This is a genomic window from Streptomyces sp. STAM6, from assembly GCF_054963715.1.
This window is the reverse complement of record NZ_JBUEFZ010000021.1, coordinates 54,083-108,835: the sequence shown is the minus strand read 5'-3', so window position 1 is coordinate 108,835 and position 54,753 is coordinate 54,083. Positions and strand designations below refer to the sequence as shown.

General features: G+C 71.3%; 56 protein-coding genes, 1 tRNA gene and 1 pseudogene (2 of these 58 only partly in view). 25 read left to right on the top strand and 33 right to left on the bottom strand.

Annotation, left to right across the window (positions count from 1 at the left end):
• From ACY34K_RS22990 to ACY34K_RS22980, 3 genes are all read left to right on the top strand, one after another.
• Nucleotides 1–309: the 3' portion of a TerD family protein gene (locus ACY34K_RS22990; RefSeq protein ID WP_462750073.1), read on the top strand. The gene continues 267 nt to the left of window position 1, outside the view; 309 of the gene's 576 nt are visible here — the last part of the coding sequence; its start codon lies beyond the left edge, outside the window; it ends in the stop codon at nt 307–309.
• A gap of 103 nt (nt 310–412) precedes the next feature.
• Nucleotides 413–1,561 carry a DUF475 domain-containing protein gene (locus ACY34K_RS22985; RefSeq protein ID WP_462750071.1) on the top strand — a complete coding sequence of 383 codons (1,149 nt, stop codon included), beginning with the start codon at nt 413–415 and terminating at the stop codon, nt 1,559–1,561.
• 163 nt (nt 1,562–1,724) lie between these two features.
• Nucleotides 1,725–2,465, top strand: a complete 741-nt coding sequence (locus ACY34K_RS22980; protein WP_462750069.1) for a TerD family protein — start codon at nt 1,725–1,727, stop codon at nt 2,463–2,465.
• A gap of 7 nt (nt 2,466–2,472) precedes the next feature.
• Here the strand turns inward: ACY34K_RS22980 and ACY34K_RS22975 are convergent, their stop codons facing one another.
• Nucleotides 2,473–3,384: a TerD family protein gene (locus tag ACY34K_RS22975; protein WP_462750067.1), complete on the bottom strand. Its 912-nt coding sequence runs from the start codon at nt 3,382–3,384 to the stop codon at nt 2,473–2,475.
• 198 nt (nt 3,385–3,582) lie between these two features.
• On the opposite strand from ACY34K_RS22975, the gene ACY34K_RS22970 reads away from it, so the two are divergent.
• Genes ACY34K_RS22970 through ACY34K_RS22960 form a run of 3 tightly spaced genes read left to right on the top strand, consistent with a single transcriptional unit; the run spans nt 3,583 to nt 8,209 of the window.
• Nucleotides 3,583–4,746 carry an HpcH/HpaI aldolase/citrate lyase family protein gene (locus tag ACY34K_RS22970; RefSeq protein ID WP_462750065.1) on the top strand — a complete coding sequence of 388 codons (1,164 nt, stop codon included), beginning with the start codon at nt 3,583–3,585 and terminating at the stop codon, nt 4,744–4,746.
• The gene (locus ACY34K_RS22965) at nt 4,743–7,358 is read left to right on the top strand and encodes a phosphoribosyltransferase (protein ID WP_462750062.1); all 2,616 of its coding nucleotides are present in this window, start codon (nt 4,743–4,745) and stop codon (nt 7,356–7,358) included. Before ACY34K_RS22970 ends, ACY34K_RS22965 begins: the two co-directional genes overlap by 4 nt.
• Nucleotides 7,358–8,209: an HAD family hydrolase gene (locus tag ACY34K_RS22960; protein ID WP_462750059.1), complete on the top strand. Its 852-nt coding sequence runs from the start codon at nt 7,358–7,360 to the stop codon at nt 8,207–8,209. Before ACY34K_RS22965 ends, ACY34K_RS22960 begins: the two co-directional genes overlap by 1 nt.
• Here the strand turns inward: ACY34K_RS22960 and ACY34K_RS22955 are convergent.
• Nucleotides 8,178–8,789: a DedA family protein gene (locus ACY34K_RS22955; RefSeq protein ID WP_462750056.1), complete on the bottom strand. Its 612-nt coding sequence runs from the start codon at nt 8,787–8,789 to the stop codon at nt 8,178–8,180. The two genes, ACY34K_RS22960 and ACY34K_RS22955, sit on opposite strands and share 32 nt — an antisense overlap.
• A gap of 111 nt (nt 8,790–8,900) precedes the next feature.
• Here ACY34K_RS22955 and ACY34K_RS22950 point away from each other — a divergent pair, with 111 nt between their 5' ends.
• Both ACY34K_RS22950 and ACY34K_RS22945 read left to right on the top strand, forming a co-directional pair.
• Nucleotides 8,901–10,040: a sensor histidine kinase gene (locus tag ACY34K_RS22950; RefSeq protein ID WP_462750053.1), complete on the top strand. Its 1,140-nt coding sequence runs from the start codon at nt 8,901–8,903 to the stop codon at nt 10,038–10,040.
• A complete protein-coding gene (locus ACY34K_RS22945) occupies nt 10,031–10,690 on the top strand; it encodes a response regulator transcription factor (RefSeq protein ID WP_462750050.1) in 660 nt (219 codons plus the stop codon). The genes ACY34K_RS22950 and ACY34K_RS22945 overlap by 10 nt, the downstream gene beginning before the upstream one ends.
• A gap of 11 nt (nt 10,691–10,701) precedes the next feature.
• Here the strand turns inward: ACY34K_RS22945 and ACY34K_RS22940 are convergent, their stop codons facing one another.
• The 3 genes from ACY34K_RS22940 to ACY34K_RS22930 form a co-directional block, all read right to left on the bottom strand.
• Complete coding sequence (locus ACY34K_RS22940) at nt 10,702–10,917, bottom strand: FmdB family zinc ribbon protein (RefSeq protein WP_462750047.1); 216 nt, start codon at nt 10,915–10,917, stop codon at nt 10,702–10,704.
• Nucleotides 10,918–10,937: 20 nt separating this feature from the next.
• A complete protein-coding gene (locus ACY34K_RS22935; protein WP_462750045.1) occupies nt 10,938–12,281 on the bottom strand; it encodes a hypothetical protein in 1,344 nt (447 codons plus the stop codon).
• Between the two features lie 71 nt (nt 12,282–12,352).
• The gene (locus tag ACY34K_RS22930) at nt 12,353–13,126 is read right to left on the bottom strand and encodes a DUF4097 family beta strand repeat-containing protein (protein WP_462750042.1); all 774 of its coding nucleotides are present in this window, start codon (nt 13,124–13,126) and stop codon (nt 12,353–12,355) included.
• 225 nt (nt 13,127–13,351) lie between these two features.
• On the opposite strand from ACY34K_RS22930, the gene ACY34K_RS22925 reads away from it, so the two are divergent.
• Nucleotides 13,352–13,426 (top strand) — tRNA-Val (locus tag ACY34K_RS22925).
• Nucleotides 13,427–13,754: 328 nt separating this feature from the next.
• Here ACY34K_RS22925 and ACY34K_RS22920 read toward each other — a convergent pair.
• Nucleotides 13,755–14,030: a hypothetical protein gene (locus ACY34K_RS22920; RefSeq protein ID WP_462750039.1), complete on the bottom strand. Its 276-nt coding sequence runs from the start codon at nt 14,028–14,030 to the stop codon at nt 13,755–13,757.
• 758 nt (nt 14,031–14,788) lie between these two features.
• On the opposite strand from ACY34K_RS22920, the gene ACY34K_RS22915 reads away from it, so the two are divergent.
• A complete protein-coding gene (locus ACY34K_RS22915; protein WP_462750036.1) occupies nt 14,789–15,076 on the top strand; it encodes a DUF3303 family protein in 288 nt (95 codons plus the stop codon).
• A 193-nt stretch (nt 15,077–15,269) separates the two neighbouring features.
• Here the strand turns inward: ACY34K_RS22915 and ACY34K_RS22910 are convergent, their stop codons facing one another.
• Nucleotides 15,270–15,773 carry a YfbM family protein gene (locus ACY34K_RS22910; RefSeq protein ID WP_462750033.1) on the bottom strand — a complete coding sequence of 168 codons (504 nt, stop codon included), beginning with the start codon at nt 15,771–15,773 and terminating at the stop codon, nt 15,270–15,272.
• Between the two features lie 192 nt (nt 15,774–15,965).
• Entirely contained in the window at nt 15,966–17,156 is a 1,191-nt protein-coding gene (locus ACY34K_RS22905; protein WP_462750031.1) for a MalY/PatB family protein, read from the bottom strand.
• Nucleotides 17,157–17,389: 233 nt separating this feature from the next.
• On the opposite strand from ACY34K_RS22905, the pseudogene ACY34K_RS22900 reads away from it, so the two are divergent.
• From ACY34K_RS22900 to ACY34K_RS22885, 4 genes and pseudogenes are all read left to right on the top strand, one after another.
• Nucleotides 17,390–18,176, top strand: a pseudogene (locus tag ACY34K_RS22900) (ArsR/SmtB family transcription factor).
• 170 nt (nt 18,177–18,346) lie between these two features.
• Nucleotides 18,347–18,517, top strand: coding sequence for a hypothetical protein (locus ACY34K_RS22895; RefSeq protein WP_462750028.1), 171 nt, complete (start codon nt 18,347–18,349; stop codon nt 18,515–18,517).
• 568 nt (nt 18,518–19,085) lie between these two features.
• Complete coding sequence (locus ACY34K_RS22890; protein ID WP_462750100.1) at nt 19,086–19,556, top strand: GNAT family N-acetyltransferase; 471 nt, start codon at nt 19,086–19,088, stop codon at nt 19,554–19,556.
• Between the two features lie 45 nt (nt 19,557–19,601).
• Nucleotides 19,602–19,847 carry a DUF2277 domain-containing protein gene (locus ACY34K_RS22885; protein ID WP_462750025.1) on the top strand — a complete coding sequence of 82 codons (246 nt, stop codon included), beginning with the start codon at nt 19,602–19,604 and terminating at the stop codon, nt 19,845–19,847.
• Here ACY34K_RS22885 and ACY34K_RS22880 read toward each other — a convergent pair.
• The 5 genes from ACY34K_RS22880 to ACY34K_RS22860 form a co-directional block, all read right to left on the bottom strand.
• A complete protein-coding gene (locus tag ACY34K_RS22880) occupies nt 19,813–20,394 on the bottom strand; it encodes a DedA family protein (protein WP_462750022.1) in 582 nt (193 codons plus the stop codon). The two genes, ACY34K_RS22885 and ACY34K_RS22880, sit on opposite strands and share 35 nt — an antisense overlap.
• A 669-nt stretch (nt 20,395–21,063) precedes the next feature.
• Nucleotides 21,064–21,513, bottom strand: coding sequence for a DoxX family protein (locus ACY34K_RS22875; RefSeq protein ID WP_462750099.1), 450 nt, complete (start codon nt 21,511–21,513; stop codon nt 21,064–21,066).
• 67 nt (nt 21,514–21,580) lie between these two features.
• The gene (locus tag ACY34K_RS22870; RefSeq protein WP_462750019.1) at nt 21,581–23,515 is read right to left on the bottom strand and encodes an FAD/NAD(P)-binding protein; all 1,935 of its coding nucleotides are present in this window, start codon (nt 23,513–23,515) and stop codon (nt 21,581–21,583) included.
• 155 nt (nt 23,516–23,670) lie between these two features.
• The gene (locus ACY34K_RS22865) at nt 23,671–25,371 is read right to left on the bottom strand and encodes an alkaline phosphatase D family protein (RefSeq protein WP_462750016.1); all 1,701 of its coding nucleotides are present in this window, start codon (nt 25,369–25,371) and stop codon (nt 23,671–23,673) included.
• 424 nt (nt 25,372–25,795) lie between these two features.
• Nucleotides 25,796–26,440 (bottom strand): HNH endonuclease family protein, encoded by a 645-nt coding sequence (locus tag ACY34K_RS22860; protein ID WP_462750013.1) that lies wholly within the window; start codon nt 26,438–26,440, stop codon nt 25,796–25,798.
• Between the two features lie 193 nt (nt 26,441–26,633).
• On the opposite strand from ACY34K_RS22860, the gene ACY34K_RS22855 reads away from it, so the two are divergent.
• Nucleotides 26,634–27,383: an ABC transporter permease gene (locus ACY34K_RS22855; RefSeq protein WP_462750010.1), complete on the top strand. Its 750-nt coding sequence runs from the start codon at nt 26,634–26,636 to the stop codon at nt 27,381–27,383.
• 269 nt (nt 27,384–27,652) lie between these two features.
• Nucleotides 27,653–28,237, top strand: coding sequence for a TMEM165/GDT1 family protein (locus tag ACY34K_RS22850; RefSeq protein WP_462750008.1), 585 nt, complete (start codon nt 27,653–27,655; stop codon nt 28,235–28,237).
• 171 nt (nt 28,238–28,408) lie between these two features.
• Here the strand turns inward: ACY34K_RS22850 and ACY34K_RS22845 are convergent, their stop codons facing one another.
• Both ACY34K_RS22845 and ACY34K_RS22840 read right to left on the bottom strand, forming a co-directional pair.
• A complete protein-coding gene (locus tag ACY34K_RS22845) occupies nt 28,409–29,071 on the bottom strand; it encodes an HAD family hydrolase (protein ID WP_462750097.1) in 663 nt (220 codons plus the stop codon).
• Nucleotides 29,072–29,239: 168 nt separating this feature from the next.
• The gene (locus tag ACY34K_RS22840; RefSeq protein ID WP_462750005.1) at nt 29,240–30,004 is read right to left on the bottom strand and encodes a peptidoglycan-binding domain-containing protein; all 765 of its coding nucleotides are present in this window, start codon (nt 30,002–30,004) and stop codon (nt 29,240–29,242) included.
• 256 nt (nt 30,005–30,260) lie between these two features.
• On the opposite strand from ACY34K_RS22840, the gene ACY34K_RS22835 reads away from it, so the two are divergent.
• Entirely contained in the window at nt 30,261–32,369 is a 2,109-nt protein-coding gene (locus ACY34K_RS22835) for an MDR family MFS transporter (protein WP_462750002.1), read from the top strand.
• 16 nt (nt 32,370–32,385) lie between these two features.
• Here the strand turns inward: ACY34K_RS22835 and ACY34K_RS22830 are convergent, their stop codons facing one another.
• The gene (locus tag ACY34K_RS22830) at nt 32,386–32,757 is read right to left on the bottom strand and encodes an antibiotic biosynthesis monooxygenase family protein (RefSeq protein WP_462749999.1); all 372 of its coding nucleotides are present in this window, start codon (nt 32,755–32,757) and stop codon (nt 32,386–32,388) included.
• On the opposite strand from ACY34K_RS22830, the gene ACY34K_RS22825 reads away from it, so the two are divergent.
• Nucleotides 32,758–34,506, top strand: a complete 1,749-nt coding sequence (locus ACY34K_RS22825; protein WP_462749996.1) for a recombinase family protein — start codon at nt 32,758–32,760, stop codon at nt 34,504–34,506.
• 677 nt (nt 34,507–35,183) lie between these two features.
• The gene (locus ACY34K_RS22820; protein WP_462750095.1) at nt 35,184–35,624 is read left to right on the top strand and encodes an HNH endonuclease; all 441 of its coding nucleotides are present in this window, start codon (nt 35,184–35,186) and stop codon (nt 35,622–35,624) included.
• Here ACY34K_RS22820 and ACY34K_RS22815 read toward each other — a convergent pair.
• Complete coding sequence (locus ACY34K_RS22815) at nt 35,530–35,832, bottom strand: hypothetical protein (protein WP_462749993.1); 303 nt, start codon at nt 35,830–35,832, stop codon at nt 35,530–35,532. The genes ACY34K_RS22820 and ACY34K_RS22815 overlap by 95 nt on opposite strands.
• Before the next feature lie 65 nt (nt 35,833–35,897).
• Between ACY34K_RS22815 and ACY34K_RS22810 the strand changes: the two genes are divergently transcribed.
• Nucleotides 35,898–36,143 carry an HNH endonuclease signature motif containing protein gene (locus ACY34K_RS22810; RefSeq protein WP_462749991.1) on the top strand — a complete coding sequence of 82 codons (246 nt, stop codon included), beginning with the start codon at nt 35,898–35,900 and terminating at the stop codon, nt 36,141–36,143.
• On the opposite strand, the gene ACY34K_RS22805 is transcribed toward ACY34K_RS22810, so the two are convergent.
• Nucleotides 36,103–36,363, bottom strand: coding sequence for a hypothetical protein (locus ACY34K_RS22805; protein ID WP_462749988.1), 261 nt, complete (start codon nt 36,361–36,363; stop codon nt 36,103–36,105). The two genes, ACY34K_RS22810 and ACY34K_RS22805, sit on opposite strands and share 41 nt — an antisense overlap.
• 593 nt (nt 36,364–36,956) lie before the next feature.
• Here ACY34K_RS22805 and ACY34K_RS22800 point away from each other — a divergent pair.
• The gene (locus tag ACY34K_RS22800; protein WP_462749985.1) at nt 36,957–37,502 is read left to right on the top strand and encodes a major capsid protein; all 546 of its coding nucleotides are present in this window, start codon (nt 36,957–36,959) and stop codon (nt 37,500–37,502) included.
• The gene (locus ACY34K_RS22795) at nt 37,503–37,892 is read left to right on the top strand and encodes a hypothetical protein (RefSeq protein WP_462749982.1); all 390 of its coding nucleotides are present in this window, start codon (nt 37,503–37,505) and stop codon (nt 37,890–37,892) included.
• An 81-nt stretch (nt 37,893–37,973) separates the two neighbouring features.
• Here ACY34K_RS22795 and ACY34K_RS22790 read toward each other — a convergent pair whose 3' ends face one another.
• From ACY34K_RS22790 to ACY34K_RS22780, 3 genes are read right to left on the bottom strand one after another with little or no spacing between them, the layout of a single operon-like run.
• Nucleotides 37,974–38,825 carry a helix-turn-helix domain-containing protein gene (locus tag ACY34K_RS22790; protein ID WP_462749980.1) on the bottom strand — a complete coding sequence of 284 codons (852 nt, stop codon included), beginning with the start codon at nt 38,823–38,825 and terminating at the stop codon, nt 37,974–37,976.
• Nucleotides 38,826–38,839: 14 nt separating this feature from the next.
• Nucleotides 38,840–39,355, bottom strand: a complete 516-nt coding sequence (locus ACY34K_RS22785) for a DUF6879 family protein (RefSeq protein WP_462749978.1) — start codon at nt 39,353–39,355, stop codon at nt 38,840–38,842.
• Nucleotides 39,327–39,581: a hypothetical protein gene (locus tag ACY34K_RS22780; RefSeq protein WP_462749976.1), complete on the bottom strand. Its 255-nt coding sequence runs from the start codon at nt 39,579–39,581 to the stop codon at nt 39,327–39,329. The genes ACY34K_RS22785 and ACY34K_RS22780 overlap by 29 nt, the downstream gene beginning before the upstream one ends.
• A 185-nt stretch (nt 39,582–39,766) precedes the next feature.
• Between ACY34K_RS22780 and ACY34K_RS22775 the strand changes: the two genes are divergently transcribed.
• Together ACY34K_RS22775 and ACY34K_RS22770 are read left to right on the top strand one after the other, a co-directional pair.
• The gene (locus ACY34K_RS22775; protein ID WP_462749975.1) at nt 39,767–39,958 is read left to right on the top strand and encodes a hypothetical protein; all 192 of its coding nucleotides are present in this window, start codon (nt 39,767–39,769) and stop codon (nt 39,956–39,958) included.
• A complete protein-coding gene (locus ACY34K_RS22770; protein WP_462749973.1) occupies nt 39,955–40,200 on the top strand; it encodes a hypothetical protein in 246 nt (81 codons plus the stop codon). The genes ACY34K_RS22775 and ACY34K_RS22770 overlap by 4 nt, the downstream gene beginning before the upstream one ends.
• Before the next feature lie 38 nt (nt 40,201–40,238).
• On the opposite strand, the gene ACY34K_RS22765 is transcribed toward ACY34K_RS22770, so the two are convergent.
• The 3 genes from ACY34K_RS22765 to ACY34K_RS22755 form a co-directional block, all read right to left on the bottom strand.
• Complete coding sequence (locus ACY34K_RS22765; protein ID WP_462749971.1) at nt 40,239–40,907, bottom strand: O-methyltransferase; 669 nt, start codon at nt 40,905–40,907, stop codon at nt 40,239–40,241.
• A complete protein-coding gene (locus tag ACY34K_RS22760) occupies nt 40,904–41,986 on the bottom strand; it encodes a DUF2330 domain-containing protein (protein ID WP_462749969.1) in 1,083 nt (360 codons plus the stop codon). The genes ACY34K_RS22765 and ACY34K_RS22760 overlap by 4 nt, the downstream gene beginning before the upstream one ends.
• Before the next feature lie 142 nt (nt 41,987–42,128).
• Nucleotides 42,129–43,385, bottom strand: coding sequence for a cytochrome P450 (locus tag ACY34K_RS22755; RefSeq protein WP_462749967.1), 1,257 nt, complete (start codon nt 43,383–43,385; stop codon nt 42,129–42,131).
• A gap of 293 nt (nt 43,386–43,678) precedes the next feature.
• On the opposite strand from ACY34K_RS22755, the gene ACY34K_RS22750 reads away from it, so the two are divergent.
• Nucleotides 43,679–44,848, top strand: a complete 1,170-nt coding sequence (locus tag ACY34K_RS22750; protein WP_462749965.1) for a steroid 3-ketoacyl-CoA thiolase — start codon at nt 43,679–43,681, stop codon at nt 44,846–44,848.
• Nucleotides 44,849–44,978: 130 nt separating this feature from the next.
• Here ACY34K_RS22750 and ACY34K_RS22745 read toward each other — a convergent pair whose 3' ends face one another.
• The 9 genes from ACY34K_RS22745 to ACY34K_RS22705 all read right to left on the bottom strand — a co-directional run.
• On the bottom strand, nt 44,979–45,383 hold the full coding sequence (locus ACY34K_RS22745) for an aggregation-promoting factor C-terminal-like domain-containing protein (RefSeq protein ID WP_462749963.1): 405 nt from the start codon (nt 45,381–45,383) through the stop codon (nt 44,979–44,981).
• A 306-nt stretch (nt 45,384–45,689) separates the two neighbouring features.
• A complete protein-coding gene (locus tag ACY34K_RS22740; protein WP_462749960.1) occupies nt 45,690–46,571 on the bottom strand; it encodes an ECF transporter S component in 882 nt (293 codons plus the stop codon).
• Nucleotides 46,535–48,436 (bottom strand): ATP-binding cassette domain-containing protein, encoded by a 1,902-nt coding sequence (locus tag ACY34K_RS22735; RefSeq protein WP_462749958.1) that lies wholly within the window; start codon nt 48,434–48,436, stop codon nt 46,535–46,537. Before ACY34K_RS22735 ends, ACY34K_RS22740 begins: the two co-directional genes overlap by 37 nt.
• Nucleotides 48,433–49,527, bottom strand: a complete 1,095-nt coding sequence (locus ACY34K_RS22730) for an energy-coupling factor transporter transmembrane component T (RefSeq protein ID WP_462750093.1) — start codon at nt 49,525–49,527, stop codon at nt 48,433–48,435. The genes ACY34K_RS22735 and ACY34K_RS22730 overlap by 4 nt, the downstream gene beginning before the upstream one ends.
• On the bottom strand, nt 49,524–50,204 hold the full coding sequence (locus tag ACY34K_RS22725; protein WP_462749956.1) for an SCO2322 family protein: 681 nt from the start codon (nt 50,202–50,204) through the stop codon (nt 49,524–49,526). The genes ACY34K_RS22730 and ACY34K_RS22725 overlap by 4 nt, the downstream gene beginning before the upstream one ends.
• Complete coding sequence (locus tag ACY34K_RS22720) at nt 50,201–51,493, bottom strand: prenyltransferase/squalene oxidase repeat-containing protein (RefSeq protein WP_462749954.1); 1,293 nt, start codon at nt 51,491–51,493, stop codon at nt 50,201–50,203. The genes ACY34K_RS22725 and ACY34K_RS22720 overlap by 4 nt, the downstream gene beginning before the upstream one ends.
• Before the next feature lie 276 nt (nt 51,494–51,769).
• Nucleotides 51,770–52,861 carry an MBL fold metallo-hydrolase gene (locus tag ACY34K_RS22715; RefSeq protein WP_462749951.1) on the bottom strand — a complete coding sequence of 364 codons (1,092 nt, stop codon included), beginning with the start codon at nt 52,859–52,861 and terminating at the stop codon, nt 51,770–51,772.
• A 221-nt stretch (nt 52,862–53,082) separates the two neighbouring features.
• Nucleotides 53,083–53,949, bottom strand: coding sequence for a trypsin-like serine protease (locus tag ACY34K_RS22710; RefSeq protein WP_462750091.1), 867 nt, complete (start codon nt 53,947–53,949; stop codon nt 53,083–53,085).
• Between the two features lie 430 nt (nt 53,950–54,379).
• Nucleotides 54,380–54,753 carry the 3' portion of a response regulator gene (locus tag ACY34K_RS22705; protein WP_462749949.1) on the bottom strand. The gene runs 292 nt beyond the window's last position, so the window shows 374 of its 666 coding nt (coding positions 293–666); its start codon lies off the right edge, out of view — the gene reads right to left on this strand; it ends in the stop codon at nt 54,380–54,382.

The window sequence follows — 54,753 nt, the reverse complement described above, 5'->3', positions numbered from 1 at the left end:
CTGATCGTGGACCTGCCGAAGGTGCCGGCCCACTGCGACAAGATCATCTTCCCCGTCTCGATCCACGAGGCCGACAACCGCGGCCAGACGTTCGGCCAGGTGAGCAACGCCTTCATCCGCGTGGTCAACCAGGCCGACGGGCAGGAACTCGCCCGCTACGACCTCAGCGAGGACGCCTCCACCGAAACCGCGATGATCTTCGGCGAGCTGTACCGGTACGGCGGCGAATGGAAGTTCAGGGCGGTAGGCCAGGGGTACGCATCGGGGCTGAGGGGCATCGCTCTAGACTTCGGGGTCAATGTTTCCTAAAGCACGTCTCCGGGTTCGTTCAAAGCCCGGCGCGTGGGGCGGGGAACCTCTCCCCGGGGGCTGCTCCCGGGGGGACCTGCCAAAAAATACGATTGGGTAGCCAGTGGTTCTGAAAACGTTCGGCTGGTCGTTCGCAGTCACTGCGCTCGGCCTGGTCGCAGCGGTGCTCTACGGGGGGTGGACCGCCTTCGGTGTCGTGGCGATCCTGTCCGTCCTCGAGATCTCGCTGTCCTTCGACAACGCGGTGGTCAACGCCGGAATCCTGAAGAAGATGAATGCCTTCTGGCAGAAGATCTTCCTCACGATCGGCATCCTCATCGCCGTCTTCGGCATGCGACTGGTCTTCCCCGTCGTGATCGTGGCGGTCACCGCCAAGCTCGGTCCCATCGAGGCCGTCGAACTGGCCCTGACCGACGAGGACCAGTACAAGCAGCTCGTCACGGACGCCCACCCGTCCATCGCCGCCTTCGGCGGCATGTTCCTGCTGATGATCTTCCTCGACTTCATCTTCGAGGACCGGGACATCAAGTGGCTGGGCTGGCTGGAGCGTCCGCTCGCCAAGCTCGGCAAGATCGACATGCTGTCGGCCTGCATCGCGCTGATCGTCCTGCTCATCACCTCGATGACCTTCGCCGTCAACGCCCACCAGCACGGCGGCGCCCACGTCGACAAGTCCTCCACCGTGCTGATCTCCGGCATCGCCGGCCTCATCACCTACATGATCGTCGGCGGTCTCTCCAGCTTCTTCGAGAACAAGCTGGAGGAGGAAGAGGAGCGCGAGCACGAGGCCGAGGAAGAGGCCAAGCGCAAGGGCAAGCCGGTCTCCGCCGTCAAGCTCGCCGGCAAGGCCGCCTTCTTCATGTTCCTGTACCTCGAAGTGCTCGACGCGTCGTTCTCGTTCGACGGCGTCATCGGCGCCTTCGCCATCACCAGCGACATCGTCCTGATGGCCCTCGGCCTCGGTGTCGGCGCCATGTACGTCCGGTCGCTCACGGTCTACCTCGTCCGCCAGGGCACCCTCGACGACTACGTCTACCTGGAGCACGGCGCCCACTACGCCATCGGCGCCCTGGCCGTGATCCTCATGATCACCATCCAGTACGAGATCCACGAGGTCATCACCGGCTCCATCGGCGTCGCCCTGATCGCATGGTCCTTCTGGTCCTCCGTCCGCCGCAACCGCGCGCTGGCGGCCGCCGAAGGAAACTCCGGCGGCCCGGACGAGAAGGCCGAGGTCCCGTCCGGCGTCTGACGGACGCCGGCGCACCTCAGGGTGTGACGTCCGCCGGGGTGTGACGCCCCGGCGAACGAGGAACGCTTCCTTGCGGGGCGGCCGGGTGCTCCCGGCCGCCCCGCGACGTATGCCGCCGTATCACCGGCGTACTCACGAGGCACCGGACGACGAGGGGTGGGGCATGGCTTTCTGGGACAGCCTGTGGCGCGACAAGACGGCGCAGTTCGACTCGGGCAGCGCCTCGACCAACTCCATCGACCTCACCAAGCGGCGCCCGTCCGTATCGCTCACCAAACAGGGCGCGGCCACCGGCAATCTCCGCGTCAACCTCTCCTGGCGGATGCGCACCTCCGACATCGAGGGCCGGTCCAAGCAGAGCGGCCGGCTGCTGCGGCACCCCTTCCAGCTCTTCAAACCCGAAGTGGTCCAGGCCCACACCCAGGGCATGGTCAATGTCGACCTCGACATCGGCTGCCTCTACGAGATGGCCGACGGCAGCAAGGGCGTCGTGCAGCCACTGGGCAGCTTCTTCGGTGACCTCAACACCCCGCCGTATGTGAAACTCAGTGGCGACGACCGGTTCGGCGCCCCCTCCGGCGAGACGATCTTCGTCAACCTCGATCACCGCGACGCGATCAAACGGCTGCTGTTCTTCGTCTACATCTACGACCAGACCCCGGCCTTCGACCGCACGCACGCCAAGATGACGCTCTACCCGAGCAACGGTCCGCGCATCGAGATCGAGCTCGACGAACGGGCCCCCCAGGCCCGCTCCTGCGCCGTGTTCATGCTGGAGAACGACAAGGGCGAACTCACCGTCCGCCGCGAGGTCAGATTCGTGTACGGCTTTCAGGCCGAACTGGACCGCCTCTACGGCTGGGGCCTGCAGTGGGGGCGGGGCTTCAAGGCCGGCAAGGTCTGAGCCCGTGTCACGCCCGTACGAACTGCGGGCCCATCGGCGGAAGCCGGAAGTTCGGATCCGGCGCCGGCGCGGCGGCCGCGGCCGGCTGCGGATAACCGTAGGCGGGCTGTGCCGCACCAGGATGCGCCGAAACGGGCTGGGGCGAAGCCGGCTGGGGGTAGCCGTACGAAGGCTGTGCCGCACCGGGCTGCGGATAGCCGTACCCGGGAGCGCCGGCCGGCGGCGCGCTGGGCATGGGGGGTGCGGGCACATATGCCGTCGGAGCGTCTGCCGTGCCCGGCGCGGGCGCCTGGGCCGGCTCCCCCGACTGCGGCTGGGCGGACTGGGGCTCGGACTGCGGCTCCGAGCCGGCGGCCGGCTGCTCCTCCTCGGCCTCGGCCTCGTCCACGGAGATGCCGAACGCCGTCGCCAGACCGATCAGCCCCGTCGGATAGCCCTGCCCGACCGCCCGGAACTTCCAGGCCTCCCCACGCCGGTACAGCTCGCCGCAGATGATCGCCGTCTCCTCACCGGTCTCCGCCTTCACCTCGAAGACGGCCAGCGGCTCCGACGCCGCCGCACCGGCGTCGTACAGCAGGATCCGCAGATCCCGGACGTGCTCGAAGGTGTCCCCGTCCGAGGAGGCCGCCAGCACGACCTGGTCCACCGACGCGTCGAGCGCCGCCAGATCCGCCTCGACCGTGTCGGTGAGCCCCTCCGGCAGCCGCTTCTTCGACAGCCGCCGCACCAGCCCCGACGGATGACGCGGTTGGTTGTAGAAGACGAAGTCCTCGTCGGAACGCACCCGTCCGTCCGGGCCCAGCAACAGAGCCGAAGCATCCACGTCGGGGACCCCCGGGCCGGGGGTCCAGCACAGGACGGCCCGTACGGCCGCGGCGTCGAGCGGGACGTTGGAGCCCTTCAGCATGGCGTGCGTCATGCCCGTCATCCTGCCTGCCCGGCCGTCCGCCGGACAACGCGGGGCCCGATCCGGCCTCCCCCGCCGAGGCCGGGGCACGGACGAGAAGCAGACGAGTTACCTGAAGTTCATGCCTGTAGGGAACCCGCGACACCGGTACCTACGTACTATTACCGGCCACATGTCATCAGGGCCATCGCCGCAGTACGGGGGATATTAATGCGTCATTTCGGGCACATCGCGCCCGCTACCCGAGCCGGGCTGTTCCACCGGGAACCTGTCGAGTTCACCGCGGACTCCCCGGCCCGGGTGCTGGCGGCCGCCCTCGGCGCCACGCTGTACAGCCCCGCCACCCGGCCCCGGCTCGCCGACGACGTGATGAAGCAGGTGGGCCGCGGCGTCGTGTCGATGGTGCTGTGCCTGGAGGACTCCATAGACGACGCCGAGGTCGGAGCCGCCGAGGAGAACCTGGTCCGGCAGTTCGCCGACCTGGACGGACGCGACGGCGAACCGCCCCTGCTGTTCATCCGCGTCCGTGAACCCGGCCAGATACCCGACCTGGTCCGGCGGCTCGGCCGGTCCGCCCGACTGCTGTCCGGATTCGTACTGCCGAAGTTCACCGAAGAGCGCGGCGGACCCTTCCTGGAAGCACTCACCATGGCCGAGAACAGCATGGGCCGACGCCTGTTCGCCATGCCCGTCCTGGAGTCGCCGGAACTGCTCCACCTGGAGACCCGCGGCGAAACGCTCGCCGGTATCGCCCACACCGTCGACAAATACCGGGACCGGGTCCTCGCGCTCCGCCTCGGTGTCACCGACTTCTGCTCCGCGTACGGGCTGCGCCGCTCACCCGACATGACTGCGTACGACGTACAGATCGTCGCCAACGTCATCGGCGACGTTGTCAATGTCCTCGGCCGCTCCGACGGCACCGGCTTCACCATCACCGGCCCCGTCTGGGAGTACTTCCGTCTCCAGGAACGCATTTTCAAGCCGCAGCTGCGCCGCAGTCCCTTCATGGAGCAGCGTGCCGACGAACTGCGCACCGCGCTGATCGAACACGACCTGGACGGACTGCTGCGGGAGATCGAGCTCGACCGGGCCAACGGCCTTCTCGGCAAGACCTGCATCCACCCCTCGCACGTCCTGCCCGTGCACGCCCTCTCCGTCGTCAGCCACGAGGAGTTCAGCGACGCACAGGACATCGTGCAGCCCGAGCGGGGCGGCGGCGGAGTCCTTCGCTCCACGTATACGAACAAGATGAACGAAGTGAAGCCGCACCGCGCCTGGGCCGAGCGGACCCTCCAGCGCGCCGAGGTCTTCGGCGTCGCCAAGGAGGACGTCGGCTTCGTGGAGCTGCTCACCGCAGGGCTCGCCGGATGACCGGCGCCCGTACGACGATGGAGAACGAGAACGTGGTGTGGACGGGAACCTGGGTCGCTGAGCGCCTCGGCGTCGAACTGACCGGCGACGAGGCTCTGCCCGGCCTGCTCGGACTCGCCCTGCGCCGCAACCCCAAACGCGCCCACCTGCTCGTGTCCAACGTCCTCGGCAAGCACGTCCCCCAGAGCCCCGCCGTCGTCTGGCGGTCCGGATACGACCTCGGCGTCCGCGTCCGGGAACTGCTCGGCGCCGACGCCGATCGCTCCGTCGTCCTCGGCTACGCGGAGACCGCCACCGGCCTCGGCCACTCCGTCGCCGACGGACTCGGCACCGCCCCGTACCTGCACTCCACCCGCCGGCCCGTCCCGGGCGTCGCCCAGGCCGGCGGCTTCGAGGAATCCCACTCGCACCACACCTCCCATCTGCTGCTCCCGGAAGACCCCGACCTGCTGGCGGGCCCCGGGCCGCTGGTCCTGGTCGACGACGAGTTCTCCACCGGCAACACCGTCCTCAACACGATCCGCGCCCTCCACGAGCGCTACCCGCGCGAGCGGTATGTGGTCGTCGCCCTCGTCGACATGCGGTCGGCCGAGGACCGAGGACGGCTCGCCGACTTCGCGGTGGAGATCGGCGCCCGGGTCGACCTGGTGACCCTCGCCGCGGGCACCGTACGGCTTCCCGACGGCGTGCTCGCCAAGGGACAGGCGCTCGTCGCCGCACACGAAACCGCTTCCGCCGCGCCGCGGCCGGCATCGGCGCCGGCCACCGCAGCGCCGGCGGGCGACGGCGCGCCGGCCGCGCACCGGGTGGACCTCGGCTGGCCGGCCGGCGTCCCCGACGGCGGCCGCCACGGCTTCACCCCCGCCCACCGCGCCCTCCTCGACGCCGCCCTCCCCGCCATGGCCGCCCGCCTCGCCGAAGCCCTCGGCCTGCCCGCCACGGACACACCCACCCGGGACACGTCCGCCCAGGACACATCCGAGCCCCGCGGGTCCGGCCGGAACGACGCACGCCCCGACGCCGGGGACCGGCCCGCGACCGAGCCCCGGCACGACAGCCGGCCGCGTGTGCTGGTGCTCGGCTCCGAAGAGCTGATGTACGCGCCGCTCGCCCTCGGCGTCGCCCTGGAACAGCGGATCGACGCCGACGTGCGCTACTCGACCACCACCCGCTCGCCCGTCCTCGCCGTGGACGACCCCGGATACGCGATACGCACCCGGCTCGTCTTCCCCGCCCACGACGCCCCCGCCGACGGCCCCGGCGACCGGTACGCCTACAACGTCGCGGGAGCCGGCTTCGACGCCGTCGTCGCCATCGTCGACTCCACCGCCGACACCCCCGCCCTGCACGCCCCCGACGGCCTGCTGGCACAGCTCGCCACGCACATCCCGCGCGTCGTGCTCGCCGTCGTGCCCTCCCACGTCCCCTCCCCGCCCCCGTCGCATCCAGCCCAGGTCTCCGAAAGGGCCCCCATGCTGCCCGAGCCCCTCCGTGGCCCCGCCTTCTCCTCCTACGCGCCCGAAGAGGTCGGCTGGCTGCTGCAGGACCTCTCGGACGTCGAGCTGGAGGCGCCCACCGAGGAGCGTGAGGAGGCGATCCAGAGCGGCGGCGCCCACTACGCCGAATCACTGCCCGTCGAATACCAGCCCAGCGCCCAGTACCAGCAGCTCTATCAGGCCGCGCTCACCGCCTCCGCCGCCCGGATCGCCCGCGCGGTCGGTACCGTCACCGAAACCGTCCTCGCCGAGCGGTCCGCCCGCCCCGTCCTCGTCTCCCTCGCCCGGGCCGGCACCCCCGTCGGTGTACTGATGCGCCGCTGGGCCCGGCGCCGCCACGGCCTCGACCTCCCGCACTACGCCGTGTCCATCGTGCGCGGCCGCGGCATCGACGCCAACGCCCTGCGCTGGCTCGCCGCCCACCACGACCCCGGCGACATCGTGTTCGTCGACGGCTGGACCGGCAAGGGCGCCATCACCCGCGAACTGGCCGCCGCGCTCGCCGACTTCCCCGGCTTCGACCCGGAGATCGCCGTACTCGCCGACCCCGGTTCCTGCGTCCGCACCTACGGCACCCGCGAGGACTTCCTCATCCCCTCCGCCTGCCTCAACTCCACCGTGTCCGGACTCATATCGCGCACCGTCCTCCGCGCCGACCTCGTCGGCCCCCACGACTTCCACGGCGCCAAGTACTACCGGGACCTCGCGGCCGCCGACGTCTCCAACACCTTCCTGGACACCGTCGCCGCCCACTTCGACGAAGTCACCGACACCGTCGACGCCGAGGTCAAGGAACTGCTCTCCACGGACCGTTCCCCCACCTGGGAAGGATGGGCCGCCGTCGAGCGGATCAGCGACGAACACGGCATCCACGACGTCAACCTCGTCAAGCCCGGCGTCGGCGAGACCACCCGCGTCCTCCTGCGCCGCGTCCCCTGGAAGATCCTCGCCCAGCGCGGAGCCGGCACCGACCTCGACCACGTACGGCTGCTCGCCGAACAGCGAGGCGTACCCGTCGAGGAAGTGGACGACCTGCCCTACACCTGTGTGGGACTCATCCACCCCAAGTACACCCGAGGCGCCACCGGCGCCGACGGCAAGGCGGTGAACCACTGATGAGCACCCCCACCGCCCCCGGCACCACCCCCAGGCCGACCGCGCTCATCGCCAGCGACCTCGACCGCACCCTCATCTATTCGCCCGCCGCGCTCGGCCTCACCATGCCGGACGCCGAGGCACCCCGTCTGCTCTGCGTCGAGGTGTACCAGCACAAGCCGCTCTCCTACATCACGGAGACCGCGGCCGCGCTGCTGACCGAACTGCCGCGCCACGCCGTCTTCGTGCCCACCACGACCCGCACCCGCGAGCAGTACCAGCGCATCCGGCTCCCCGGCCTCCCGGCCCACTACGCGATCTGCGCCAACGGCGGGCACATCCTCGTCGACGGCGTCTCCGACCCCGACTGGCAGCGGACCGTCGCCACCCGGCTCGCCGACGAGTGCGCCACCCTCGACGAGGTCCGCTCCCACCTGCTCGCCGCCGCCGACCCGGCCTGGCTCCTCAAGGAACGAGTCGCCGAGGACCTCTTCGCCTATCTCGTCGTCGAGCGCGCCCTGCTGCCGGAAGGCTGGGTGAAGGAGCTCTCCGAGTGGGCCGAGACCCGCGGCTGGACGGTCTCCCTCCAGGGCCGCAAGGTCTATGCCGTGCCCCGCCCCCTCACCAAGAGCGCCGCGGCCCGCGAAGTGGCCCGCCGCACGGGGGTGGAACAGGTGCTGGCCGCCGGGGACTCGCTCCTCGACGCCGACCTGCTCCTGGCCGCCGACCGCGCCTGGCGCCCCGGCCACGGCGAACTCGCCGAGACCGGCTGGAGCGCCCGCCACGTCGACCTGGTCGCGGAGCGAGGCGTGGTCGCCGGCGAAGAGATCCTTCGCCGCTTCAGCTCCGCCGTACACCCGATCCCGGCTTGAGCAGCCGTACCCCGACGAACGCCACCACCGCGCCCACGGCCACCACGAGCACCACCTTCGAATACATCGACACATAGCGGGTGACCTCCTCCCAGTTGTCGCCGAGGGCGTACCCGGCGAGGACGAAGACGGTGTTCCATATCGCGCTGCCGACCGTCGTCAGCGCGAGGAACACCGGCAGCGGCATGCGCTCGATCCCGGCCGGGACGGATATCAGGGAACGGAAGATCGGCACCATCCGCCCGAAGAACACCGCCTTCGTGCCGTGCCGGGCGAACCAGGCCTCCGTCCGCTCGATGTCGGAGACCTTCACCAGCGGCAGCTTCGACGCCATGGCGATCGTCCGCTCCCGGCCCAGCAGCGCCCCCACCCCGTACAGCGCGAGCGCGCCCACGACCGAGCCGGCCGTCGTCCACAGCAGTGCGGCGAACAGGTCCATGCGCCCGGTCGCGGAGGCGAACCCCGCCAACGGCAGGATCACCTCGCTCGGCAGAGGCGGAAAGAGATTCTCGAGGGCGATGGCGATCCCGGCACCGGGCGCGCCGAGGGCGTCCATGAGGCTGTTGATCCAGCGTTCCATGGCTTTCACGTTAGAAATCCGTGCCTGAAAGCACCCTGAAGGCCGCCGCAGATCTCTCCTGCGGTTTTCCGCAATGTGCCGGACCGGCCCGCTTGGCTAGCGTGGCGGATCATGAAAGCACTGGCCGTGCGCTGGGTCCGACAGGCGGTGGGACTCGCGCTGGGCTCCCTCACCGCCTTCGCCGAGCTGACTCTCGCCCTTGTCGCGGGCGTCGCCCTGCTGCTCGTCCTCGCGTGGCCGCGCGGCCGCCGCGCCGCGGTGCGCCCCCTGGCGCCCGTCGCCCGGCGGCTGGCCCGCTGGGAGCGACGCAGACTCGCCCGCTTCTTCGGCGCGCGCATATCCGACGTGTACGACGACGGCCGCGCCCTCGCTTACATCGCCGCCCGCGCACCCCTCGGCCTGCTCGGCGGAGTGGTGCTCGGCTGTGTGGTTCTGGGCATCGCATACAGCACCTTCATCCTCTACGCCTGGCTGATCACCGACATCCGGTACTTCGGCATGGTCGCCGTGAGCAGCCTCGCCGGGCTGTTCCTGCTCTTTCTCTCCGCCCAGGGAGTCTTCGGAGTCGCCGCGCTCGAAGGGCACCTGGCCCGGCACTTCCTCGGGCCCAGCGTCCAGGACGAGCTGGAGCGGCGTATCGAGCAGCTCGCCGCCAGCCGCGCCGAGGTCATGGACGTCGTCCACGACGAGCGCCGCCGCATCGAGCGGGACCTCCACGACGGGGTGCAGCAGCGGCTCGTGGCGCTCGGCATGCTGCTGGGCCGGGCCAGACGCAGCCGCGATCCCGGGCGCGCCGGCGAGCTTCTGCTCCAGGCACACGAGGAGAGCCGCCGGGCCCTGGCCGAACTGCGCGAGGTCGCCTGGCGCGTATACCCGACGGTGCTGGACGAGGCGGGGCTCAGAGCAGCCCTGGAGACGGTCGCCGAGCGCAGCCCGCTGCCCGTCACCCTCGGGTACGAAGTCGGACGGCAGCTGCCCCAGCAGCTGGAGACAGCGGCGTACTTCGTGGTCTCGGAGGCCGTGACCAATGTCGTCAAGCACGCGGGAGCGACCCGTATAGAGGTACAACTGGCCTGCAGCGAGGAGGAGCTGACGGTGAGTGTGAAGGACGACGGCAGCGGGGGCGCCGACCACACCGGTGGCGGACTGACCGGTCTCGCCAAGCGGGTGGCGGCCCTGGACGGCCGCTTCACGGTGGACAGTCCGGCCGGCGGACCCACGGTGATCACGGCGGTGCTGCCGTGCGAGTGATCCTCGCGGAGGACTCCACCCTCCTGCGTGAAGGACTGATCAGGCTTCTCGCGGAGGAGGGCCACGAGGTGCTGGCCGCCGTCGGCGACGCCGAGCAACTCCTCACGGCCGTGGAGGCACAACAGCCGGACGTGGTCGTCGCCGATGTACGGATGCCGCCGACCCACACCGACGAGGGCCTGCGAGCGGCCCTGAAGATACGGGACCGGTGGCCGGCCGTCGGCGTGCTGGTCCTGTCCCAGTACGTGGAGAAGCGGTACGCCACCGAGCTGCTCACCTTCAACGGCTCGGCCCGCGAGTCCGAAGGCGTGGGCTACCTGCTCAAGGACCGGGTGGCGCAGGTCGACGAGTTCCTCGACGCGCTGGAAAGGGTGGGAGCCGGCCGGGCGGCCTTCGACCCGGAAGTCGTACGCCGGCTCCTTGTCCGCACCACCCACACCGACCCGTTGTCCCGGCTGACCGGCCGCGAGCGTGAAGTGCTCGCGGAAATGGCGCAGGGCCACACCAACGCGGCGATCGCCGCCCGGCTGTACATCTCACAGAGCGCCGTCGAAAAACACATCAACGCGATCTTCGACAAGCTGGAGCTGACCGGGACGACGGGCTACAGCCGCCGCGTGCTGGCCGTGCTGCGCTACCTCGGGTCGTGAGCGTAGGGCCCCTAGCCGCAGCAGCCGCCACCGCAGCAGCCGCCACCCCCGCCACCGCTGGGGGCCGGGGAGGCCTTCGCCGTACCGCCGACGGCCACGGCGGACAGCAGCTTGACCGTGTCGTCGTGCCCGGCCGGGCAGGCGGCGGGGGCGGACGACTCGGCCATGGGACGGTTCAGCTCGAAGGTGTCGCCGCAGGTGCGGCAGCGGTATTCATAACGAGGCATGGCCCCAGAGTAAACGCGGGTCAGGCGTGGTGGCTCCGCTGCTCCCGGATCAGTTCGACGACCCGGGATGCCGTGGCGCGTACGGCCTCCAGCTCGGTCAGGAAGTGCCAGTAGTCGGGGTGGCGGCCCTCCAGCCCTTCGACGGCCCGGTCCAGACGTGCCACCGCGTCGTCGAGAGGCCGGGCGTGACGCGGATCGGGGGTGTTGCGGCCCGCCATGGCAAGGCGCTGCGCGTCGCGGATCGCGAACCGGCTGCGCTCGATCTCCTGCTTGGGATCCTTGGCAACGGCGTTCAGCCGCTGGAGACGGTCCCCGGCGGCGGAGACAGCTTCGTCGGCGCTGTTCAGCAGCGCCCGCGCGGTGGCGAGGAGAGCCGTCGCATCGGCCCAACGCTGGTCGTCACGGGCGCCGCCGGCCTCCCTCAGCTTCTCCTCGGCCTGGCGGACGTTCTTCGCGGCCTGCTCGGGCACCGGCTGGAGGTCCTGCCAGCAGGCGGCGCTGAAGCGGCGGCGCAGCTCGCTGAGGACCGGCTCGACCGCGGCGGCCCGGTGAGTGAGCGCCTCGGCCCGGGTGCGCAGGGACACCAGCCGCTTGTCGGTCTCGCTGGCCCGTTGCGGCAACCGCTCGGCCTCGGCCCGGACGGCCTCCGCGTCACGCAGGACACGATCAGCGCGCTGAAGCGTATCGGCGACGCCGTGCTGCCCGGCGCCCTGATTGAGCTTGGTCAGCTCCGGGCCGAGTGCGGCGAGCCGGGCAGCGAGATCATCGGCTCGCAGGCCGGCGCTCCGTACCGTGTCGAGAGCGTTGCTCGCGGAAAGGAGCGCTGCTCTCGCCCGCTCGACGGCGGGTGCCAGACGCGCCAGCTGCGTCTCGGCCTTGTCGAGCAGCGGGGCGAGCCCTTGCTCGAACCGGTCGAGCTCACCCTTGACCCGGACGAGTTCGTCCTTGGCGCGGTTCAGCTCGCCCTGGGCACGCGAGGCGACGGCGGCATCGAGATCGTCCCGGTCCAGGTCATAGGCGTCGACGGCGGTGATGTACGCATGACTCACCTCGTCGATCCGCCGCCCCAGTGCGGCGAAGTCGTCCATCACCCGACGCGCGCCCGGCGACCCGTCCACGGCGGTGATCGTCTCGATCGAGATCCGCAGATCCCGCTGGGCGGTGTCCAACTCGTAGAAGGCCGCCGCGGCGGCGTCCTTCGCGGCCTGAGCTTCGGCACGGCGGCTGTCACCGCGCCCACCGAACCAGCGCCGCGTACCGCCCCCCGCGAAGGCACCAGGCAGCGCGGCGACGACCAGCGGCACCGGCAACAGCATCAGCGCGAGCAGATCCTTCACGTACCGCCGCGCGTGTGTCGCCGTCACATCCCGCTCCCGTGCCGTGTCCGCCCTGCCGGTTCATTCTCCCACCAGGTAAGGACGAACACACGAGCCAGTTAGTTCGCCGTTCGCAGCGTCACTTGCCCGTTGTCACTGCGCGCCGTGACCACATGGGCGCTGCTGTCGTCGGTCGGGATGCCCACCTTGACCTCGCCGTTCTTGCTCTGCGTCCGCACGGCGTAGGCGGTCTTCCCAGCCGGCAGTTCGACAGTGATCGCGCCGTTGTCGCTCACCGTCTCCACCCGGTCCGGCACCGCCCCGAGCGCCACCCGCACCTGCCCGTTGTCGGACCGCGCCACCACCCGCCTGGACGTCGACTCCTCGACGAGGACCTCTCCGTTGTTGCTCCGCAGCTCCAGGGGCCCGGTGGCGTTGCGCACGGTCACCCTGCCGTTGTCCGACGCCAGCTTCAGCGCCGAGGTGAAGCCGTCGGCGGTCACGGCCCCGTTGTCGTCCTCCACGGTGACGGCGACCTCGCGCGGCACCTTCACCTCGTGCCGCGCGGCGCAGTCGCTCGCCACCGCGTCGCAGTCCAGCCGGAGCGTGAGCTTCCCGCCCTCCATCTTCCACACGGCCGACGGCCCGTCCCCCATGAACACCCACCCGTCGACCTGCCGGGTCACCTGGACGTCCTTGATGTCGGCCGGCACCAGGACAAGATCCGAGTTGTCGGAGTCGATCGTCAGCGTCTTCCCGCTGAACGCGAACGCCTTCCTCTCCACCGGCGCCCCTTCCACATCGGTGCTGCCGCACCCCGTGACGGCAAGAGCGACGAACACGGCGCCGCCGACGACACCGACGGTGCGTATGCGAGTGCGCTGACCGGCCACGGCGAAACCCCCAGGTAGCTGTGCTTGTGATCCTTTACGTTACGGATCCGCAGGCCCGACCACGATGCGGCTCCCCACCCTCCTGGGGTGGGGATAACCCCAGGCCACCGCCCCGGCCCTGGCTCCCGGCTCCATGTCCGCCCCCACCCCAGCGGCCCCGCCGGAGCCGGGGAACGGGTTTGCAGGATGCACCGGGGAGGCATGTACGCTGTTGCCTCACTCCACGGGTGCGTAGCTCAGGGGTAGAGCGCTGCTCTTACAAAGCAGATGTCGGCGGTTCGAAACCGTCCGCGCCCACCAGCGAGAAGACCCCCAGCCGATCACGGCTGGGGGTCTTTGACATCCGGATCCGACATCAACAGAGGCGGTCCGGCATCAACAGAGGCGGTCCGGCACGGCCGGTCCGCCTCTGGAGCAGCCGGTCCAGGTGGCTTACTGCCTCACGCTGCGTGTGGCCGCACGAAGCCCGGCAACAGGTGGGCGAAGGTGTAGGTCAGCCGGAATCCGCCGTACGGGACCTTCCGAACCGGTGATGTACAGCAGCTAGGTGCGGCAGCCACCGCGCCCGCAACCCCGCTACCACCCTCGACAGGCCGACGGTGCCCCCGCAGGCCACCACGGGTTCGGCCTATGTCGCCCAGATGTCAAAGATTCCCAACTCTTTCCCGATGAAGAGCGCTGCCGAAGTAGCAATCAGCAGGAAAATACCGATGCTGCCGAGCACGTAGGGTGCCACTGGCGTCGCTTTCGGGAAGTGGCCGTCGGCTCGGCGCCTGCGTGCAAGAGCGAAGCGCCGGACGAATAGAGTGGCACTTACCACGAGCAGGAGGGCGCCGACAATCTGCAGGGCCCTCAAGCCGAATTCAAGGAGGAAAAGGACCAAGTACGAGAGCAGTACCCCCACGACTACCCTCACTTACTCAGATATCGGCATTATTCGGAATCCGGTCGGCTTTCATTGCCGTCGGCTGCGGCCACGTGCAAGGCGGACGATAGGATCACGGCCTTGACTGCGTCAAACCCGCGCGTGAACGCGTGCCTGACATGTGTCCGACCGGTTGGTAAGTCACGGTTCATCTACCTCCCCCGTCCATGACCGGCAACCGCGACAAGCACCTCACGCAGGTCAAAGGTACTTACCCCACCAGAGACCTTCTGATCCGTAGCCAAGAATGGATCGGTCATCCAGAGTCAATACGGCCACTGTCGACTTCATAGCGGACGGGTCGTCTGCTGACATCCACGTCTGACATACGGCGCCGGGGGCGTGAATGAGCGTCCTTGTCCGGCAGCTGTGCCGGAGGGTAGGACCGCCGTCACCGGCTCCCAGCCGTATGCACAAAGGCAGATGTCGGCGGTACGAAACCGTTCGCGCCCACTTGATCGGCAGCGGGAATGCCTCCCCCGGCAGGAACCACGACGGCATGTGTGTCAGCCCGGCGGGGCGGCCTTCGCCGTCGAGCCATGCCCGCGCCCCGGCCGGGTCCGCTTCGTCGGCCTTGCGGCTGTCCGTGCGGCACAACGCCATCCTCCCTGCCGTCACGTAGGGCGTAGAAGATGTTGCCCATGGTGATCGAATGAGGTGAAGCTGAGCGGGATGCACCGGATTTCAGCGAGCGCGGACGGAACTGCGCAGGTCGCGGTGCGCGAGGAGAGCGTGCGATGCGGATGATGATGAAGGCCCGCATGGACACCCAGATGTCGAATCGGGCGACGAAGGGCGGAGCGATGCCCGAGTCACTGAAGTCGGCCATCGAGCAACTGAAGCCCGAGGCCGCCTACTTCACCCCTGAGGGCGGGCGCACCATGTTTCTCGTGTTCGACATGAAGGACAGCTCGCAGTTGCCTTCCATCGCCGATCCGTTCTTCCAGGAGATGGGCGCGGAGGTCACGTTCGAGCCGGTCATGAACCTCGACGACTTGCAGCGGGGCCTTGCTGCTCTGCGGTAGCGGTCCAGCTCGACGGGCGTATGCCGATCGGCGGAAACACTTCAGCAGCCTGCCCGCCCCATCGGCGCCACGCCCGGTGGGGCAGCTCGATCGGCCTCTCCCCGTCGCGCGTTTCGGCCGGGCCTTTGCCGAGCGGTTCTGCGGAGAGGTTCGGAGGCCGCGCCCGCTCCTGACGTCACGCCGGGGCCTCCCGTCAGTCCAGCCAGATGATGACCGCGTGTCCGTCCCGGGCCGCCGCCGTGAAGTACTCGGTCAAACCGGAGAACCAGTCCCTGCCCCACTCCAGGGCGGCGTCGTCGTCCCAGCCCAGCGGGTAGACGTCCGCCGCGAGCAGTTCCTGCGGGTCGACGCCGTTGAGGAGTCGGTCGTACGTCAGGCGGCTCAGGGCCTCGGCGCCGAGGCGGACGCGGTCCGCGGGGAGGTAGCGGGGCGGACCGTACCCCCAGTCCTCGGCCTCGCCGAGCGGTTCCTCGCCGTGGATGACGTCTACGGGGAAGCCGGAGCGCCGTAGCAGGAAGGCGAGGAGATCCCACGCCTTGTAGGTGGAGAAGTGACGGGTCCCGGCCGGTGGAGGCTCGGTCGGCGAGTCCTCGGCGTCAAGGGATTCCTCGATGAAGCCGAGCGCCCAGTCCGGGTCTTGGAGGGCGTGCTCCAGCTCGGGGGCTGTGACGCGGAAGTATTCTCCGATCATGCTCATGGTCCGGATGCTAGGCGGGACCACTGACATCGCCCGTGCGCCCGACCGCCGGCTCCCCTCGCTGGCATGACGTGCTCGATGTCAACGAGGGTCGACAGTGGCACTCTCCGGGGGTGTGGCACGACCGTGGTGTGCGGTCCGCAGGGTTCCGGGCGTTCAGCCCAGGGCCGAGGTTCGGCTCAGGGCCGAGGTTCAGCTCAGGGCCGAGGCCATGCGGTGCACCGCCTCCGTGAGGAGTTCCGGGGAGGTCGCGAGGTTCAGGCGGACGAAGCCCGCGCCGCCGGTGCCGAAGTCGGGGCCGGAGGTGAGGGCGACCCGGCCTCGGGCGAGGAACGTCGCTGCCGGGTCGTCGCCGAGGTCGAGGCTCCGGCAGTCGAGCCAGGCCAAGTACGTGGCTTGCGGGGGCTCGTAGCGGACGGCGGGCAGGTGCTCGGACAGGAGGTCGGCGAGGAGTCGGCGGTTCTCGTCGAGGGCGGGGAGCAGGGCGTCGAGCCAGGGCCCGCCTTCGCGGAGGGCGGCGGTGTGGGCGATGACGCCGAGGTGGCTGGGGCCGTGGCTGATCTCTTCGGGGAGGCGGGCGAAGTCCGCTGCTGCCCCGGTGCCGGCTGTCGCGACGGCGGCCTTGATGCCCGCGAGGTTCCAGGCCTTCGACGCGGACATCAGCGAGAAGCCGTCCTCGCCGCCGGGCACGCTGAGGTACGGGACGAAGGTCGCGCCGGGGAGGGTGAGCGGGGCGTGGATCTCGTCGGCCACGACCCGGATGCCGTGGGTGCGCGCCAGGGCTGCGACACGGGTCAGTTCGTCGGCGGTGTGCAGGGTGCCGGTGGGGTTGTGGGGGCTGCACAGCAGGTACGCCGGCCGTCGGCCGCCCGTGGCGGCGCGCCGGAACGCGTCCTCCAGCGCGGCGAAGTCGATCCGGCCGTCCTTGCCGAGCGGCGCTTCGACGACGGGGCGGCCCATGTTCCGTACGAACGCGTAGAACGGGGGGTAGACCGGGCAGTTGACGACGACGGGGGCGCCCGGGTCCGAGATCAGCTTCAGCACCTCGACGATGCCGAGCATGACGTCGGGCACGATGGCCGTCCGCTCCACGGCCAGTCCGTCCCAGTTCCACCGGGTGCGGGCGAACTCCGCCAGGGCCTCGGCGTACGCCGTGCCGACGGGGTAGCCGGTGTCGCCGAGGTCCAGCGCGTCGTGCACGGCCCGCGCGACCGGCTCGGCCAGCGGGGCGTCCATCTCGGCCACCCAGAGCGGGAGGACGTCGTCCGGGTACTTGCGCCACTTCACGCTCGTGCGCCGGCGCAATTGGTCGAGGGAGAGTCGGCGCAAGGGGTTGGTGTCGTCGGGGGCAGAGGCGCGTGCGTCGCGCGACAGGCTGTCCATAAAACTGAACATAGGACCAGTGCGGCGGTCGGTCGATCACTTTCCGGACGGCGTGCGGGCGGCGTGCGGAGCGCACGTGGGGTGCGCATGTCGCGCGCGTGTACCGCATACGGGGCCGTGCGGGGCGCCTGGCGGATGCCGTGCCGGCCGTGGCGACGTACGCGCTTGACCTGCAACCTTTTTGGCTGCCTATGGTTTTAGGCAGCCAAAAGGCTGCATGTGGGAGGTCGGGGATGGACGAGGTGTTCAAGGCCCTGGCGGATCCCGGCCGGCGCCGGCTGCTGGACAGCCTGAACGCCCGCAACGGCCAGAGTCTGCGTGAGCTCTGCTCCGGGCTCGACATGGCGCGCCAGTCCGTCAGCAGCACCTGGCGCTGCTGGAGGCGGCCAACCTGGTCACCACCGTGCGACGCGGGCGGGAGAAGCTGCACTACCTGAACGCCGAGCCGATCAACGCCGTCGCCGACCGCTGGATGAGCCGGTACGACCGCGAGCGGGCGCACGCGCTCGCCGATCTGAAGCACGCCCTGGAGGGGCCGACCATGGCCACCGACGCCTTCGTCTGCACCACCTACATCAAGACCACCCCCGAGAAACTCTGGCAGGGGCTGACCGACCCCGCCTTCACCCGCCGCTACTGGGGTGTCGCCTTCGAGACCGACTGGGCCCCCGGTCGCCGATGATCTGGGAGGAACGGGGGGCCCGGACCGACGACCCCGAGCAGGTCGTCCTGGAGTCCGACGCCTGCCGCCGGCTCTCCTACACCTGGCACACCTTCACGCCCGCCTGGGCCGAGGCGGCCGGGGTGGGCGAGGGCGTCCGCGCCGACATCGCCCGTGAGCGCCGGTCGAAGGTGACCTTCGAGATCGAGCCGACCGGCGAGATGGTCAAACTCACCGTGGTCCACGACGGGTTCGAGCCCGGCAGCACCGTCCTGGAGATGATCCACGAGGGCTGGCCCGCGCTCCTGTCCAGCCTCAAGACGCTCCTGGAAACCGGTGAAGCCCTGCCCGGGGCGTGAGCGGGCGGCACCGCTCGGCGCCGGTCCGCGCCCGTCGCGCGGCCGGGCCTCGCTCCGCGCATGCGACGGAGCGCGCCTTCGTGGGCCCGCTCTGCGCCCTGCCCGGGTGGGCCGGTGGGCGGCGAACCTGCTGTGCGCAGGACCAAGCCCATTGAGAAAGAGAGGGCGACATGGCTCGTACGCAGTCCAAGTGCGGAGCACCCACCAAGCACGGCGGCCGTTGCCGACGGCTCGCGATGGTCGGGGCCTCGCGGTGCAATCTGCACCGTGGCGACTGGGCCACCTACACCATCGACCGGCTCAGGGAGAGGCAGAAGGACCGCAAGCGGCCCGCGCGCTGACCGTCCGCGCAGGCCGGGACCAGGCAGAGCAGGGACAGGGCCAGGCAGGGACCAGGCAGGGAACCGGCAGGACCAGGCAGGGCAGGACAAGGCAACCAGGGACGGGGCGGACAGAGCAGGGACAAGGGGGGACGGGGGGCCTCGAAGGCGTGGGAGCCGCCGAGGTGGGGGTACGCGGCCCCAGCGTCAGAGAGAGCAGTGGGGCAAGGGTGTGAGTGCGCAAGGGCGCACGGGGGCGCAGTGGCGCAGGGGCAGAGGTGAGCGGTCTGGGGCTCCAAGGGGTCCGAGTGTCTGAGGTCCGGGAACAGGGGTGGGGGACGTGCGCAGGGGGCCGAACGGGGGCGGCGGAGGCCGTGGAAGCGGGCCTGGGGGAAGGGGGCCGGGGCGGGCGTCGGGGGGCGCCCGCCCCGGGCGGCGACGCGGCACGAAATGCGGATGCGGGTCCGAGCGGCGCCTGCGTAGGGTGCGCCGCGTGACGTCGCCGCATCCACCGCACCCGCCGCACTCGCCCCACCCGTCGCGACGACCGCGACCACCGCACTCTTCGCGCTCACCACGCCTCGAAGGAATCACTCCGGAGAACGTTCTCGACGCCTGCCGGCTCGAGGTACGGGCCGACCAGGCGCACCTCGTCGCTCCTGTCGCGCGCTCGCTGGCCGAGGCGTACGCGCAGCCCGAGACGGCGTGGCCGCGCCTGATCTTCGACGGTGACGAACTCGTCGGCTTCGTCATGGGCTTCTTCGGCGTCCACTTCTACCCGGACGACCCGGCCGACACCGCCCTCCGCTCCGGGATCTGGCGGCTGAACATCTCCGCGGACCACCAGGGCCGCGGATACGGCCGCTTCGCCGTGGAGGCCGTGTGCGAGGAGATCCGCAGACGTGGTGGCACGCGGGCGACCGTGACCTGGAAGCCGGGGGAGGGCGGGCCCGGGAAGTTCTACCTCGGCCTCGGTTTCCGGCTCACGGGCGAGAAGAGTGAGGACGAGGTGGTGGGCGAAATGGACCTGGCGCAGACCGCTCCCGCGGGCGGGCGCTGAACGCGGCGACTGCCGGGGGCCCGGCCGGCGCGCCACACTGGAGGCATGTGCCGCAGCATCAAGACCCTCCGCCCGCCCGTCCTCCCCACGGAAGCCACCGAGGAGGACATCCGCGCAGCCGCCTTGCAGTACGTGCGCAAGGTCTCCGGCTTCCGGGCACCCGCCGCCCACAACCGGGAAGTCTTCGAGCGGGCGGTGGACGAGATCGCCGAGGCGACCGGCAGACTGCTCGACGGGCTCGAAGTGCGGGGTGCGGCTAGGAAGCCGATGCCGGAGACGGACGTCGTATGACGTAGGCCGCGAGGGTGCCGGCCAGGAACAGCGCGAGCACCGACACCGCCGCGCTGAACCAGGTCGCGCCGAGCCACTGGCCGCCGAAGTAGCCGAGGCCCACGCTGTAGGCCGCCCATGCCACGCCCGCCACGGCCGACCACGGCACGAACTCCTTTGCCCGGCGGCGGGCCGCCCCCGCGCCCAGGGACACGACCGAGCGGCCTGCCGGGGCGAATCGGGCGATGACGACGAGCAGGCCGCCGCCGCGGCTCAGCGCGGTGCCGAGACGTTCCTGCGCCGTGGTGAGCCGGCGCGAGCGGGCGATGGCCCGGTCCAGGCGCGCGCCTCCTCGCCAGGCCAGGCGGTAGGCCACGAGATCTCCGAGCACCGAGGCGGCGGCCGCGCAGAGCATCAGCGCGAGGAGCGAGCCGCTGCTGCCGGTCGCGGCGGCCGTCGCCGCCGTGATGACCAGGACGCCGCTCGGCAGGACGGGCAGGAAGACGTCGAGGAGGACGGAAGCGGCGACAGCCGCGTAGATCCATGGGCTGCCGGCCAGCTCGAGCACGTTGACTCCCCGGTTCACGAACCAGCGCCGCGATGTCGCGGGGAGCGGCAGGGGCGGCATGACAGCCATAGAGAGTACGCCGGGTCGGCGGTCCGTTGATCCCCGGGTTGTCTTCGGCAGGTGAGGTGGAGCCGAGGGCGGGGCGACCGGGAGCCGGGTTCCGGCAACGGACGTGTGAGCCGCTCCCATGTGAGGGTGTGCGGCATGCCGCTGTCGGCGTAATCGCCGGGTTGGGCTGTTTGGCGGGTTCAGGCTGCGCAGGGTTGATCACGCTCGTGTCAGGAGACTGTGGGTGCACAGATCGCGTGAGTGGCCGTACGAGCGGATCCGTCGGAAGAGGCGGAGGAACCCGGCGATCTCGGGGCGGGCCAGGGCGGTGAAGTACCGGGCGTCGCGGAGCACGGTGGCGAAGGCGCCGGGGCATCCTGTGCCGTCGAAGCGGAGGAAGCCGCCACAGCGGCGGAGTGTGCCGGAGCCGGTGGGCGTCCCCCTCGACGCGATGCCGCGGAAGGATCTGGCCGCGCCGGTAAACCCGGCTGGTGCTGATCACCGACGGGATGACCGAACGCAACACCACGGCCCTGGACCTGCCCGCCCGCATCGAAGCCGACGCCGAGCCGGTCCGGGTGCCGACAGGCTCCCGGACCGCTCCCTACGCGCGGCGGAACGTTACGCCGCGGCGACCTTGGTGCGCGGCTCCTCCTGGGCGCGTGCCTCGCGGGAGCCGAAGAGGCCGTCCAGGGCCAGGGCGCCGGGGCCCGTGAAGACCAGCAGCAGGAACGCCCAGCAGTACATGGCCGCGCCCTCGCCGCTGTTCTCGATCGGCCACAGCGCCGTCGGCTGGTGGACCTTGAAGTACGCGTACGCCATCGAGCCGGAGGCTATGAAGGCGGCGGCGCGGGTGCCGAGGCCCACCAGTACCAGGGCGCCGGCGACGAGCTCGATCACCGCGGCGTACCAGCCCGGCCAGGTGCCGGTCGGGACCGTGCCGCCGCTTCCGCCGGCGCCGCCGAGGACGCCGAAGAGGGAGGCGGCGCCGTGGCAGAGGAACAGCAGGCCCACGACGATGCGGAAGAGGCCGAGCGCGTAGGGCTGGGCCTGGTTGAGGCGTGCGGTGATCCGGGACATGGGGGGACTCGCCTTCGGTTGGGGACGGAAACCGATGAGGCCCCTAGGTTAGGGAGTCCTAATCGATACTTGCAAGTTCAACATTCGGCCTTCGCGAAGTTCTCGCGATGATCCTCAGGGCCGCCCGGGCCACCGCGTCGGCGTCGGAGAGGGTCACCGAGTCCACCCCCGGCCGGGCACCCGCCGCCGTGACCCAGTGGACCCCTTCGGTGGGCACACCCAGCGCGAACCTCCGGGCGTGCGGCCTACCATGACGGTCTATCAGGCGGTACGGACGAGGGGTGACGTCCAGCCCGCCGGTGTCGTAACCGTCGCACGCGTGGGTCCGGCACTGGCCGGTCCTCAGCAACCGGGCGAGCAGTTCGTCACCGGCCCGCCGCAGGTCCGGCTCCGGCAGCCGCGCCTCGACGACCGTGGTGACCGTTACCGCCGAACCCGGCACGGCAGGCGACTCGGCGACGAACGCGCCGCCCTCCGCCCGTACCTCCAGCCCAGGACCGATCACCTCGAGCAGCCCGGCCTCGATCAGGGCCGTCATCTCCTCGATCCGGCGGCGCGGCGGCCCGATGGACAGGAAGGCGTTCAGCGGCGTGTACCAGCGGTCCAGATGGTCCCGCCGCGACGCTCCGGAGAGCCCCGAGTGGTCGACTATGCGCCGCACTTCGTTGCGGACGTCCCGCAGCACGTCGAGCGCCGCCTTCACCGGGCCGGTGACGTTCCCCAGCGCAGCCCGTGCCGCGTCCCGGCGCAGATGGGCCAGCAGCCAGGCCCGGTGCGCGGCCGGGGAGCGGAACGTCTCCCCGGCGTGCGGGCGCGCGATCCGCTCCCAGCACCAGCGGTCGGCCGGCGGAACCCCGTAGGCGTCCAGGACCGCCCCGGGCGCCTCCGACGAGAGGAAGTCCAGGCGGAAGCCAGGCGCCGCCGGCAGCAGCGCCTCGTAGTAGACGGTCTCGACCTCCTTCGCCACGAGGGGCCATATCTCGGCCAGGAAGTCCGGCGGGTCGCCGGCGTCCGCCCGCTTGCGGAACGCCTCGATCACGTCCGGCGTCAGCACCAGCGGCTCATGGCGCTCCGACGCGCCCTTCTCGTTGTCGCCGCGCGCCTGGTACGGCACTCCGCGCCGCGACCCGGCGTACAGCTGCGGCTCACGGCCCGACGGGCGGTACACGAGCCGCTCGCCCCGCCGTACGAACGTGCCGCCGCGGCCCTCCGTCAACAGCGCCATGTGGTCGAAGAAATTGAGACCGAGGCCGCGCAACAGGACCGCCTCGCCGGGGGCGATGGGGGACAGGTCGAGGTCGGCGGGGTTGGCGGGCGGCAGATGGCGCAGTCCGTGGCGGGCCGCGTACGCGCCCAGCCGGGCCTCGGACGGGCCGGGGACGGCCGGGAGATGGCCCTGCGCCAGGACGACCGCGCCGAGTCCGGTGAGGACCGTTCCGTCGTCGAGGAAGAGAGTCTGCAATCCGCCCCCGCGGCCGCCGTCACCGCCCCCGCCGCCGGGACCGTTCATGCCGTGCGGCCCGTGACCGCCGCGCTCGTGGTCACCGTCGGCCCCGTCGTCCTCCAGACGGGTCGCGCGCGCCCGGTGGACCCGTACGGTCACCTCCGGCGGCGCCCCGCGCACCGTGCGGTCGAACGCCCACTCCAGATAGCGGCCGTAGCAGGCGCGGGTCGGGTAGTCGTCGGGGCCGATCGGATACGAGTGGGCCGCGGCCCACTCGTAGAGGCTCGGCCCCCGGCGTATCGGGCCCTCGCAGCGGACGCTCGCGTCGGTGAAGACGGTCACCTGGGACGCCACCGTGTTCATCAGCAGCTCGGCGGGCTGGTCGGTGCGCCAGACGCGGCCGGGGCCGGGTGGCGACGGGTCGACGACATGCACCGTCAGTGGTGCCCCCGGGGCCAGTCGCGGAACGGAGGCGCAGAGTCTTTCGAGCACCGAGGTGCCACGTGGACCTGCGCCGACCAGGGCTATCGCAAGCGGGACTGCGGACAAGACACGACTCCCGGAACGGGGTGCGGCAAAGGGCGTGCGCCGAGCGGAAGGCTCATCATGCCCCCGTCGCACGCCCCACCGAACCCTTGGGCGGAGCATCACCGTCCGCTGTGGGTGGATTCACCTGAGGCTTGAACCGGATGTTCACCCGACGTTCACAGCCCCGGGGTCAGCGCCCGCTCCTGTACGGTCTCCAGCTCCGCGCCGTGGCCCTGGCGTTCCCGCGCCTGGTCCAGGCGCAGGTCCGCGGAGCGGCCGCGCAGCGTCAGTGTCATGAGCTGGTTCCCGAACCACGGTCCGCCCGTCCGGCGCCAGTCGACCGGCGGGCGCCCCGTCCGGCCGTGCCGGGCCAGGGCGTGCCCGAGGAGCCTGCCCACCCGGCTCCAGCCGAAGCGGAAGGCGAGCCGGATCGAGAACGGGATGCGGTTGTGCATGGGCGAGCAGGTCAACTGCACGATCCGGGAGCGCGGGACGGCGGAGGCGTCACCGGGCCGCCTCGGGGCGGGCCACTCGGGCTCGGCGACGTACGCATGGTGCACGTCGCCCGACAGTACGCACACCGTCGCCGGGGCGTCCGGCCCGGAGCCCGCCTCCGCCAGGAGATCCGTCAGCCGCTCGAAGGAGTCCGGGAACGCCGCCCAGTGCTCCAGGTCCGCGTGTCTGCGCACGCCCTCGGCGAACCGTGCCCAGCGCGCGCCCCGATCACCGCGGCACAACGCGGCGTTCCAGCTCTCGGCGTCGTGGACGAGCGGTGGCAGCAGCCAGGGCAGCGAGGTGCCGACGAGGAGGTGGTCGTAGGCACGTCCGCCCGCGGACCCCTCGACGACCTGTTCGCGCAGCCAGCGCGCCTCGTCCTCGTGGAGCATCGCCCGCTTCTGCTCGTCCAGGACCCGGGCCGCCCGCGTGTCCACCATCAGCAGACGGGTCCGTCCGAAGTCCCGCCGATAACTCCAGCGCGTGCGCGCCGGATCGGCGTCGGCCTCGGCGGCGAACCGGCGCAGCACGTCCGTCCCGTCCGGCTCGGCGCACACCGCCGCGTACAGCGGATCGGCCGCCAGCTCGGACGGGGAGAGGTTGCCGAGGTGCTGATGGACCCAGTACGACATCAGGCCGCTGAGGATCCGTTCCCGCCACCAGGGGGTCGCCCGCATCTCCGCGAGCCAGGCGGCGCTGGTGTTCCAGTCGTCGGTCACGTCGTGGTCGTCGAAGATCATGCAGCTGGGCACCGTGGAGAGCAGCCACCGCACCGCGGGGTCGAGCCACGATTCGTAGTAGAGCCGGCTGTACTCCTCGTAGTCCGCGACCTCGGCGCCGGGGGGTTCGCTCAGGTCGCGGCGGGCGGCCAGCCAGCGGCGGGTCGCTTCGGACGTCTCGTCGGCGTAGACCTGGTCGCCCAGCAGGAGCAGGACGTCGGGTCTCGCCGTGGCCGGGTCGGCGGCCAGCCGGGCGGCGAGCGTGCTCAGCGCGTCCGGGCCGACCGGGTCCCGCTCACCGGCGGGGGACGCGGCCCAGCGGCAGGAGCCGAACGTCACCCGCACCTCGTCCGTCCCCGGGCGGGGCGTGCTGATGACACCGGCCGGGAAGCCCTCGAACGCCGGGTCGCCGGACGGCCACACCCGGTGGCCGTCGAGGAGGACTTCGTACGCGGTGGCCGAGCCGGGCGTGAGACCGGTGACCGGGACGAGGGCGTAGTGGTGCCCGGCAATCCCGAAGGTGCGGGCGCTGCCTCCGCCGCCCCGGGCGCACCGGACCTCGGCGGTGCACGGACGGTCGGTCTCGACCCAGATCGTCGCGCTGTCCCCGGTCTCCCAGTCGACGTACCGCAGCACTGGTCCCAACCGCAGTCCCGCCGCCATGTCTGGCCCCCTCCGTCGCCGTACGGGTACCCCGTACGTCTGTACGGTACGGAACGACGGACGGCGACGGGCGGTTCCGGACGGCGAACCGCCGCGCGCGCCGTGACCGGGGCCCGCCCGTGACCGGGGCCCGCCCGTGACCGGGGGCCGGGCCGGGACACCAGGCGGGGCCGGGACACCAGGCCGGGCCGGGACGGGAGCCGCGCCGGGCCTCCGGCCCGCGCCGGGACCGGAGCCTGCCCCGGGACCGGAGCCTGCTCCATGACTCCGGCCCCCGCCGGGACCGGAGCCCGCGCCCGGTCCTGGACCGGGCGGCGGACCGAGGACCGGCTTCCGGGCCGGGTACGGCCGCGGGCCGGGCCCGGTTCCTGTCGCGGTTGGCCCGGTTCCTGTCGCGGTTGGGCCGGCCCCGGCCGCGGACGGCTCAGCAGCCGTTGAGGACGGACTGCAGCGCGCTCTTCTCGGCCGAGTCCACACTCAGGCCCCAGTAGTGCTTCACATGCACCCACATGCGGGCGTAGGTGCAGCGGTAGGCGGTGCGCGGCGGCAGCCACTCGGCCGGGTCGAGGTCGCTCTTGGCCTGGTTGACGTCGTCGGTGACGGCTATGAGCTGCGGACGGGTCAGGTCGTTGGCGAAGGACTGCCGCTTCGACGTCGTCCAGCTGCTGGCTCCGGAGCGCCAGGCCTCGGCCAGGGCCACCACGTGGTCGATGTCGAGGTCGGACGCCGCGCGCCAGGTGGCGCCGTCGTACTCGGAGTACCAACTGCCGCTGACCGCGGCACAGCTGGAGTCCTGGACGACGTTGACGCCGTCGCGCTTGAGGACGACCTCACGGGTGTTGCAGGCGCCGGACTGGGTGATCCAGTGCGGGAAGAGGTCGCGGCTGTAGCCGCCGGAGGAACCTTCCGCCTTGACGGTGAGCTGGCCGAGGTACGTACGTGCGGTGGCGGCGCTGATGGGGGTCGGCGGGGCTGCCTGGGCCGTCGGGGCGGTGGCCAGGACGGCGGTTGCGGTCAGGGCGGCGGACGCGGCGAGCACGGCGGTTCGACGCGCGTAGACACCGGACATGCGAACTCCTCGATCGGTGGGGGGCCTTGGCCGGTTCGTCGCCCGGGCGGGCGGCTCGGCCATGGTGGCGGCGCCAGGTTGCACGGGGATGGGCGCCGGGTAACAGCGTGGCGACATGAGCACGTCAGATCAAGGGTTGTGTCGTCCCCTCTGACAACCCGCCAGCCCACTTGTCCCGCTTTAGGGTTGAGGAGTGCTGCTGCCCGTCAATGTCACGTTCGGGGTCGTTCTCGCCGTCCTGCTCGCCGTCGCCGCCACCGTCGCGGCCGTCGCCCGGCTGCGGCCGCCGCGCGAGATCGTCGTCGCCGGGGTGCGGGCCGCGGTGCAGCTCGCCGCCGTCTCGCTGGTGATCGGCTGGGTGATCCGCGCGGTGCCGCTGCTCCTGCTGTTCCTGCTGCTGATGTACGCGGTGGCGGTCCGCACGGCCGGCCGTCGCGTCACCGCCAACCGCACCTGGTGGTGGGCCGCCGTGCCGATCGCCGCCGGAGTGGTCCCGGTCGTCGCCGCGCTCGTGCTGACGGGCCTCGTGCCGGTCCGGGGCATCGCCCTGATCCCCGTCACCGGCATCCTCATCGGAGGCGCGCTCACCGCGACCGTGCTCGGCGGGCGGCGGGCACTGGACGAGCTGCGGACCCGGCACGGCGAGGTGGAGGCCGGCATGGCGATCGGGCTGCTGGACCGGGACGCCCGGATGGAGGTGGCGCGGGAAGCGGCGGCCGACGCGTTGCTGCCCGGCCTCGACCAGACCAGGACGGTGGGGCTGGTCACACTCCCCGGCGCCTTCGTGGGGATGCTGCTGGGCGGCGCGTCGCCGTTCCAGGCCGGGGCGGTGCAGCTGTTCGTGCTGGTGGGGCTGATGGCGGTGCAGGGCATCGCGGTGGCGGTGGTGCTGGAGCTGGTGACCCGGGGCAAGCTGCACCGGGAGGGGGTCGAGTGGCCGTGATCGAACGCGTGTAGGGATCACGTACCCTGGACGGAGCAGAAGGGGAGTAGCTCTTCGCCGGACCGTCGACATACTGCTGGGCCTCGCGCCCGGCCGGCGCCCGGAGGCGGACCCGTCAGGGACGGACAACCGTCGGCGAGACCTTCGGCAAGCAGTGTCCAGGCGTGCCACCGTGCACGTGCCATGGCCCTGCCGTGCCGAAGCGACCCCTGACCCGCGGGGCCCGGTCTCTCGGTGCGGCGGAGCCCGACCGATCGAGGACCCACCCCGTGCTCAGCTTCACGATCATGGCGATCACCTTCGGCGTCGTCTTCCTCGCCGAACTTCCCGACAAGACCGCCCTGGCGGGCCTCATGCTGGGCACCCGCTACCGCGCGTCCTACGTCTTCGCGGGCGTCGCCGCCGCCTTCGCCGTCCACGTGGCGCTCGCCGTCGCCGCCGGCAGCGTGCTGACCCTGCTGCCACACCGACTGGTGCAGGCGATGGTGGGCGTGCTGTTCCTGGCCGGTGCGGCGGTGCTGCTGCTGAAGAAGGGCGACGACGAGGACGAGCGGATCGAGGCGCCCGCGGACCAGTCCTTCTGGAAGGTCTCCGGCGCCGGTTTCATGCTGATCCTCGTGGCGGAGTTCGGTGACCTCACGCAGATCATGACCGCCAATCTCGCCGCCCGTTACGACGACCCGCTGTCCGTCGGCCTCGGCGCCGTCATGGCGCTGTGGGCGGTCGCCGGACTCGGCATCCTGGGCGGGCGGACGCTGATGAAGTTCGTACCGCTGCGGCTGATCACCAGGATCGCGGCCTGCCTGATGATCGCGCTGGCCGGTTTCAGCCTGTACGAGGCGCTCGCCCCCTAGCCCGTCCTCGCGGTCCTCGCGGTCCTCGCGGTCCTCGCGGTCCTCGCGGTCCTCGCGGTCCTCGCGGTCCTCGCGGTCCTCGCGGTCCTCGCGGACCGCCGGGGCCGTCACCGCGCACCGCTGTCGTCGTGGTCGTCGCCGTCGGCCGCCGCGACCGCGACGGTGACGGTCTCAGCCGATGAAGCGGAGCCGGATCGCGCCGTCGGCGCCGTCCGTCTCCACGCGCACACCGGTCAGATCCGGCACGTGGGCGTCCGGGCCGAACGCGCCCGCGCGCGGGCCGACGCCCACGACGCGCATCCCGGCCGCCCGGCCCGCCTCGATGCCCGCCTGGGAGTCCTCGAACACCACGCAGTCCGCCGGGTCGAAGCCCAGCTCGGCCGCGCCCTTCAGGAAGCCCTCCGGGTCCGGCTTGCTGGCGCCCACGCACTCGGCGGTCACCCGCACATCGGGCATCCGCAGCCCCGCCGCACCCATCCGGGCCCGGGCGAGTGCCGCGTCGGCCGAGGTGACCAGGGCGTGCGGCAGCGCCTGGATCGCGGCCATGAAGGCGGGTGCGCCGGGGACCGGGACGACGCCGTCGAGGTCGGCGGTCTCCTCGTCGAGCATCAGGCGGTTGTCGGCGAGGTTCTGCTCCATGGGCCGGTCCGGCAGCAGGACGGCCATCGTCGCGTACCCCTGGCGGCCGTGGACGACCTTCAGGGCCTCTTCCGGGTCGAGCCCGTGGCGGACGGCCCAGCGGCGCCAGCAGCGCTCCACCACCGCGTCCGAATTGACGAGCGTCCCGTCCATGTCGAGCAGGAGGGCCCGGGCGGTCAGGGAGGGCGGGGGTATGGCCGTCATCGGCGGTCTCCGGGGTGGAGGGGGTGTCGTACGGGGGAGGGGGCCGTACGGGGTACGAAGTGGCCCGCCCGCCGGTCAGGGTATACGGGCGGGACCACTTTGTTTCTCCACGATACAAAACAAAGGGCGGCAGACGCCAATCGGCCTCGAACGAACCTCTCAGCGCCCCGTCGTCTCCGCCTCCAGCGCCTCGCGCGTCTGCGATCCGTAGACCCCCTCCGGGTCTCCGTCCAGGTCACGGGCCCCCTGGTAGCGGGCCACCGCGTCCTCGACGGCCTGTGTGTAGCGGCCGTGCATCGGGCCGTCGTACAGTCCCGCCTGCCGCAGCCGGTGCTGGAGGTCGCCCACGTCCGGCCCGCGGTCCCCGAGGCCCAGCGTCGCCGGCTCGGCCGAGTCGTCCACCGTCGACAGGCGTGACCGGGTCGGCGCCGCGCTCGTCACGACCGCGCTCGTGCTGACCCGGGACGTGGCCGACGCCGTCCCGGAGGGCGAGGCCGACGCGGAGAAGACGGGCGACGGCTTCCCCGACGAGGACGGGCCGCTGTCCGACGGCTCCGGGGCCGTCGAACCGCCCGAGAGCCTGCTCGGCACCATCGGTCCGTTGGTGATCTCGGGCAGGACCCGGTCGGCCTCGTCGCCCCCGTCGAACAGCCCCACGGCGAACGCCGCCGCACCCGTGACGGCCACCACGGCGGCCGCGACGCCGACCAGGGGCGCGGTGCGGCGCCGTGGACGGGCCCGCCGCCGGCTCTCTCCCGGCTGCCGCGCCACCAGGGGCACATGCGCGTCCGGAACGTGCAGCGGCATCGTCGTGGCGGCCGGATCCTCGTACGGAAGCGGGGGCGGAGCCTCGTTCCCCGCCGGGCCCGGCTGCCATGCCGGGCCCGCCGACGCGTCCAGGCGCACATACGGGCGTATCCGCATCGGATCGAAGCCTTCGGCGCAGCCGCAATCGCCGTCCCGCGGCGCACCGCACTCAGGACAGTGCTGTCCCGTCAACGTGGGTCCCCTCCCCTTGAACTGCGAGCGATTATGCAGCCCCGTCGCGCCACGCCCAACGTTCCGTCCGGCCACCGGGCCCGCTCAGCAGGCCATAACGGGACGGAACGCCCAGGATGGGAGGGGTGACCGGGGGTGGGCGGAGACCCGCCGCTCGTGAGCGACACCGAGGGAGACCCGTATGGCGGAGGACGTGAGCACCCCGGCCACCAGTCCGGTGCCCGGCGAGGCGCGGAGCCGGTCCACCGTCATGGTCGCCATCGGCGCCCTGCTGCTGGGCATGCTCCTGGCCGCGCTCGACCAGACCATCGTCTCCACCGCGCTGCCGACGATCGTCAGCGAACTCGGCGGCATGGAGCACCTCTCCTGGGTGGTCACCGCCTACATGCTGGCCTCGACCGCCGCCACACCCCTGTGGGGGAAACTCGGCGACCAGTACGGCCGCAAAAAGCTCTTCCAGGGTGCCATCGTCATCTTCCTGATCGGCTCGGCGCTGTGCGGAATCGCGCAGAACATGCCGCAGCTGATCGCCTTCCGTGCGGTGCAGGGCCTGGGCGGCGGCGGTCTGATGGTGCTGTCCATGGCGATCGTCGGCGACATCGTCCCGCCGCGGGATCGCGGCAGGTACCAGGGGCTCTTCGGCGCCGTCTTCGGCGCCACCAGTGTGCTCGGCCCGCTGCTCGGCGGTCTGTTCACCCAGCACCTCTCCTGGCGCTGGGTCTTCTACATCAACCTGCCGATCGGCGTCGTCGCGCTCTTCGTCATCGCCGCCGTCCTCCACATTCCGGCCCGCGGCACCCGCCACACCATCGATTACCTGGGTACCTTCCTCATCGCCTCGGTCGCCACCTGTCTGGTCCTGGTGGCGTCCCTCGGCGGCACCACCTGGGAGTGGGACTCCCCGCAGATCATCGGCCTTGCCGTCCTCGGCGCCGTCCTGCTCGTCTGGTTCGTGTACGTCGAGCGGCGGGCCGCCGAGCCCGTGCTGCCCCTGAAGCTGTTCCGGATCCGCACCTTCACACTCGTGTCGGTGATCAGCTTCGTCATCGGCTTCGCGATGTTCGGGGCCATGACCTATCTGCCGACGTTCCTCCAGGTCGTGCAGGGCGTCACCCCCACCATGTCCGGTGTGCACATGCTGCCGATGGTGCTCGGCATGCTGCTCACCTCCACCGCCTCGGGGCAGATCGTCAGCCGCACCGGCCGCTGGAAGGTCTTCCCCGTCACCGGCACCGCCGTCACCGCCGTCGGACTCCTCCTGCTGCACCGGATGGAGGAGTCCAGCTCCGACGGGGAGATGAGCCTGTACTTCTTCGTCTTCGGCGCCGGCCTCGGCCTGGTCATGCAGGTGCTGGTGCTGGTCGTGCAGAACGCCGTCTCCTACGACGACCTCGGCGTCGCCACCTCGGGCGCCACCTTCTTCCGCTCCATCGGCGCGTCCTTCGGCGTCGCCGTCTTCGGCACCCTCTTCACCAACCGGCTCACCGGGAAACTGTCCGACGCCCTCGCCGGACAGGAACTGCCCCCCGGCGTCGACGCGGACCGGCTCGCCGCCGACCCCCGGTCCATCGCCGCCCTGCCGCCCGCACTGCGCCCCGATGTCCTGAACGCGTACGCGACGTCCATCACCGACGTCTTCCTCTACGCGGCGCCGGTCGTGGCGGTCGCCTTCGTAGTCTCGTGGTTCCTGCGGGAGGACCGGCTGCGCGGCTCGGTCACCGCCCCCGACACCAGCCAGACCCTCGCCTCCAACCCCGTCGAGCGCTCCTCGTACGACGAGTGCGCCCGCGCCCTGTCGGTGCTCGGCTCCCGCGAGGGCCGCAAGGCCGTCTACGAGAAGATCACCGCGCGGGCCGGCCTCGACCTGCTGCCCGCCGCGAGCTGGCTGCTCCTGCGGGTACGGCGGCACGGCACGGTCGAGCCCGCGCGGCTCGCCGACACCACACCCGTGCCGATCCGGGCCATCACCGAGGCCGCCCGGCAGCTGGAGGAACGGCACCTGGTGCGCCGCGAGGGCCTCCAGTTGCTGCTCACCGACGAAGGCGTGGACGTGGCGGTCCGGCTGGCGCACGCCCGCGAGGAGTCCCTCGCGGAACTGCTCGGCGACTGGTGGGGGCCGGAGCGGCCGACCGACCTGGTCCAGCTGGTCGAGGAGCTCACCGCCGAGCTCTGCGGCTCCAGCCAGGAGCGGCCGCGGACCGCGGAGGCCCGCCGGGACCACGCGCCGGAACACCACGACGACCCCGGTCACGACCGGACGCGCGACCGGGGCGGCGGCCCCGGGGCGTGACCTCCGCGTCCGGCGGTCACTGCTTGGGCGCCGCCTGCTGGACCACCTCGAACGACCACAGCGTGGACGCGGAGGCGGCGGGCCGGGGCCGCTCGCCGCCCTCGCCGCCACCGCCCGCGCCGCCACCGCCCGCGCCGGGGCCGCCCTGGGCCCCGCCCTGGTGCGCGGCCTTCATGGGGCCCTCCATCCACGCCTGGAACGACTCCTCGTCGCGCCAGCGGGTGTAGACGAGGTACTGGTCGGTCCCCTCCACGGGACGGAGCAGCTCGAACCACTCGAAGCCGTCGGAGCCCTCCACGGCCCCGGCCCGGGAGGCGAAGCGCTTCTCCAGGACCTCGCGCTGCTCGGCCGGCACGGTCAGAACGTTGATCTTTACCACACTAGGCACATGACACCTCTCAGGAAGCACAGGCCGGGCGCTGCGCCGAGCCTTGATCACGTACGTGCAGTCTCGTACATCCGCCAGTCAAAGCGGCGTGAGGACGACTCGCAGGCGTCGCCCGTGGCGCAGCGCGAACGGTGCGCCTCGCTGATCGCGTCGAAGGGGTGGAGCGATGCGGGCCACTTCGAGGACGTCGGCAAGTCCGGGTGGGACCCGAGCATCCACCGCCCCGGCTTCGAACAGATGATGACGGCCGTGCGCGGCGGGCACGTGGACGCCGTGGTGGTCTTCTCGCTGTCGCGGCTCACTCGCCGTGGCGCGCTGGAAGCCATGCGGATCATCGAGGAGCTGGAGACGCACGGCGTCCGGCTGGTGAGCGTCGAAGAGCCGTACCTGGACACGTCCACCCCGGTCGGGGTCGGCATCCTCGCCATCATCGCGGGTCTGGCGCAGCAGGAGTCCGACATGAAGTCGGCGTACGTGTCCGCCACCAAGGACACGCTCCGGCGGGCTGGTAGCCATGTCTCCGGCGTCGCTCCGTACGGCTTCACGGCGGAGAGGGCGACCAGCGGCAAGCTGTCGGTCGTCCGTCTCGTCCCGGACCCGGTGGAAGCTCCGCACGTCCGTGACATGGCCAAGTGGGCAGCAGAGGGAGTGTCTGCCTCGCAGATCGCCAAGCGACTCAATGAGGACGGCGTGCCCACCAAGGCTGAGTCACTGGGGGAGTCGGGGGCCAAGCGCCTTGCCTCGCGCCGTGCGCGGGGAGTCTCGGAAGCTGTGGAGCGGTCCGCGTGGGTGTCGTCCACCGTGCTCCGCATCCTGCGGGACCCCCGCCTCGCGGGGTACGCGATCGAGTGGCAAGGACGGGTACAGGCGACCAAGGACGCCGACGGCAATCCCATCCCGGGCAAGACGGGGAAGCGCGTCATCCTGCGTGACGACGAAGGGCAGCCCGTCCAGTCGCACGAAGCGCTGATCCCTACGGAGGAATGGTGGAAGCTCCAGGACGTGCTGGACGGCCGGACGCAGGTGGTCGTACGAGCGGGCCGACGCGTCCCGACACTGCTGGCTGGGCACGGGCTCCTGTTCTGTGACGTGTGCGGCTCGGTGATGGTGACCGATCGACGGGCCGGGAAGCTCTACTACAAGTGCAACCGGGCCGGGGGAGTGGTCCCGGGCCACGGTGGTCTCGTCATCGGCCAGGACACGGCGGACAGTGAGACTGCCGGGCGGGTATGGGCGCGTCTCATGGCCATGGACCCCGATGACCCGGAAGACCTCGAATGGCTGGCTGAGGCGTCACGGCGCTTCGCCCGCCGGCAGGACACGTCCCAGCGAGATGCCGAAAGCGCGGCAGTGCGCGCCGAGTTGGAGCACGTACGGGAGTCCCGCCGCATCCTTCACGTGGACCGGCTGGCCGGCGTCTACGGTGACGAGACCGGTGCGCAGATGTTCAGGGAGTCCATGGCGCGGTTGGCTGCTCACGAGGAGCGGACGGCCGAACAGCTGGCGGAATTGGAGGCCACTGGCGACAGAACCATCCAGATCCCCAACGAGTGGACGAGCGTGGATGGAGATCCCATCGGGGAGGGGTCGACATGGGCGGCGTGGGACCTGGAAAAGAAACGGGAGTTCCTGGCGCTCTTCATCGACTCCGTGAGGATCACCAAGTCCGTCGGCAGGGGCCGGAACGCGAACACGCGGGACCGGGTGATCGTGCGCTGGGCTGAGTCACCGGAACCTGCGGACGCCTGAGCCCCCTGGGAGGTCTGTACGGTCCGCCGCTGGGGACGTCCGGCGGCGGGCCGTTTGGCGGCCTGCGGGATCGCCCCACCCGAGCCCCGGTAGTCCCTCGCGGACCGCCAGGGCTTTGCTGTGCCCTCAGCGGGGCCGACCAGCGGGCGAAGCCATGACGGTATGACGGTTCAGAGTGTTTTTTCGTATGCACAAGAAAAAATAAGGAGAAAACCAAACCGTGCATCGAAACGCCATCCCGTCATGCTCGGTCGCCAGGATCTTCCCGCTCTCTACACCACATTGAGGGGCCGAGCGGCACGGCTCGCGGCGTACAGACGACGCGGGAATCTGCTGGTCCCCACAACACAGTGAGGGACCGCACGGAGTCACCGAGCGCGCCGCACGGCGGGTGCCGGGACACCTCTGGTCCCCACAACACAGTGAGGGCGGGACTACCGCGCACCCACCCCAAGGGGGATCTCGGCGGACCGAGTGCCCGCCCTCACACCAGCTCTGCCCGTGCACCACGAGCCCCGCGTTACCGGGGTGGCCGCAGGGGTCGTGTGGCAGAGCGCGGGGGACCGCACCGCCCATGAGTAACCGGCTCGGCCGCGAGTCGCCGAAAGGGGTTGTAAGCGCGTGCGGTCCCCCACCGTGTCCGGACCGGCCCCGCCGGCGAGGACGTCCAAGCCCACCTGACCCAACAGAGCGGAGGTGCGCGGTACCGGCGCGGCTCGTCCGGGATATCGGCCGCGTACGAGCGACGACCGACCGTCCGCACCCGACGTGCACGGAGCCGACGACGAGCGGCCCGCAACGACGCTGCTGCACGACTCCGCCGGATCATCGAGCGGAAGGGGACCGCGTGGTGTGACTGGTGCCTGAACGACTTCCCCACGGCGGATGTGGACGTGGACCATGTGCGGCCCCTCTCGATGGGAGGGACCGACACGGACGGCAACGTTCAAGTGCTGTGCCGGGGGTGTCACGAGCTCAAGACGCGGACGGAGTTCGGGCGCGGTAACGGTTGCCCTACTGGTTCTACTGGTTCGGCTCCGGCTGGTACGGCTTCACTTCCGGCTCGTACGGCGGGACTTCCGGAGTGTAAGGCTCCGGCTCCGGCGCGTGCGGATTGACTTCCAGCTTGTCTGGCTCCGGCACGTACGGCTTCACTACCGGCTCCATCGGCCCCTGCTCCGTCCCATCCGGCGCGTAGTTCGGCTCCTGGTACCCGCCGGGGTGGGACGTAGGCGGCTCCGGGGTCATTGCGTTGGCCGTGCCAGTCATAGCCAGTGCGGCACCGGCAAGGGCGAGAGCGGCGAATACGCGCTTGGTGTGGTTCATGCACCCGCCAACGATCTTGCGCGCATTGAGTAACGGTCCTAGCCCCTGATTGGAGGTGGCCCCCCATGCCCCGACGTCCCCGCCCCCCCGTGCTCGGTACCCGGGTGCCCCGAACTGACCCCGCGTCGCGGACGCTGAGGGACGTGGATCACGTGCGGCCCCTCTCGATGGGAGGGACCGACACGGACGGCAACGTTCAGGTCTTGTGCCGGGGGTGTCACCGGCTCAAGACGAGCACCGAGTTTGGGCGTGCCCGCGCGAGCGCTGGAGTCACACCCCTTCTACGGGAATCTCCTCGGCGAGATCAATGATGACCGGGTGACCCTGCGGCTTCGTCACGTTGAGGTTGCTCATATTCCCCCCGACCGAACCGATGTGCTGGTTGACGTTCGCCAGCCCCACCTCCGAGTCTTCGAGAATGTCCGTGGTCATCTCGGTGATTTCGGGACCATCCGCGTAGGCGGTCCCCGCCATGGACAGTGCGGCCCCGGCGAGGGCGAGGGCGGCGAGGGCGCGCTTGGTGTTGTTCACGCGCTGCGAACGATCTTCTACGCCTCACGTAACGCCCCGACACAGACACACCCCCCTATGCCCTCGCTGGAGGTATTCCCATGCCCCGACGTCCCCGCCCCCCCGTGCTCGGTACCCGGGTGCCCCGAACTGACCGCCCGTGGTGGCCGCTGTGCCGCTCACGAGCGTGAGGCGAACGCACTACGGGAGACGCCGGGGACGAGCGCGTACGGGCGACGGTGGCCGAACATCCGGCGCCGCTACCTCTAAGCCCATCCGTGGTGCGTGTTGTGCACGAAGCCGGCGACGGTGGCTGACCACTTTCCGGAGTCGCGCCGTGCGCTGGTCGCGCGTGGTGTGTCCGATCCGGATGCGTGGTCGCGGCTGCGTCCGCTGTGCACGTCGTGTCATAACCGCGAGACCGCGAAGCATCAGCCGGGCGGATGGGCTGCCGAGCGTGTCCGTCCTCGCTTGCCCGAGCCCCCGACCAGGGGGTGACCCCCTCCCTGAGCCCTGGAAGCACGGCAGGGAGGCAAAAAACTCGCATGGCTCATTTGAGCGTTTCTGTGGAGAGCCATGCGCTGATCAATTAACCAACAATGGAAGGAATTTTCTTGACTCTCACTCTTGCCGAATCGGCCAAGCTCACCCTCGACCAGCTTCAGCGTGGCGTAATCGAGACGTTCGTTCAGGAGTCGCCGATTCTAGACCGGCTTCCCCTTGTTCAGGTGGAGGGAAGCGCGTTCAAGTACAACGAGGAGTCCAACCTTCCTGGCGTGGCCTTCCGTGCGATCAACGAGGCGTACCCGGAGAGCACCGGCACGTTGAACCAGCGTGTCGAGACTCTGGCCATCCTGGGAGGTGACGCCGACGTCGACAAATTCATCGTCCAGACGCGGGGGAACCTGAACGATCAGCGGGCGATTCAGACTCACATGAAGGTCAAGGCCGCCTCGATCCACTTCGCCGATCAGTTCTTCAACGGCGACGTCGAAGTGAACCCCAAGGGGTTCGACGGCCTGCGCAAGCGGCTGGTCGGGCGCCAGGTCATCGATGCCAAGGGCAAGGGGGCCGTTGCCCACGGGCACGACTTCTTCGATCTGCTCGACACCCTGACGAACCAGGTGCGTGGCATCGATGGCAAGAACGGCGCGCTCTAAATGAACGCCGCGCTGCGCGCCAAGATCGCATCCGGTTTCCGGCGGCTCGGTGGCAGTGAACTGCTGAGCATGGACATCGCTGGAAAGCCCACGGTCATGTGGAACGGCATCCCGCTGCTGGACGCCGGCCAGCGTCTCGACGGCACGGACGTGCTGCCGCTGACGAGCGGGACCGGCGGTGCCGAGACGGGTGACATCTACGCAGTTCGTTTCGGCGCGACCGAGGCGGACGCCGGTGTCTCCGGACTCACCAACGGTGGCGTTCAGGTCACCGACCTGGGCGAGTCGCACGACAAGCCCGTCTACCGCACGCGTATCGACTTCTACTGCGGCATCGCGCTCTTCGGAGGCAAGGCAGCCGCCCGCCTCACTGGTGTACTGAACGGCTGACGCCGTCATATGGCCCCTGTCTCTCTCCTAGCCGGAGAGGGGCATGGGGGCCTTTTTGGCGTTTCCGTACTCGTTGGGCGGTCAGCCGAGCGACGACAGGGCGGACGTCACGAGCGAGCGTGCGGCGGCTCCCCGTGTCGACCCTTGCGACAGTCGGTCGAAGGCTCGTGCGTACAGCTCGACTTGGCTTGGCTGCGTCAGCGTGGACGCGGCGTCCAGGGTGTCCGCGTGCACCCTTGTGTCGTCGAAGATGGTGAAGGTCGGCATGGGCCAGACGGTTCGCTGCGACGAGAACGGGACGATGCCCACGGCCACGTTCTGGAGGTCCATGACCGCTAGAAGGTGACCGAGTTGTGCCGCCATCGTCTCGACGGTGCTCAGCCTGTAGCGCAGGACCGATTCCTCCAGGACGAAAGAGAATCGGTGTGCCGCGTTGTTCAGCACCGTATTCCGCCTCATGCGGACCTTGACTGCCTCTGTCAGCACGTCATCCGGTGTTCCCCGCAAGTCCGCGATGGACGACAGGAGCGCGGTCGCGTACCCGGGTGTCTGGAGGAAGCCGGGGATCACGTCGGAGACGTAGACACGGAAGAGGTGCGTGCGCCGGTACAGGCTCTCCGTGGATTCCTGCACGTGCCGTAGGCCGCCTCGCTGGAGGCGCTTCCATTGGATGTGTGCGTCCGCGGATTGTCTGTTCGCCGCTATGAGATCCGGCGCCTGGTCGTCGGCTCCGCACGCCCGGCACCATGCTCGGATGTCCGCGTCGGACGGGGGCGTCTTGGCGTTGCCGATGCGCGACACCTTCGAATCCGACCAGCGGAGCCTGACGGCCAACTCCCGCCCGCTGATTCCGGCGTCCCTGCGGATCTCGCGCAGGCGGCCCGCGAGCGCTTCACGAGCCTGCTGGACACTCGATGAGGGGTGTGGGGGCATGGAGCTGGCTGTCCTCAGATCGCGTACAGGTGGTGCGGGACGGCCCGGTCCCAGACGGCTTCGAATGCCGATGCGCAGAGTCTCACCGTCGCCGGGTCGTCTGTGATCTCGTCCTCCACCACCACCCCGTCGCCGGAGAAGTGGTGCACGCGCAGGAGTTCACCGTCGAAGAGCCAGAAGTCATTGCCGGGGAGGGCGATGTCCGTAGCCCGGCGGCGCGGCAGCCAACGGACGTCCTCGCCGGCCGTGACGTTGGCGTGGGTGACGTAGTGCTCCCACCGTATGTACTCCGTCACGGGCTCGGAGACGATCCGCGCACGGCGGATCGACACCCCTCGTGCCACGGTGTCCGCGATCAGTTGGTCGTACGGGTGCCACCAGGACGCGCGGTCGTCCCAGTCGATGCGCTCGCCGCGCTTCCACGCTTCGAATCTGTCGGTGGACGCGTACGAGTCACGCATCTCCAGGTGCACGGCGGACCGCTCGCACCGGCCCAACAGCTCAGCGAAGCTGGGCACGCTCGATGGCATCGCACGCCTCCCGGATCATCGGAATCATGCGGGCCGGAAGCCTGACGATCGCCTCATTGTCGGGCACCGGTCCGTTCGCGGGGCTGCTCGCCTCGCAATGGGCCTGAGTCTCGCTGTCCGGCTTCCAGCCTTGCAACAAGATCTCCTGAGCTTCCGCGTCCGCCCATACCGTCGGGCAGTGATCGCGGTCGGTGTTCGGGTCGATGCCTACGAACTCTACGGCCATGGCTGACTCCCTGGTCCAAGTGATTGCGTGGGCTTGCATGAACCATGCCGACCTGCGCTCGAAGCGTCAACGCCGCAATGAGACAAGTAAATTGGCGTGCAAACTCATGCAACTTCGTAGAGCTTTCGGCGGACGTCTTCCTAGCGTCCTCGGCAAGTACGCAGACGGACCGAGGGGACGACGACATGCCCGGCAAGGCTCAGGAGCGTGAAACGGACGCACGGCAGTGGGAGTACACGACCTACGCCCCTTCGGGCGAGGTGTGCCCCGCCTGCAACGAGCCGATTGCCTCGCTCGAACGCTGTCGCCGGGGAACGCTGCGCGAGCCGTCCCAGCCCGACAAGGCCGTCTACCAGCACGTGAAGTGCCCCAAGTGATCGGCCCGGACGACATCGGCCGGCGCGTCGAGGACGGCACGGGAAAGGTCGGCATCCTGCGTGACGTGATCCGGGACTACGAGGATCCCGCAGAGTTGCCCGGCGAGCGCCGGAAGCACCCCATGGCGTTCCTGTGGCCCGAGCGCGGCGGGCGGGAGTGGCTTGTCCCGCCCGACCATGTGCGGCGTGCGTGGTTGGGGCATGGGCCGACGGCGGGGGCTGGCGGCATGGCGGCAGCATAGGCGGGGCCCTCCCGGCCGGGGCGGCGGGCGCGGTGGGATCAGCCCACGACGCGGGCGAAGAGCAGACCGTCGTAGCCCTTCGTGCCGACCGTCTGCAGGACCGTCGCGTCCAGCCGGGGCTCGGCCGCGACCAGCTCGAACATCTCGCGGGTCGCGGTGATCGCCTCGTCCGTGCTGTGCGCGTCCGTGACGGCACCGCCGCGCACCACGTTGTCGACGATGATCACGCTGCCCGGACGGGTCAGCCTCAGCGCCCACTCGACGTACCGCGGGTTGTTCCGCTTGTCGGCGTCGATGAAGACGAGGTCGAACGGGCCCGCCTCCTCCGCGGCCAGCCGCGGCAGCGTGTCCAGCGCCGCGCCCGTGCGAACCTCGGCGACCTTGTCGAGCCCGGCCCGCGCGAGGTTGGCGCGGGCGACGTCCGCGTGCGCCGCGTTGTACTCCAGCGAGATCAGCCGGCCGTCCGCCGGCAGCGCCCGCGCCAGCCAGATGGTGCTGTAGCCGCCGAGGGTGCCGATCTCCAGGATGCGGCGCGCGCCCTGCACCCCGGCCAGCAGATGGAGCAGCTTGCCCTGGTTCGGCGCCACGGCGATGGCCGGCAGACCGGCCGCCTCACTGTCGGCCAGCGCCCCGTCCAGGGCCTCGTCGGCGGGGACGAACAGTCCGGCCAAGTACCCGTCGACGGCGTTCCATTGTTCCTGTGTCATATCGCCGAACGTACTGCACGACGCCGTCGGAGCGCCCGCACAAAAACGGCCGCGCCCGCCGGTACCGCCACCACGGCGAGCGGCCAGACCGGGAGCACGCCCCCGACGGTCAGCAGCCGGTTGCGGTACTGCACCCGCCGGAAGGCCGTGTCCGCCTCCGCCGCCCGCAGCTCGTGGTCGCCGTCGATCCGCCACGGCTCGGGGAACTCCTGCTCGTACGCGGTCAGGAAGGCCGGCTTCCCGCCGGTCAGCCGGCCCACCGCCCCGTGCCCGCCGGTCTCCCCGGCGTACGTCACCTCCGGCTCCGCTCCGCCGATGGCGCTCCGCGGCTCCATCCGGTGGTCCGCCAGGACGTACAGGCCCAGCTCCTGGGGGGACTTGGCGAGGCGGGACAGCCGCATCGGGTAGACCAGCCGGTCGCTGGCGAAGCGGATGAGCAGGGGATCGAGAGTGCCGTACAGCGTCGACCGCTCGTCCTCGGGCACGAGTTTGACGGCGACGTACTCCCATTTCCGGTCGACGTAGTACTTCAGCTCGCCCGGCAGCCGGTCGGGCAGCTGGAAGCCGTTGGTGTCCAGCCAGCGGCCCAGGGCGTCCGGGTCGGTCGCCTTGAGCCGTGCCACGTCGAAGTCCCCGAGCCGTTCCCGGCCCACCACGTCGACCGGCGCACCGTCCGCGGGCGCGGGGGCGGCGGCGCCGTCCCCGCTCGTGCCGAACGGCCAGTCGTTGCCGCGCGGCCAGAAGTAGTACCGGTCGCGCCGCTCGGGCGCGGTGAGCTCGTCCAGTTCGCCGAAGAGGCTGCGGTCACCGAGCTCGACCGTGGCCCGGCTCGGCACCGGCATGACCCAGGCGGCCTTCTTGGCGTCGCCGTGGACGGTGAAGCGCATGACGATCTGTTCCGTCCGGCCGTCCCAGTGAACCACCGACGTCTCGCGCTGGACGCCGATCCGTGACGTACGGTCCGGGATCATCGCTCCGCAGCCGCACGCGTACGCCGGGCTCACCAGTGAGCCCAGCTGCAGCGCCAGCAGCGCGAAGACGAGTGTCAGGATCCGTTGTTTCCGCTGTTTCCCCCGCATGCCCGTTCGGACGCCACAGCGGATCTTCCGGTTCCGGGCCGGGGCGGCCGGTTGGAGGCCCGGCGAAGGTGGGGGCGGCGGCGTGGTGTGCCGGCGGCGGGTGGGGGCGGCGGCGTGGTGGGCCCCGCCCTCCGCCGGACGTTCAGCGCGCGGTGGGGCCGCGGCCGACCCTCAGCTCCTTGATGCCGTTGAGCCAGGCCGAGCGCAGCCGGCGCGGGTCGCCCGCGAGTCGCAGGTCGGGAAGCGCGTCGGCGACGGCGTCGAAGATGAGGTTGATCTCCAGCACGGCGAGGGACTTGCCGAGGCAGAAGTGCGGGCCTCCGCCGCCGAAGCCGAGGTGGGGGTTGGGGTCACGGGTGATGTCGAAGCGTTCCGGGGCGTCGAAGACCTCCGGGTCGTTGTTGGCGGAGGAGTAGAAGACGCCGACCCGGTCACCGGCCTTGATCTTCTGGCCGCCCAGCTCCAGGTCGCGGGTGGCGGTGCGCTGGAAGGAGACCACGGGGGTCGCCCAGCGCACGATCTCCTCGGCCGCCGTCCGCGGGCGCTCGCGCTTGTAGAGCTCCCACTGGTCGGGGTGGGTGAGGAAGGCGTGCATGCCGTGGCTGATGGCGTTGCGGGTGGTCTCGTTGCCGGCGACCGCCAGCAGGATCACGAAGAAGCCGAACTCGTCGTTGGACAGGTTGCCCTCGTCCTCGGCCGCCACCAGTCGGGACACGATGTCCCCGGCCGGGCACGTCTTGCGCGCGTCGGCGAGGTTCATGGCGTACGAGACGATCTCCATGGCCGCCTCGACCCCGACCTCCTCGGTGATGGCGTACTCGGGATCGTCGTACGCCGCCATCTTGTTGGACCAGTCGAAGATCTTGGCGCGATCCTCCTGCGGGACGCCGATGAGTTCGGCGATGGCCTGCAGCGGTAGTTCCACGGCGATGTCGGTGACGAAGTCGAAGGAGCCGTCCTCACCCGCGGCGGCGACGGCCGTCTCGACGATGGCGCGGGCGCGTGCGCGCAGGGCCGTCTCCAGGGAGCGCACCGCGCGGGGAGTGAAGCCGCGCTGGACGATCTGCCGGACACGGGTGTGCTCGGGCGGGTCCATATTGAGCATGATCAGCTTCTGGACGTCTATCTGGTCGCGGCTGATCGACTCGTTGAAGCGGATGATGGCGGTGTTCGTGTGGGAGGAGAAGAGTTCCGGGTGCGTGGAGACGTACTTGACGTCGGCGTGCCGGGTCACCGCCCAGTAGCCCTCGTCGTCGAACCCGGAGATGCCCCGGGGCTGGGCGCACCACCAGACGGGGGCGGTCCGCCGCATCTCGGCGAACTCGGGGAGCGGGACGCGGGCTTGCAGCAGGTCGGGATCGGTGAAGTCGAACCCTTGCGGGAGACGGGGGCAGGGCATCGGCGACTCCAAGTCGTCAGGTCTGAGGTCTGACGGCCCATCAGAACAGTGCCCGCAAGGTAGTAACGGGTTCTACAAGAGGCAAGAGACGAGGGGCATTCCGTTGCGCGCGGGGAGCTGGACAAGGGCGTGCAGGACCCTTGCGTACCGGGGGTAGCCCTCATAAGACTGGGCCGTAACTAGAACGCGTACCAGTTCGGGGGCTCGGGGGACGGGTCGCCTCCCGGCCCCAGCCAGCCTCCCCGCGTGGGCGCCGGGACGCCCCCGCGGGCGCGCGAGGAGAGGACGAGCTCATGGCCGCGGAACCCGTCATCGTCGAAGCCGTACGCACCCCCATCGGAAAACGCTCGGGCGCACTCGCCAATCTCCACCCCGCCTACCTGCTGGGCGAGACCTACCGCGAACTACTCGGCCGCACCGGCATCCACGCCGACTGCGTCGAACAGATCGTCAGCGGCACCGTGACCCACGCCGGTGAACAGTCCATGAACCCGGCCCGCACCGCCTGGCTCGCCATGGGACTGCCGTACGAGACCGCCGCCACCACCGTCGACTGCCAGTGCGGCTCCTCGCAGCAGGCCTCCCACATGGTGGCCAACCTCATCTCGGCCGGCGTCATCGACGTCGGCATCAGCAGCGGCGTCGAGGCCATGTCGCGCGTACCCCTGGGCAGCGGCTCGAAGCACGGACCGGGCAAGCCGTTCCCCGACGAGTGGAACGTCGACCTGCCCAACCAGTTCCACGCCGCCGAACGGATAGCCAAGCACCGCGGCCTCACCCGCGAACGCGTCGACGCGCTCGGCCTGCTGTCGCAGCAGCGCGCGGCCACGGCATGGGCCGAGGAGCGCTTCAAGCGCGAGACCTTCGCCGTACAGGTCCCCACCACCGAGGCGGAGCAGGCCGCCGGACAGGGCATGTGGCGCCTCGTCGACCGCGACGAGGGGCTGCGCGACACCAGCATGGAGGCGCTCGCCGGGCTGAAACCGGTCATGCCGACCGCCGTCCACACGGCCGGCAACTCCTCCCAGATCTCCGACGGCGCCGCCGCGCTCATGTGGGCCTCCAAGCGCATGGCGCGCGCACTGAAACTCAGGGCCCGCGCCCGGATCGTCGCCCAGGCGCTGGTCGGCTCCGACCCGCACTTCCACCTCGACGGGCCGATCGACGCGACCCGCGCGGTCCTCGGCAAGGCCGGGATGTCACTCAAGGACATCGACCTCGTCGAGATCAACGAGGCCTTCGCGTCCGTGGTGCTCAGCTGGGCCCAGGTCTTCGACCAGGACCTCGACAAGGTCAACGTCAACGGCGGCGCCATCGCGCTCGGGCACCCGGTGGGGGCCACCGGCGCCCGCCTGATCACCACCGCCCTGCACGAACTGGAACGGCGCGACAAGGAGTTCGCGCTGATCACGATGTGCGCGGGCGGCGCGCTCGCGACGGGCACGATCATCCAGCGGCTCTGAGCGGCTCTGAGCGGCTCTGAGCGGCTCTGAGCGGCTCTGAGCGGCCCGCCAGGCACGGGAAGGCCCCGGTGGAGCTCCACCGGGGCCTTTCGTCTGCGTCTCGCCCGCGTCTTCGCGGGCTGTGGCCGGATCAGTACCAGCCGTTGGCCTGCCAGTGGGCCCAGGCGCCGCACGGGCTGCCGTAGCGGTCGTTCATGTAGTCCAGACCCCACTCGATCTGGGTGGCGGGGTTGGTCTTCCAGTCGGAACCGGCCGACGCCATCTTCGAGGCGGGCAGGGCCTGGACCAGGCCGTAGGCGCCGGACGAGGCGTTCGTGGCCGACGGGTCCCAGCCGGACTCGTGGTCGACGATGTTGCTGAAGCACTGGTACTGGCCCGCCGGGACCATCTTCTTCGCGATGTCCTGAGCGGAACCCGCGGCCGAAGCGGGAGCCGTCGTACCCAGCACCGCACCGGTCGCACCGAGCAGCACGGCGGCACCGGCGACGACGGACTTCTGGCGGGCGGAGAAACGGCTGGCGAGCGAGCGGAACACGTAGCAGACCTAACGTCGGGGACATGGGGCGTCACCGGGCGGAGGCATGCCGGAACCACACCAGGGGGTGGGGGAGGCGGCTGCCAGAGGCGCTGCGATGCGAGCGGCGCCCGGCGACGTCCACCAGACAACCAGGCCGGTTCTGCCGCCGCAACGCCCCCATGTACTAAAGAGATCCGGAGCCGGGGAGAAGGCCGGGGCCCGCCCGCGGGGCGATCAGTGCACGTGGCGACGGGAAGAAGGGACGTGGTCGGACCGCGCCGAAGGCCTACTACCCGCCTTCGTGTGTGACCTGGGTCCTGTGGGTCACCTCACCCTTTGAGGGCCCTTTGGGGTGCTTGGGGGGCCTTCGAATGTGACCTGCGCCTCGAAGGCGGCCCGTCGAGTCGCACGCCGAAGGGCCTTCAGGACCGTTGATCCGATGGTCAGCACCAGCACAACGGTGAGGGCGGCCCGGCCCAGGTCCCAGCCCAGCGACGTCGCCGCGCAGTACGCCAGGAACCGGACCAGGTTCTCCTGCAGCGGATCACCCGGGTGGAAGGAGATCCCGCTCGCCATGCCCTGGAGCGTCACCCAGCCCTGCAGGTTCATGACCGTGCCGTACGCGAACGCCGCCAGCGCCCCGTACAACGCCAGTGCCAGCAATTCGCCGCGGCCGCGCAGGCTCACCGGCCCCGGCAGCAGACCGGCTCCCATCGTGAACCAGCCCATCGACAGCATCTGGAACGGCATCCACGGCCCCACCCCTCCGGTGAGCAGGGCGGACGCGAACATCGTGACCGCGCCCAGGACGAACCCGAAGCCCGGCCCCAGCACCCGGCCGCTCAGCACCATCAGGAAGAACATCGGCTCCAGACCGGCCGTACCCGCACCGAGCGGGCGCAGCGCCGCCCCGACCGCGGCGAGGACACCCAGCATCGCCACCGCCTTGGCGTCCATCCCGCTGTCGGCGATCGTCGCGACGACCACCGCGACCAGCAGCGGCAGCAGCAGGGCGAACAACCACGGCGCGTCCTGGGAATGGTCCGCCACCCCCGACGAGCCGTCCGCGAGCAGCGGCCAGCCGAAGGCCATCACCCCGATCACCGTGATCAGCGCCAGGGCCGCCACCGAACGCGGACCCAGGCGCACCGGACGCGCCGACCGGGCGCTCACAGCGCGGCCTCCACCTGCGCGACGGTCAGCCACGGCCGCGGGGCGAGGATCTTCGCCACCTGCGGGGCGAACGACGGCGACGACATGACGACCTCGGCGGACGGGCCGTCGGCGACGACCTCGCCGTCCGCGAGGATCACCACCCGGTGCGCCAGCTCCGCCGCGAGCTCCACGTCGTGCGTGGCCATCACGATGGCATGCCCCTCCGCGGCCAGGCCCTTCAGCACGGTGACCAGCCGGCTCTTGGCGGCGTAGTCCAGGCCCCGGGTCGGCTCGTCCAGCAGAAGGAGGGAAGGCCGGCCGGTCAGCACCACGGCCAGGGCGAGGGCCAGCCGCTGCCCCTCCGACAGGTCCCGCGGATGGGTGCCGTCCGCCACACCCGGCAGCAGCTCGGCGACCAGGGCCCGGCACGCCCCGGGCCCGGCACCCGCGTCGGTGTCCGCGGCGGCGCACTCGGCGGCCACCGTGTCCGCGTAGAGCAGGTCACGCGGCTCCTGAGGGACCAGCCCCACCTCCCGGATCAGCTCCCGCGGTGGGGTGCGGTGCGGCGTCCGGCCACCCACGACCACGCTGCCGGAGGCGGGCTCGACCATCCCGACGAGCGCGCCGAGCAGGGTCGACTTGCCGGCGCCGTTGCGTCCCATGAGCGCGACGGTCTCGCCGGGCGCCACCGAGAGGTCCACACCGCGCAGCGCCTCCACCCGGCCCCGCCGCACGGAGAGCCCCCGCACATCGGCGGCGGCGCGCGCCCCGGCCTGCCGGACGAGCGGTGTTCCCGCCCGCCCCGGCCGTGCGGCACCGCCGTCGGGCGCGGGCCCCTCGCCGGTCGGCGCCGCTTCGTCGGCCTGCGCGGACCGGCGGTCCGCCGGCCCCGCGCCCGCCACCGCGCGCAGACGCGCCCACAGCCCCCGGCTCCGCGCCACGGCGGTTTCGGTGTCGCCCGGCACCGGTCCCCGCGCGTCCGACGGCGCGCCCTTCGGCCCGTCCGAGGCGGTCGAGGCGGTCGAGGCGGCCGGGGTGGCCGGGGTGGCCGGGGTGGTCCGGGTCGCGCCCGGCGGGGGTGGTGGGGGAGGCGGGGTGACGCCCGCGAGGCGATCCCGGAGGGGGGCCGCCCGGCGCCGGGCGTCACGGACCGTGAGAGGCAGGGGGGACCAGCCGGCCAGGCGGCCGAGGGCGACCACCGGGGGACGGACCGGGGAGAGCGACATGATCTCCGCCGGGGGACCGAGGACCACCGGGGCGCCCGGGGCGGGCAGGAGGGCGACCTGGTCGGCGTACTGCACCACCCGCTCAAGGCGGTGCTCGGCCATCAGGACCGTCGTGCCCAGGTCGTGGACCAGCCGCTGGAGGACCGCCAGGACCTCCTCGGCGGCGGCCGGGTCGAGGGCCGAGGTGGGCTCGTCCAGGACGAGGACCCTCGGGTGCGGGGTGAGCACCGAGCCGATCGCGACCCGCTGCCGCTGGCCGCCCGAGAGGGTGGCGATCGGCCGGTCGCGCAGGTCCGCGAGGCCGAGCAGGTCCAGCGTCTCCTCCACGCGGCGCCGCATCACCTCGGGTGCCAGACCCAACGACTCCATGCCGTACGCCAGCTCGTCCTCCACCGTGTCGGTGACGAAGTGGGCGAGCGGGTCCTGGCCGACGGTGCCCACGAGATCGGCCAGCTCGCGCGGCCGGTGCGTGCGCGTGTCACGGCCGTCGACGGTGACCCGGCCGCTCAGGGTGCCGCCCGTGAAGTGCGGCACCAGGCCCGACACGGCGCCCAGCAGGGTCGACTTGCCGACCCCGGACGGGCCGACGAGCAGCACCAGTTCACCCTCGGGGACGGTGAGATCGACGTTCCGCAGCGTCGGTCCACCGGCGTCGCCGTAGGTCACCGAGACGTTCTCGAACCGGATCACGCGGACTCCTTGGGAACAGGGGCGACGAACGCGGGCAGCAGGCCCAGCAGAACGGACAGGGCGGGCCACAGCGGCAGGGTGGGTGCCGTCAGCGGCACGACGCCCGGGTGCAGGGCGGCAGGGTCACGGACGCCCGCCACGACCATCAGCGCGGCGACCGCCGCCCCCGACCCGGCGACCAGCCACGACCGCGGCCCCCAGCGGTCCGGCCGGTACCGGGTGCGCACCGAGCGGCGCCCGCCCAGGCGCAGGCCCGCGACGGCGGCGAGCAGACCGGCGGCGACGAACGGCAGGCCGTACGAGGTGCCTTCGGCGGTCAGCAGGCCGTACATGCCCACGCACACCCCCAGCAGACCGCCCAGCGTCAGCACCGCCGTCACGCGCCGCACCGCCGCCGGGACCCGTGCCGTGCGGCCGTAGCCCCGCGCGTCCATGGACGCCGCGACCGCGATCGACCGCTCCAGGGCACCCTCCAGTACGGGCAGCCCGATCTGCAGCACCGCCCGCACCCCGCCCGAAGGGCGCCCGCGCAAGCGCCGCGCCGTCCGCAGCCGCACCACGTCGGCCACCATGTTCGGCGCGAAGGTCATGGCGACGACCACCGCGACCCCCGCCTCGTACAGCGCGCCCGGCAGCGACTTCAGCAGCCGCGCCGGATTCGCGAGCGCGTTCGCGGCGCCCACGCAGATCAGCAGCGTGGCCAGCTTCGCCCCGTCGTACAGCGCGAACACCAGCTGCTCGGCCGTGACCCGGCCGCCGATCCGGACACCCTGCGCCCACTCGGGCAGGGGCACCTCGGGCAGCGTGAACAACACGCGCGAGCCGGGGATCGGGGAGCCGAGGAAGACCGAGAACACCAGCCGTACGACGAGGACGGCGAGCCCGAGCCGGACGAAAGCGCCGTAGGACCTGGCCCAGGGCGCGTCGGTGCGGCGGGCCGCCACCACGTACCCCGCGACCCCGACCAGCAGTCCCAGGAGCAGCGGGTTGGTGGTGCGGGACGCGGCGGCGGCCAGGCCGAGCGCCCACAGCCACCAGGCGCCGGCGTGGACGGCGTTGGAGCGGTTCGCCTCGGGCGCGCGCAGCGTCATCGGCGCCGGCGGCGGGTCCGCCACACGGCGGCGGACCCGAGAACGAGCACGGCGGCGCCGCCGGCGAGGAGACCGAGGGCGGGACCGGAGCCGCCCGCGTCCCCCTCGGCGCGCGGCTCGGCCGCCCCACTGGGCTTACCGGTGGGCTCGGCCGTGGTCTCCTCGGCCGACACCTGTTCGCCGCAGCCGGTCCTGGGATAGCCGGAGATCGCGCACAGCAGGGCCTGGCTGTTGTACCGCAGCGGCTCGGCCACCGCGGCGAGGGCCTCCGCGCTCGTCGCGTCGGGGCGGACCTGTGCGCAGGCGACCCGCTGGGCCGGCGGGGGCCCGGAACCCTCCGGCGCGTCGGCCGGCGTGCCGAAGTCGATCACGAGCGCCACCCGCTTGGTGCCGTCCTTGGCGGGCGTGGCTCCGCAGATCGCCCGGAAGCCGGGGGCGTGGCGCGGCTGCGCGGCGTCCTTCGAGTCGGCGCTGACCGCGAACCGGAAGCCGTTGACCTCGCCGTCCGCGGGCCGGGCCGTGGCCGGGCCCTGGGTGGCGTACGTCCACGTACCGTCGTCGCCACCCTCCCAGAACGACCAGTAGCGGTAGCCGGCGGCCCGGGCCGGCCCCGCGCCGAGCAGGGCCAGGGCGGCGCACAGCGCCAGGACGAGCGCGAGGGGCCGGGCGCGGGTCACAGGCCGCGGGTGCGGTTGCGGGCGCTGATCAGGAAGCCGATGCCCATGCCGGCGACCAGGCAGATGCCCACGACCAGCCAGACGTTGACGTCCTTCTTCTCGCCGCCGTCCTCCTTCTCCCTCTTCTCGTCGCCCGCGGGTGCGTCGGGGGCCGACTTGGGGGCGGGGCCGGTCGCGTTCAGCTGCCGTACGAGGTCGGCGCCGCCGAAGTCGCGGGCGTCGGCCCCCACCGTGTGGGCGGCGAGGATCAGCTGCGCGTACGCGGCGGGGCCGGCCTCCTTGGCCCAGGCGGCGGAGTTCTTCTCCAGCCAGGCCACCGCGCCGGCCGCCTTGTCGCCGTGCCCCGCGGCCCCGAGGGCGACCACGGCGTCGGCCGTGTTGCCGAAGTCGGGCTGGGGCGCGGTGTTCTCGGCGCCGGGCATGGGCGGCAGGTCGAGGTGGCCGGTCTTCGCGAGGGCGCCGGCCAGGTGGGCCGCGCCGTTGCGGGCGGCCCGCTCGGCGGTCGGCTTGGCCGGGGTCTCGCAGGTGGGCTTCTGGTAGGGCTTGACGCCCCGGGTCTGCAGGTCCTTGCCGAGCCCGGCGAGCACGGCCGCGGCCGTGGCGTCGTCGTTGGCGACGAGCTTGCCGGCCTTGTCGGGCTGGTAGGCGAAGGCGCCCCCGCCCGGCTCGGCGTCGCACGTCAGCGCGAACGTGAGCAGCGCGTCGTAGGGGGTCCGGCCCCCGGACGACTTCACGTCGCCGGGCTGGTGGCCGGTCGCGGCGAGGGCGCTGGTGACCAGCGAGGTGGAGTTGGCGTCGCTCGGGCCGCCGGGGTTGTAGCTCCAGCCGCCGTCCTTGTTCTGGACGCCCTTCAGCCAGGCCGCGGCCGCGCCCATGGCCTTGGTGACCGGATCGGGCTTGCCGTCCTCCGTCTCGGGCCGGTCGACCCCGGCCAGCGCCTGCAGGGCGACGGCGGTGGCGTTGGTGTCCAGGACCGTGGTCGCGTCGCAGGTCTTCGCCGGGTCGGGGCGGTACGCGGCGAAGGCGCCGCTGTCGCACTGCTGCCCCAGCAGCCAGGCCACCGACTGCTCGGCCGGCTCGACGCCGGAGACCCGCTGGGCCATGAACGCCAGTGACTGCCGCCACACGCCGTCGTAGGTGGGATCCTTCTTGCCGTACAGGCCGGACGGGAGCGCGGGCACGGGGCTCGGCGAGGGAGCCGCGTGGGCGGCGGGGGCGACTCCGGCACCGCCCGTGAAGAGCACGGCGGTGGCGGCGAGCGCTGCGGCGCCCCTGCGGACGGTGGTCATGACGGGTGGCCTCTCCTGCGTGCCGGAACCGGCACGCGAAGGCACCAGGCTCGGCTCCGTATTCCTCGACGGTGCCGGCCACCGGGCGGATCCCGGTGGCACGAGCCGGTCACGTCCGGCACGGGGCAGTCCGGCTCACCGCCGGTGACAGCGGCTTACGGATTGGGGTCTCCCCTGCTCGAGCGCAGCCGAGAGCCTGGGGAAGGGTCAGCGCCGGATTTGCACCGGCTTCCCCCCGTACGGGAGTGATGACGACTCGCACACTCTACCGGTGGGTCATACAGCCAGGTAGGTCACGGGGGAGCTGCCCGCCACGGCCTCGGCGCGCCCCAGCTCGACCAGCCGGCGCAGGTGGGCCTCCGCCTCGGACACCGCGATGTTCCGCGAGCCGGGCGGTATCTCTCCCCAGGGCCGGTTCCACTCCATGCGCTCGGCCAGCTGCCAGGGGGTGAGCGGCGTGGTCAGGAGCGCGAGGAGGCCGGTGAGCCGCTCCTCGTGGTGGGCGAGCAGCTCGGTCACGCGCCCGGTGGCGTCGGTGAAGGCGTGCTGGTGGGCGGGGAGCACCTCGGCGACGCCGAGCCGCCCGACCCGTTCCAGGGAGTCGAGGTAGTCGCCGAGAGGGTCCCCCCGGCTCGAGCGGGGCCGAGGACTCGGGGGCGGGTCCGTGACCGTGGCGTCGTCGGGGTCCTCGTACAGGCCGATGTGCGGGGTGATGCCGGGCAGTAGGTGGTCACCGGAGAAGAGCCGGCCGAAGCCGCCCGTCCGGCGGGCCGGGTGGTCCTCCTCCAGATGCAGGCAGACGTGCCCGGGGGTGTGGCCGGGCGTCCAGACGGCGCGCAGTCTGCGGCCCGGCAGGTCGAGCAGCTCGCCGGGGACGATCTCCCGGTCGGGCAGGGCGGGCCGCGGCAGGGGCAGTTCCCGGGCCCGCCGCCCCGCTCCTGCCCGCCGGAGCGGGGCGGTGTGCTCGTCAGGGGCGCCGGCCGCCGTGAGTTTGTGGACGAGGTAGTCGATCCAGGCGCCGGGCTCGGCGTCCCGGGTGCGGCGTACGACCGCGGTGTCGGCGGGGTGCATGGCTATCCAGGCACCGGACGCCTCCCGCACCCGGCCGGACAGGCCGTGGTGGTCGGGGTGGTGGTGGGTGAGGACGACGCCGTGGACGTCGTGGACGGAGGTGCCCAGCGCGGCGAGGCCCTCGACGAGCACGGACCACGACGTGGGGTCGTCCCAGCCGGTGTCCACCAGCACGGGGCCGCGGTCGGTGTCGACGACATGGACGAGCGTGTGCCCGAGCGGATTGTCGGGGATGGGAACCCGAATGCCGCGCACGCCGCCGCCGTGGTCGGTCACCTGCGTCGTGGAGCGCGTCATGGGGCGGACCTCGTCTCTCCGCGGCGGTACGGCCATTGCCCACTATAACGAAAACTGACGAAGCGTCAGGCCGGGTGGGGTCCCGCCCTGCCGAGTACTCCACGACCTGCTCCGGTGCGGTGGTCGTAGCGCGTTGTCGGCCGTGCCCGGCCGCCTGCGGACGTCCGTAGGCACTCAGCGCTTCAGCGATCCGCACGCTGCGCCGACCCGGTCGGCGACCGTCAGCAGGTACCCAGGTTCCTCCAGTGGGTCCCTCCAGGGTCTGCGCCGGCCGGGGGTGTGCTGGGCTCCTGGCTGGTCCACCACCGCGCCTCCCACCTGCTGCCGTTGTGCGAGACGACGGCTTGTGCCGCGTAGTGCCTGGTCCTGTCCCAGGCGGGAGCAGTGCAGGTCTCGACTCGGCCGTCCTTTTCCCAGTGCAGTCCGGTGGTCTGCTCGATCCACGGCAGACTGTCGGCCACGCTGGCGTACTTGCCGAAATCGCCCGATCCGGCGGACACCACGCCGACCTGCTTGCCATCGAGGAGCAGCGGTCCACCGGAGTCCCCGCGCCTGAATTGGCCGGTGACCTTGGTGGTGCATATGGCCGGCCCGTTGGCCGAGTCCTTCCCGGCCCACGTGTCCTTGCAGTTCGGGTCGACCCTGGTGACCCGAACCTTCGCGGTCTTCAGCGTGGTCGACACATGGTCGGGCTTCTCCCCGACAAGTCCCCAGCCGAATATGTCACCGGTGTCGCCGACCTTCGGGTCGGTGCCGGCGAGGGACACCGGGGCGGGCGCGGCGTCGCTGCTCAGCTCCAGCAGCGCGATGTCGTACCCCGCCCGGATGTGCTTGGCCTTCACTGCCAGGGCCGTGCCCTTGTTTCGTTCCAGATTTCCGGTGCGGACCTGCCAGGACTTCGTCACTTTGCCCTGGACGCAGTGCGCTGCGGTGAGCACCCACTTGGCGTGGATGAGCGTCCCCCCGCACTCGCCACCGGTCTGGACCTGGACCATGCCCGTCGGCGCTTCTGCGGCGGTAGCGCTGTCGCCGTCTTCGACGGCGTGGACCGAAGCGGAAACAGCTGTGATTGCCGCAAGACCAGCCACAAGGCCGACGGCGATTTCATGACGACAGCGCAACACGATGTCTCCCTGTTGTGTGCCGGCGAACCGTGAAGTACATCGACGACGGTCGGGAAGGCGACCCTGGCTGAGCGCACGTCAGTCTTCCCAGCCGTTCGGGACAGAGGTCGTGATCAATCACGGGAGCCGGCGGTGATGGGTGCTGATTGGGCGATGGATACCTCTGAGGAGGGCAGCCCCTGTGTCATGTCCCGTCGGCTGAGCGTGATGTGCATCAGAGTCCGAAGTCTGGGTCCATTCCATTCATGTGCTTGACAAGAGCCAGGGTGCGGCTGGTGGACTCGCTCTTGCCCGACGCGGGTCCCGAATCGGCGAGTGCGGGTAGAGCCGTGGAGCCGGGGGCGGCGGGCCGTGTGCCCCGTGGAGGCCCAGTGGACCGGGAGGAAACAATCCCTCAGCCGGCCCTGCCTCCCACGCGCACCAGCCCCCACTCATAGGCCGCAATCACGGCCTGCGCCCGATCCCGCAGTTCCAGCTTCGCGAACAGCCGGTTGATATGGGTCTTCACGGTGTGGTCCGTGATCGTGAGCCGGCTCGCGATCTCCGCATTGGACAGCCCCCGGGCGATCAGGGTAAGCACCTCCGCCTCACGCGCCGTGAGCTCCCCCACGGAGTGAACCGGCAGCCGAGAAGCCCGCGCATGCACGAACTCGCCGATCACCCGCTTGGTGATCTCGGGCGAGAGCAGCGCGTTCCCGGCCGCCACCACGCGCACCGCGTGCAGCAGCTCGGGAAAGGTGGCGTCCTTGAGCAGAAAGCCGCCCGCCC

What these genes read in the sequence shown, in the direction of transcription:
- ACY34K_RS22790 (WP_462749980.1), bottom strand. Translation starts at nt 38,825, where the DNA reads ATGCCCCCACACCCCTCATCGAGTGTCCAGCAGGCTCGTGAAGCGCTC.
- ACY34K_RS22975 (WP_462750067.1), bottom strand. Translation starts at nt 3,384, where the DNA reads ATGACGCACGCCATGCTGAAGGGCTCCAACGTCCCGCTCGACGCCGCG.
- ACY34K_RS22950 (WP_462750053.1), top strand. Translation starts at nt 8,901, where the DNA reads ATGAAAGCACTGGCCGTGCGCTGGGTCCGACAGGCGGTGGGACTCGCG.
- ACY34K_RS22940 (WP_462750047.1), bottom strand. Translation starts at nt 10,917, where the DNA reads ATGCCTCGTTATGAATACCGCTGCCGCACCTGCGGCGACACCTTCGAG.
- ACY34K_RS22910 (WP_462750033.1), bottom strand. Translation starts at nt 15,773, where the DNA reads ATGAGCATGATCGGAGAATACTTCCGCGTCACAGCCCCCGAGCTGGAG.
- ACY34K_RS22865 (WP_462750016.1), bottom strand. Translation starts at nt 25,371, where the DNA reads ATGGCGGCGGGACTGCGGTTGGGACCAGTGCTGCGGTACGTCGACTGG.
- ACY34K_RS22715 (WP_462749951.1), bottom strand. Translation starts at nt 52,861, where the DNA reads ATGACGCGCTCCACGACGCAGGTGACCGACCACGGCGGCGGCGTGCGC.
- ACY34K_RS22785 (WP_462749978.1), bottom strand. Translation starts at nt 39,355, where the DNA reads ATGCCATCGAGCGTGCCCAGCTTCGCTGAGCTGTTGGGCCGGTGCGAG.
- ACY34K_RS22755 (WP_462749967.1), bottom strand. Translation starts at nt 43,385, where the DNA reads ATGCCCTGCCCCCGTCTCCCGCAAGGGTTCGACTTCACCGATCCCGAC.
- ACY34K_RS22825 (WP_462749996.1), top strand. Translation starts at nt 32,758, where the DNA reads ATGACACCTCTCAGGAAGCACAGGCCGGGCGCTGCGCCGAGCCTTGAT.
- ACY34K_RS22955 (WP_462750056.1), bottom strand. Translation starts at nt 8,789, where the DNA reads ATGGAACGCTGGATCAACAGCCTCATGGACGCCCTCGGCGCGCCCGGT.
- ACY34K_RS22730 (WP_462750093.1), bottom strand. Translation starts at nt 49,527, where the DNA reads ATGACGCTGCGCGCGCCCGAGGCGAACCGCTCCAACGCCGTCCACGCC.
- ACY34K_RS22860 (WP_462750013.1), bottom strand. Translation starts at nt 26,440, where the DNA reads ATGTCCGGTGTCTACGCGCGTCGAACCGCCGTGCTCGCCGCGTCCGCC.
- ACY34K_RS22810 (WP_462749991.1), top strand. Translation starts at nt 35,898, where the DNA reads ATGCCCCGACGTCCCCGCCCCCCCGTGCTCGGTACCCGGGTGCCCCGA.
- ACY34K_RS22760 (WP_462749969.1), bottom strand. Translation starts at nt 41,986, where the DNA reads ATGCGGGGGAAACAGCGGAAACAACGGATCCTGACACTCGTCTTCGCG.
- ACY34K_RS22965 (WP_462750062.1), top strand. Translation starts at nt 4,743, where the DNA reads ATGACCGGCGCCCGTACGACGATGGAGAACGAGAACGTGGTGTGGACG.
- ACY34K_RS22840 (WP_462750005.1), bottom strand. Translation starts at nt 30,004, where the DNA reads ATGCGGATACGCCCGTATGTGCGCCTGGACGCGTCGGCGGGCCCGGCA.
- ACY34K_RS22895 (WP_462750028.1), top strand. Translation starts at nt 18,347, where the DNA reads ATGGCTCGTACGCAGTCCAAGTGCGGAGCACCCACCAAGCACGGCGGC.
- ACY34K_RS22795 (WP_462749982.1), top strand. Translation starts at nt 37,503, where the DNA reads ATGAACGCCGCGCTGCGCGCCAAGATCGCATCCGGTTTCCGGCGGCTC.
- ACY34K_RS22720 (WP_462749954.1), bottom strand. Translation starts at nt 51,493, where the DNA reads ATGACCACCGTCCGCAGGGGCGCCGCAGCGCTCGCCGCCACCGCCGTG.
- ACY34K_RS22775 (WP_462749975.1), top strand. Translation starts at nt 39,767, where the DNA reads ATGCCCGGCAAGGCTCAGGAGCGTGAAACGGACGCACGGCAGTGGGAG.
- ACY34K_RS22970 (WP_462750065.1), top strand. Translation starts at nt 3,583, where the DNA reads ATGCGTCATTTCGGGCACATCGCGCCCGCTACCCGAGCCGGGCTGTTC.
- ACY34K_RS22980 (WP_462750069.1), top strand. Translation starts at nt 1,725, where the DNA reads ATGGCTTTCTGGGACAGCCTGTGGCGCGACAAGACGGCGCAGTTCGAC.
- ACY34K_RS22765 (WP_462749971.1), bottom strand. Translation starts at nt 40,907, where the DNA reads ATGACACAGGAACAATGGAACGCCGTCGACGGGTACTTGGCCGGACTG.
- ACY34K_RS22905 (WP_462750031.1), bottom strand. Translation starts at nt 17,156, where the DNA reads ATGGACAGCCTGTCGCGCGACGCACGCGCCTCTGCCCCCGACGACACC.
- ACY34K_RS22885 (WP_462750025.1), top strand. Translation starts at nt 19,602, where the DNA reads ATGTGCCGCAGCATCAAGACCCTCCGCCCGCCCGTCCTCCCCACGGAA.
- ACY34K_RS22815 (WP_462749993.1), bottom strand. Translation starts at nt 35,832, where the DNA reads ATGAACCACACCAAGCGCGTATTCGCCGCTCTCGCCCTTGCCGGTGCC.
- ACY34K_RS22780 (WP_462749976.1), bottom strand. Translation starts at nt 39,581, where the DNA reads ATGGCCGTAGAGTTCGTAGGCATCGACCCGAACACCGACCGCGATCAC.
- ACY34K_RS22960 (WP_462750059.1), top strand. Translation starts at nt 7,358, where the DNA reads ATGAGCACCCCCACCGCCCCCGGCACCACCCCCAGGCCGACCGCGCTC.
- ACY34K_RS22915 (WP_462750036.1), top strand. Translation starts at nt 14,789, where the DNA reads ATGCGGATGATGATGAAGGCCCGCATGGACACCCAGATGTCGAATCGG.
- ACY34K_RS22750 (WP_462749965.1), top strand. Translation starts at nt 43,679, where the DNA reads ATGGCCGCGGAACCCGTCATCGTCGAAGCCGTACGCACCCCCATCGGA.
- ACY34K_RS22835 (WP_462750002.1), top strand. Translation starts at nt 30,261, where the DNA reads ATGGCGGAGGACGTGAGCACCCCGGCCACCAGTCCGGTGCCCGGCGAG.